The organism is Pseudomonas sp. PS01303 (genome assembly GCF_029959385.1).
Taxonomy (GTDB): Bacteria; Pseudomonadota; Gammaproteobacteria; order Pseudomonadales; family Pseudomonadaceae; genus Aquipseudomonas; species Aquipseudomonas rustica.
Map to the genome: position 1 here is coordinate 1 of NZ_JASCPK010000006.1, position 55662 is coordinate 55662.

Genomic DNA, 55662 nt, shown 5'->3' on the forward strand with positions numbered 1-55662 from the left:
GGCTCACTCCTACAATTGGAATGCGTTCCCCTATAGGAGTGAGCCTGCTCGCGATAGGGTCATCAGCCCAACATAGAAATATCAGACCGCAGCAAATCGCTTATCCAGATAATCAATAATCACCTTCGACTCATACATCCACGTCGTCTGCCCATTCTCTTCAATGCGCAGGCAAGGCACCTTGATCCGGCCGCCCTGTTCCAGCAGCGCCTGGCGATCCTGCTCATTATTCTTCGCATCCTTCAGCGCCACCGGCACATTCAGACGACGCAACGTACGGCGGGTTTTCACGCAGAACGGGCAGGCGTGAAACTGATACAGGGTGAGATCTTTCCCGGCAGCGTCCACTTGAGCCTGAGCAGCGGCGGGGCGCTTTTTCTTGCCCGGACGGGTGAGGAAGTCGATGAAGATAACCAGTTGGCCGAGGCCGACACGAAGCGCTTTGACGAACACGTTGAAAGCCTCACGGTGCAGATTGAGAAAGGCGCGCAGCTTACCCGATTTTTCACGGGCGAAAAAAAACCGGCGATGAATGCCGGTTTTTTTCGTGCGGCGCGTTACTTGATCAGGCTGAGAAACTCGCTGCGGGTGGCAGCGTTCTCACGGAACTCACCGAGCATCACCGAAGTGATCATCGACGAATTCTGCTTCTCGACACCGCGCATCATCATGCACATGTGCTTGGCCTCGATCACTACGGCAACGCCCAGTGCGCCGGTCACTTGCATGATGGCATCGGCGATCTGGCGGCTGAGGTTTTCCTGAATCTGCAGACGACGCGCGTACATGTCGACGATGCGCGCAACCTTCGACAGGCCCAGCACTTTGCCGCTCGGGATGTACGCAACGTGCGCCTTGCCGATGAACGGCAGCATGTGGTGTTCGCACAACGAGTACAGCTCGATGTCCTTGACCAGCACCATTTCGCTGTTGTCGGAGCTGAACAGGGCACCATTGGTGACCTCTTCAAGCGTTTGTTCATAACCGCGGCAGAGGTACTGCATGGCTTTGGCGGCACGCTTCGGCGTGTCGAGCAGGCCCTCGCGGGAGACGTCCTCGCCCAGTTGGCCGAGAATCGCGGTGTAATTCTGTTCCAGGGACATGAAACTACCTGTGGGGGATTTTCGCAAAGGGCAAGGGTACGGTGGCGGACACGACCCTGCAAGTTCGGTGTAACGGGATTATTCGTCGCGACCTTCCATCATCGTGCGTTTGAGCATCACGTACACCGCACCCGCGCCGCCATGTTTGGCCTGACACGAGCAGAACCCCAGCACCTGTGCATGCTGACGCAGCCAGGTGTTGACGTGGCTTTTAATCATCGGTCGCTTGCCGTCCAGTCGCACGGCTTTACCGTGAGTCACACGCACGCAGCGGATTTCAAATTTGGTCGCTTCGGCAAGAAACGCCCAAAGGGTTTCGCGAGCCTTTTCGACGCTCATGCCATGCAGATCGAGGCTGCCTTCGAACGGAATCTGACCGACCTTGAGCTTGCGCATCTGACTTTCCTGCACGCCGTCGCGCGACCACATCAGCTCGTCTTCCGGGCCGACATCGATCACGAATTGGTCGGACAGACCATCAACGGTGTTGGCGTCGGTGCGCACGGTGGCGGACTGGCGCAGCTTGGCGATTTGCGCGCGATCAGTCTTGGGCTTGCCGGTGTCGGCGCGGTCGTGCTTGATCGGCTTGACGCCGCGCAGCTCGTTTTTGAACAGGGAAAAATCGTCGTCTTGCATGTCAGCCTCCGCGAAGGGCGGCCAGTTTACCCAAGTCGAAACAAAACGGCCCGGCAAAAAGCCAGGCCATTGTTCAATCGTGTTTTTTCATCAGGTGCGGGGACATGTTCAGTTCCCGCGATTGCCGTGCGCGACGGCGGCAGCGGCGCCACAGGGCGACACCGAAATACAGAAACAGCAAACCGACCGCCAGAATGATTGCCGAACCCATCGGCGTGGCATTCAAATCACCGAGCGCCGGCGGGCGCCCCAGCAGGCTGGCGGCACCGGCCATCGCCAGCAGCACCCCGAACGTCGCCAGAATGGCGGCGATCGCAGCGCCGAATCGAAAACGCCAGTTACTTTGGCCTTTGGGCCGCAAGCGGCGAGCGTCAAATCCATCGGATAACTTCATTCCGACCTTCCTCAATGGTATCGGCCCTTCGACCGGGAGTTGACGATGTTGTTCCTGAGGCTAAGGCAATTGCGGCAAATGAGAGGGTTTTGCGGATGAGCGGCCATGCGCGCCGCTCATCTGAGCTCGAATCAGATCAGATCCTGAGTCAAGGCGAGGGTGGCGAAGTTGTCGGCCATGATCGCCATTTCGGCTTCTTGTACCAGTTCAGCGCTGAGCACACGGCCCTTGAACGGCAGGTCACGGGTGGCGCAGGCGTCTTCAACCAAAGTGCAGCGGAAACCCAGATTCTTCGCGGCGCGCACCGTGGTGCTGACGCTGGAGTGGCTCATGAAACCGCAAACGATCAGATCCAGCGAACCAAGGTTTTGCAGACGATCGAGCAACTCGGTGCCGTGGAACGCGCTCGGCAGCAGTTTGCCGATGATGGTTTCGTCGCCCTGCGGTTCGAGGCCCGGGATGAACTCACCGCGCTCGCCTTGCGGGTCGAACAGACCACCAACGGTGCCGAGGTGACGCACGTGCACGATCGGCCGACCGGCTGCACGGGCTGCGGCAACCACTTGTTTGATGTTCGCGACGGCCGCGTCCATGCCGCTCAGGGCCAGCGGGCCACTGAGGTATTCCTTCTGGGCATCGATGATGACCACGGTGGCATGGCTCAGAGTGGCCGCTGCGTAACCGCGACCGCTGAGTTGAAACATCGTTTTTGGAACGGACATTCTGGGGCTCCTTGGGGTGGGGCTTTTGCGGCATTGTCCTCTGGCTGAGCGATTCTGTGAATCGCTACCATCGTAGGCACCGTCGATTGTGGCCTGCAGCCCCGTCACGTTACACGTTCTGTTCAATGGCTGATGCAAAAAAAAGAAAACTCCTACCGTCGCTCGAAGTTTTTCCTGCGTCGTCGTTAGGCGTTTTGGCTGGTAGAATCGCCAGTCGTTTTTTCTGGAGTTCTGCCCCGTGATCACTTCCCGACTTCGTACCCTGCGCGACCACATCCGTTGGGCCGTCAGCCGCTTCCATGGGGAGGATCTGTTTTTCGGCCATGGCACCGACAATGCGTGGGACGAAGCCCGCCAATTGGTACTCGGTGCCTTGCACCTGCCGTGGGAAATCGCCGACAGCTACCTTGATTGCGCGCTGGAGGACGACGAACTGGTCAACCTGCAACGCCTGCTCAAGCGCCGCATCGAAGAACGCATTCCGACCGCGTACCTGTTGGGTGAAGCGTGGTTCTGCGGCATGTCGTTCATTGTCGACGAGCGTGTGTTGATTCCGCGTTCGCCGATTGGCGAACTGATCGAAAACCGCTTCGCGCCGTGGATCGGCACCGAGCCTGCGCGCATTCTCGACCTGTGCACCGGCTCCGGTTGCATCGGCATTGCCTGCGCCTACGAGTTCCAGAACGCCGAAGTGGTGCTGGCCGATCTGTCGTTCGAAGCGCTGGAAGTGGCCAATCAGAACATCGAGCGCCACGGCGTCGATGAGCGCGTGTACACGGTGCAGGGCGATGGTTTTGATGGTTTGCCGGGTCAGCGCTTCGACCTGATCGTGTCGAACCCGCCTTATGTCGATGCGGAAGATTTCGCCGACATGCCGGATGAGTATCAGCATGAGCCTGAGCTAGGTCTGGCCTGCGGTGATGATGGTTTGAATCTGGTTCGGCGGATGCTGGCTGAAGCGGCGGATCACCTGACCGAGAAGGGCTTGCTGATCGTGGAAGTGGGCAACAGCCAGGTGCACGTGGACGCGTTGTACCCTGAAGTCGATTTCGCCTGGCTGGACTTCCAGCGCGGCGGGCATGGCGTGTTCATGCTGACCGCAGAACAATGCCGCAACCACCAGGCCCTGTTCGCCTCCCGCGTCTAATCGAGACCGATCGTTCCCACGCTCTGCGTGGGAACGTCTCAATGGACGCTCTGCGTCCGCTTTTGGAACGCGGAGCGTCCCGGGCTGCATTCCCACGCGGAGCGTGGGAACGATCAAACAGGGTGTACACCGATCCCAGTGTAGGAGCTGCCGCAGGCTGCGATCTTTTGATCTACCGGTGCGTCGCAATCCAGATCAACAACCCCGCCTGAAACACCGCAAACGCCACCAGACAAGTAATCGTAAAGCGCAACCCGGCGTCTTCACGCTTGAACTTGCCGACTTTCTCTTCCTGCTTCTTCAGCTTCACTTCCTGCTCAGCGAGATTCTGCTCAGCCTGCTGGAGCATCTGCGCCGCTTCAAGAATCTCGACGATTTGCAGCTTTTCGCTGTTCCAGTCGCCAATCAAATCGCCGACCTGCACTTCCTTGACGCTGCCCTTCAGATGCTGGGCATCGGCGTAGACCACATCAAAGCCGTGCACGCGCAGGAAATGATCGCGACGCAGGCGCGTGTCTTCGTTCAGCGCGTCCTTGTTGTTCAAATCCATGCCGTCGACGGTGTAGGTCGGCCAGCGCTTCTTCGCCCAATTGATGCCTTGCGCGGCCATATAGCGGCCGATGCCACGGTTCAACGGTTCGATCTGCAAACCGCTGTCCGGGCCGAAATGCACACGCTTGGTCGCGTGATCAACCCACACATCCAGTTGGTTCTGCTCTTTGCGCACCCGCTGGCCCGGCAGTTTGATCGCCATGCGCATCAGGCTGGTTTCTTTGCTGTTGCGCTCGGCGTAACCGAATTCGACAAAGCGCAGTGGCCGCCCGCCGGTGTTGCGGTCGGTCTGCAGCGGGGCCAGGCGGAGCATCTTGTGGTGCTCGACGTGGACGTCCGCCCACGGCAGCTCGGCCGCTGGCGGTGCGTCTTTTTCAGCGGCGGTGTCGGGTGAAGTCTGGGTATCAGTCATAACGGCGAGATCCTGTCCAAGCCCTGCTTGTCGCCAGCCGTTGCGCTGGCGACAAAGGCTTATCGGCCGTTTTTTGCGGTACTGGAGGGCAAAAGCGTTTAACGGGTGCGAAGTCCGTCAATAAAACTGAGGATTGTCGCGCCTAACTCGGCCGCGAGTGGCAAGTTTGGATCCTTGTAGGAGGCCAATTGCCGCTTCATGTCGTTATGCACAATGCGCAACACGTGGTTCATGCCCTCGATCACCACCAGTTCGGCATCCGGTTTGGCAGCCTTGAGCAGCTTGGCGTCATCAACGCTAACTTGAATATCGTTCGTGCCCTGAATGATCAGCGCCGGCATTTTCAATTGCGCGAAGTCTTGCGCCGGATCCTGACGGAACAGCGAGATCAGATAGGGCTGCACGCTCGGGCGGAAGATAACCTGCAACGGCTGCGGCACGTTGTCATCGGTGCGACCGGCCTTGAGGCTGTCGAGCAGTTCGTTACTGCGCAGCATCAACGCCGGCGGCAGGCTGCGTGCCAGTTGTTCACGAATCACTTGATCGACCGGTCGGGCACTCCCCGACAGAGAAATCACCGCCGCCGCATCGACTTTCGGCGCGGCGAGACTGGCGATCAACGCGCCTTCACTGTGACCGAGCAGAATCAGCGGGCCGAAGCGCGGATCAGCCTTGAGCTTCTGTCCCCACGCCACGGCATCGGCGGCATAAGATTCGATCGACAAATTGCGCTCGTCGGGCGTCGCCGGCAGGCTCGCGGCCACTCCACGTTTGTCGTAACGCACGCTGGCGATGTTGTGTTTGGCCAGCACCCACGCCAGCCGTTTAAGGCTGTCGTTGCGCCCGCCGTCGGGGTTGTTTCCGTCGCGGTCTGTAGGGCCGGAGCCGGAAATGATCAGGACAACCGGCACAGCCTTGTCGGACTTTGGCAGCAACAGCGAGCCGAAAAGTTCGCCGCTGCCGGTATCCAGAGTGACCGGGCGTTGTAAGACCGTCGCTTGGGCAAAGCCCGTAAACAAGGTAAGACTCAAGAGCAAAACTCGCAGCATCATCACGCCATCATTGGTCAAGGTGCCGGTTGGACTCGCCAACACCGCTAAGGTTCGAGGATGAACTACTCGGTTAGCCTGCGTATACTGGCGCGCATCACGAATTTGGGTTTGATTTCACGGAGCGTCCTGCATGTCCGGCAATACCTACGGCAAGTTGTTCACTGTCACCACCGCTGGCGAAAGCCATGGTCCGGCGTTGGTCGCCATTGTCGACGGCTGCCCGCCGGGCCTGGAGATCTCCCTCGAAGACCTGCAGCGCGACCTCGATCGCCGCAAGCCCGGCACCAGTCGCCACACCACCCAGCGTCAGGAAGCCGACGAAGTCGAAATCCTTTCCGGCGTGTTCGAGGGGCGCACCACCGGTTGCTCGATCGGCCTGCTGATCCGCAACACCGACCAGAAGTCCAAGGACTACTCGGCGATCAAGGATCTGTTCCGCCCGGCCCACGCCGACTACACCTACCACCACAAATACGGCGAGCGCGACTACCGTGGCGGCGGCCGCAGCTCGGCGCGCGAAACCGCAATGCGCGTGGCGGCCGGTGCGATTGCCAAGAAATACCTGGCCAGCCAAGGCATCGTCATCCGTGGCTACATGAGCCAGCTCGGCCCGATCGAAATCCCGTTCAAGACCTGGGATTCGGTGGAAGAGAACGCCTTCTTCAGCCCGGATCCGGACAAGGTTCCGGAGCTTGAGGCCTACATGGATCAATTGCGTCGCGACCAGGACTCGGTCGGGGCGAAGATCACCGTTGTTGCTGAAGGTGTGATGCCGGGTCTGGGCGAGCCGATTTTCGACCGTCTCGACGCCGAACTGGCGCACGCGCTGATGAGCATCAACGCGGTGAAAGGCGTGGAAATCGGCGCCGGTTTCGCTTCGGTCGCCCAGCGCGGCACCGAGCACCGTGATGAAATGACCCCGCAAGGTTTCCTCAGCAATAATGCCGGCGGCATTCTCGGTGGTATTTCTTCCGGTCAGCCGATCGTTGCGCATCTGGCCTTGAAACCGACGTCGAGCATCACCACCCCGGGCCGTTCGATCGACATCCACGGCAACCCGGTCGACGTCATCACCAAGGGCCGTCACGACCCGTGCGTCGGCATCCGCGCCACGCCGATTGCCGAAGCGATGATGGCCATCGTGTTGATGGATCATCTGCTGCGTCACCGTGGCCAGAACGCCGATGTGCGCGTGAGCACGCCGGTGCTGGGTCAGCTTTGATGGCAGGCTCTAAAGCCGTCGCGGCATAACTGGCGTGGCGGCGCTCCCTTACTGGCGGCTGTCCAGTTTCTATCTGTTCTATTTCGCCTTGCTTGGTTCGACAGCGCCGTTTCTGGCGCTGTACTTCGATCACCTCGGTTTCAGTCCGGCGCGGATCGGTGAACTGGTGGCCATCCCGATGCTGATGCGCTGCGTGGCGCCAAACATCTGGGGCTGGCTCGGCGATTTCACCGGCAAACGCCTGGCCATCGTGCGCTTCGGCGCCGTGTGTACGCTGCTGACGTTCTCACTGATTTTCGTCAGCAAGACCTACGCCTGGCTGGCGATGGTCATGGCGCTGCACGCATTCTTCTGGCACGCGGTGCTGCCGCAATTCGAAGTCATCACCCTCGCGCATTTGCAGGGGCAAACCTCGCGTTACAGCCAGATTCGTTTGTGGGGCTCGATCGGTTTCATCATCACCGTGGTGGTGCTCGGTCGTCTGTTCGAATGGCTGAGCCTCGACATCTACCCGGCGGCGCTGGTGCTGATCATGGCCGGCATCGTCCTCAGTAGCTTGTGGGTGCCGAACGCACAACCGCCGCAAGGCAATCGTCCGACCGGCGAGGGTTTCCTCAAACAACTGCGCAATCCCGGCGTGCTGGCGTTTTATGGCTGCGTCGCGCTGATGCAGATGAGCCACGGCCCGTATTACACCTTTCTGACCTTGCACCTTGAACGGCTTGGTTATACGCGCGGCACCATCGGCATGCTCTGGGCCGTAGGCGTGGTCGCCGAAGTGTTGATGTTTATGGCGATGAGCCGGATTCTTGCGCGGTTTTCTCTGCGTCGGGTGTTGATGGTGAGTTTTCTGCTGGCGGCGCTGCGCTGGTTGCTGCTAGGTTCGTTCGCCGAGTTTCTCTGGGTGCTGTTGTTCGCGCAGGTTCTGCACGCGGCGACCTTCGGCAGTTTTCACGCCGCTGCCATCGCCTTCGTGCAACGTAGCTTCGGCGCGCGCCAGCAAGGGCAGGGCCAAGCGCTGTACGCCGCGCTGGCCGGCACCGGCGGCGCGATGGGCGCGTTGTATTCCGGTTACAGCTGGAATGCCCTCGGCGCGACATTGACCTTTAGTATTGCCAGTCTCGCGGCGCTCGCCGCTGCCGTTATCATTGCCACACGTATGCAAGAGGACAGGCCATGAGCCTTACGCGTGAACAGCTCGCCCAGCAAATCGTCGACGCCGGGCGTTTTCTTTATGGTCGCGGCTGGTCGCCGGCCACCAGCAGCAATTACTCGACGCGTCTGTCGCCGAGTGAAGCGTTGCTGACTGTGTCCGGCAAGCACAAGGGCCAGTTGGGTCTGGACGATGTGCTCGCCACCGACCTTTCCGGCAACAGTCTGGAGCCGGGCAAAAAACCGTCCGCCGAAACTCTGCTGCACACCCAGCTCTATAGCTGGCGCCCAGAGATCGGCGCGGTGTTGCACACCCATTCGGTCAACGCCACGGTGTTGTCGCGCCTGACCCCGGAAGACTTTATCGAGTTCGAAGATTACGAACTGCAAAAAGCCTTCAGCGGCATTTCGACCCACGAATCCCGGGTGCGCGTGCCGATTTTCGACAACGATCAGGACATTGCGCGCCTCGCCGCCAAGGTGCAGCCTTGGCTCGACGCCCACCCTGATTGCGTCGGCTATCTGATTCGCGGCCACGGCCTCTACACCTGGGGCGCGCAGATGAACGACGCGCTGCGCCAGATCGAGGCCTTTGAATTTCTGTTTGAATGCGAGTTGAAAACCCGCAGCGTCATGAACCGCCAAGGCTGACTTCACCAGAAGTAGCCCATTTGCCTGATGAAATGCTGTGCCCGACCGGTCTGCAAGAACCGGACGGCAAGGCCGATACCGAGGAATTGCCCCAATGAGCAGCCTGTCCGTCTATCACGTCTCCAGCCCCGACATTCCCAACAAAGTGCTGACCCACTTTGAAGACATCGCTTCGACCCTGGCCGAGCAGGGCGTGCGCTTCGACCGCTGGCAAGCCGCCGCCAAGATCCAGCCCGGCGCTACCCAGGAAGAAGTGATCAGCGCTTATAAAGAGCAGATCGACGAGCTGATGACCGAACGCGGTTACATCACCGTCGACGTGATCAGCCTGAACAGCGATCACCCGCAAAAAGCCGAATTGCGCGCCAAGTTCCTCGAAGAACATCGGCATGGCGAAGACGAAGTACGATTTTTCGTCGCCGGCCGTGGGCTGTTTACCCTGCACATCGACGATTACGTCTACGCCGTACTCTGCGAGAAGAACGATCTGATCTCGGTACCGGCCGGCACCAAGCACTGGTTTGATATGGGCGAGCATCCGCATTTCGTCGCGATCCGCCTGTTCAACAACCCTGAAGGCTGGGTTGCCAACTTCACCGGCGAAGACATCGCTGGCCGTTTCCCGCGACTGGAGGATTGATTCGATGTCGATCAAAGCCATTGTCACTGACATCGAAGGCACCACCAGCGCGGTGAGTTTCGTCTTCGACGTGCTGTTTCCGTATGCGGCCAAACACCTGCCGGACTTTGTGCGGCAGAACGCCGAACGTGCCGATGTCGCCGAGCAACTCGACGCCGTGCGCCGTGACAGCAATGCGCCGCAGGCCGATGTTGAGCGGGTCGTTGAAATTCTGCTGAGCTGGATCGAGGAAGACCGCAAAGCCACGCCGCTCAAGGCCTTGCAAGGCATGGTCTGGGCCCAGGGTTATCACGCCGGGCAGTTGAAAGGGCACGTTTACCCGGACGCGGTTGAAGCGCTGCAACGCTGGCATGCGGCGGGTTATCAACTGTTTGTGTATTCGTCGGGGTCGATTCAGGCGCAGAAGCTGATTTTCGGTTGTTCCGAGGCGGGGGATTTGACGCCGTTGTTCAGCGGGTATTTCGACACCACGTCGGGGCCCAAGCGTGAGGCGCAGTCTTACACCAACATTCAGCAAGCTATTGGCGTCGCGCCCGAGGAAATTTTATTCCTCTCGGACATCGTCGAAGAACTCGATGCCGCGCAAGCAGCCGGCCTGCAAACCTGCGGCCTGGCCCGCGAAGGCGGCGAGCTGGGCAACCACATCACCGTCGACACCTTCACCGGCATAGAACCCGAAGACTTCTAACCACACTCGGTCCAAATGTGGGAGCGAGCCTGCTCGCGAAAGCGTACTTTCAGCCAACCTTTTCAGTGGCTGACACACAGCCTTCGCGAGCAGGCTCGCTCCCACAGGGTTTTGCATCAGCACAAAAAAACAGGCCGTGAAGCGAGAGCTCCACGGCCTGTTTTGTTTAAAGCGTTTTACAAATTACAGCGAGTGATACGTCGGCAGGGCAAAACGCTGTTGGCTTTGCAGCATGCCGATTTGTGGCAGCTCACTGGCTTGTTCAGCCAAGTCACGACGGATCGCGCTGATCGCCCACGACAGTTGGTCGCCGGCATGCAGTTGTTGATAAGTCAGTGCGCGTTTGAACACTTTGCCGTCGCTGCTGCGCAGGGTCAGCAGGATCCCGCCATCAGGACGTGGCGCAGTGGTGACGTCGAAGTTGGAGAACAGGGAGGTAAATTTCTCTTGGATCAGGCTCATGTCTTTCAGCTCCGTATGCACTTGAATGGCAAGCATGCAGAGGAGGTTGCAGAGTTTGTGCCAGCATTTGATTAAAAAAATATCGTTATAAATCAATAGCTTGAAAATTATGATTTTTGAAGGCGTCGTGCAATCTGCATGAGTGGCCATCGTGCATCCTGCATTTTGCGGGATCGCGATCATTTCTACGGAACCAAATGCTGACCCGGAGATCAGCTCCGCGCCCGCCACGTCAGCGGATACAAAACATTGCAAAAACCGCGTGTACAGCCTGAGAAGCGCTGACGTATTTTCGATCTCGACCGGCGCTCGAATGCGTCGGTTGCTTCAAGGCACAGCCCTAAAAATAAAAACATCGACCTGCACGCCAAGGTCGAACGGGGAGCTTCCATGCGTCACGCGCCAAGCGACACGATTACCTGGAGCATGATGCTCCGCAAACTGCCGATGATTGCCAAAGCCATCCCGCGGGTGGTCAAAGGCATGAAGGTGGCCAATGTCACGGATCCGACCCAAAGCTGTGGCCTTGGCTGGACATTCGAACAAGCAACCCTACGCAACCCCGACGGCCCGGCGCTATTGCACGGCGACGTGGCGCTGACGTACTCACAAGTCAACCAGTGGGCCAACCGTATCGCTCACTATCTGAGCGGGCAGGGCATCGGTAAGGGCGACGTGGTCGCGGTGTTTATCGAGAACCGTCCGGAGTTGCTGGTGACGATTTTGGCGTTGGCCAAGGTCGGCGCGGTCAGCGCGCTGCTGAACACTTCGCAGACGCGCGACACGCTGATCCACAGCATTAATCTGGTGGCGCCGGTGGCGATTGTCGTTGGCGAAGAGCTGATTTCGGCTTATTCAGCGGTACGCGAGCAAGTGGCAATCACCGCGCCGCGCACCTGGTTTGTCGCCGATCAGGACACCTACAGCCATCCGGGCATTGCGCCCGATGGTTTCGTCAATCTGATCAGCGCCAGTGCCGACGCCTCCAGCGAAAATCCGCCGAGCAGCCAGCAAATCTTCTTCGACGACCCGTGTTTCTACATCTACACCTCCGGCACCACCGGGCTGCCTAAGGCCGGGGTGTTCAAGCACGGGCGCTGGATGCGCAGCTCCGCCAGCTTCGGCATGATCGCCCTCAACATGGGCCCCGACGACGTCGTCTATTGCACCTTGCCGCTGTACCACGCCACCGGCCTCTGCGTGTGCTGGGGCTCGGCGGTCAACGGCGCTTCAGGCTTCGCGATCCGGCGTAAATTCAGCGCCAGTCAGTTCTGGAACGACGTGCGCCGTTATCGCGCCACCACCATTGGTTACGTCGGCGAGTTGTGCCGCTATCTGGTCGATCAACCGGCCAGCGCCGACGACAACCGTCACGAGGTGCGCAAGATGATCGGCAACGGTTTGCGCCCCGGCGCCTGGGCCGAGTTCAAAACGCGCTTTGCGGTGGATCACATCTGTGAGCTGTACGCGGCCAGCGACGGCAACATCGGCTTCACCAATATTCTCAACTTCGACAACACCATCGGTTTTTCGCTGATGGCCTGGGAGTTGGTGGCTTACGATCACGACAGCGGTGAGCCTCTGCGCAGCGACAACGGCTTTATGCGCAAGGTCGAAAAAGGTGAGCAGGGCCTGTTGCTGGCGCGGATCGACGAGAAAGCGCCGCTGGACGGTTACACCGATCCACAGAAAACCGCGAAAGTGGTGCTGCAGAATGTGTTTGCCAAAGGTGATCGCTTTTTCAATACCGGCGATCTGCTGCGCAACATCGGTTTCGGTCATGCGCAATTTGTTGATCGACTCGGTGACACCTATCGCTGGAAGGGCGAAAACGTCTCGACCACCGAGGTTGAAAACCTGCTGCTGCAACATCCGCACATCTCTGAAGCGGTGGCCTATGGCGTGGAAATCCGCAACACCAACGGCCGTGCCGGCATGGCGGCGATTACGCCGGCGGAATCCCTCGCGACCCTGGATTTCGCCGAGTTACTGACTTTTGCCCGGGAGCGCATGCCGGCGTACGCGGTGCCGTTGTTCCTGCGGGTGAAGGTGAAGATGGAAACCACGGGGACGTTCAAATACCAGAAAACCCGCTTGAAGAACGAAGGCTTTGACCCCGGCCAGACGGGCGATGACCCGATTTACGCATGGCTGCCCGGTACGCAGACTTACGTTCGCGTGACCGATGAAATATTGGCGGGCATTTATCAGGGTAAGCATCGTTATTGAATCTGGCTATAGGCCGACTTGAGAAAAAGGGGGTGACAGTTTTCCTCGCGCTCGGGAAACTGTCGGCTTTCCGATTGACCGAAAGTGGAGTTGCCCATGTCCGAACAAAGCCGCCAGATGACCCCTGAAGAAGCCGCCGAATTCACCGAGCAGGTTTTCAACAAGGCGCGCGACGGTGATGCCGAGATGCTTGATCGCCTGGTCAGCGCCGGTTTGCCGGTCAACTTGAAGAACAGCAAAGGCGACACGCTGCTGATGTTAGCCAGCTACTACGGCCATATCGACGCGGTGAATGTGCTGCTTAAACACAAAGCCGATCCGGAAATGCGCAATGGCAACGGCCAGAGCCCGATTGCCGGGGCGGCATTCAAAGGTGATCTGGCGGTGGTCAAGGCGTTGGTCGAGGCGGGTGCCGAGATCGAAGGTTCGTCGTTTGATGGCCGGACGGCGCTGATGATGGCGGCGATGTTCAACCGCGTTGAAATCGTCGATTACTTGCTCGGCAAAGGCGCCAACGCGCAGGCCAAGGACGCCAACGGCGCAACGGCGCTGGACGCGGCCCGCACCATGGGCGCGGTCGATACCACGGCGCAACTGGAAAAATTGTTGGGTTGATAAAGTCAAAAGATCGCAGCCTGCGGCAGCTCCTACACTGATCCCACCGCGGGCTGCGATCTTTTGCGTTGTGCGCTATCCTCCGCGCCCTCAAATTTCACCTTCCACAGGATCCGCCCTCATGAAAGCCGCACTCGTCGAACTCATCAGCAAAATCAGCTCCGGCTGCATGGCCGAGGACGAGATCCTGAACGTCGCCGATGAAGCGGCGCAAGCCTACGCCGATGCCGATACTTTTCTGACAGCCAACCCAGACATCAACTACGACGACACCTTCCCGATCCCGTTGGGCGAGTGGGTCGTCGTCGGCAGCCTGCCGGAAACCGTGTTGTTCCAGGCAGACACCTACGTTGACCTGTTCGCGCAGATCGTCGCCTCGTTCGGCCCGGGCGTGGATTTCAATCTCAAGCCCAAGCAACTGGCGAAAACCGAAGCCCTGACCGCGCTCAACCGCATTCAGGTGCAGATGAGCAGCATGAACAAGGAAAACGGCGGTTACACGCTGATGAACTTCAGCCAGTTGCTCGACGACGAGCTGCAAATGGTGCTGGTCTTCGGCAACGACGTGCCGCGCGTGCTGGAGTTGTGCGCTGAAGTCGGCATCACCGCTGCACCCGCGCTGGAAGCCTTGAAGATCGCCGTTCACGTCTGAGTGCAATAAAAGGGAACCCTGCGCGCGACCGTCTATCCTAAAAGTGCATGCCACTATTCTGGAGCGACACCATGGGTTCCACGTTCAACGGTCTGATTGGCCTGATCATCCTCGCCCTCGACATCTGGGCCATCATCAATGTGCTGAAAAGCGGCGCAACCACCGGGATGAAAATCGTCTGGGTGCTGCTGATCATCCTCCTGCCGGTACTGGGCCTGATCATCTGGGCAATCGCCGGGCCACGCGGTAACGTCCGGATCTGAATCAGCTAACACCGCAATACCCCTGTAGGAGCTGCCGAAGGCTGCGATCTTTTGATCTTGCTTTTAAAAATCAACATCAAAAGATCGCAGCCTGCGGCAGCTCCTACAGGGATTGTGGTTGTGAGGTTCGACCTGTCATCTTCGGCAACGTAGAATGCGCGCCTTTCCCGGGCAATCGTCCCCACGATTGGCGCCCGCGCATTCATCGGAGCACTTGACCATGACCGTCACCAAAACCAGCGAGTACCTGGAAACCCTCTACGAAGGCTACGGCCAGCGTTTTCGCATGGAAAAACTGCTGCACGAAGTGCGCACCGAACATCAGCATCTGGTGATCTTCCAGAACCCGCGCATGGGCCGCGTGATGGCGCTGGACGGCGTGATCCAGACCACCGAAGCCGACGAATTCATCTACCACGAAATGCTCACCCACGTGCCGATCCTCGCCCACGGCAGCGCCAAGCGCGTGCTGATCATCGGCGGCGGTGACGGCGGCATGTTGCGCGAAGTGACCAAGCACGCCGGCGTTGAACACATCACCATGGTCGAGATCGACGGCACCGTGGTCGACATGTGCAAAGAATTCCTGCCGAACCACTCCAGCGGCGCTTACGACGATCCACGTCTGAACCTGGTGATCGACGACGGCATGCGTTTCGTCGCCACCACCACGGAAAAATTCGACGTGATCATCTCCGACTCCACCGACCCGATCGGCCCGGGCGAAGTGCTGTTCTCGGAGAACTTCTATCAGGCCTGCCACCGCTGCCTGAACGAAGGCGGCATCCTCGTGACCCAGAACGGCACGCCGTTCATGCAGATCGACGAAGTGAAAACCACCGCCGGTCGCCTGAAGAGCCTGTTCCCGGACTGGCACTTCTATCAAGCGGCTGTACCGACCTACATCGGCGGTTCGATGACCTTCGCTTGGGGCTCGACCAACCCGGCCTACCGCAAACTGAGCCGTGAAACCCTGCAACAGCGCTTCATCGGCAGCGGCATCGTCACCCGCTACTACAACCCGGAAATCCACATCGGCGCGTTTGCCTTGCCGCAGTACGTGCTGCAGGCGATCAACAAGCCAAGCAACGACTGATCACATCATTTTTCATTTGTGTATGAATCCCCTGTGGTGAGGGGATTTATCCCCGACCGGCTGCGCAGCAGCCGTAAACCCGGCCAACGCGGTCTGCCTGATGGATTGCGTTGGCTGGTTTTGGGGACGCTTCGCATCCCATCGGGGATAAATCCCCTCGCCACAGATAAATCCCTCACCACAGTTAAGTCCTCTAACCACAATGGTTGCGTGTAAAATTCGCGGCGCATCTCCACGATGTCGTTTTTTTCATCTTCGTGCGTTGTAATCCTTTTGAACCAACTTTCTGCGTAAACAGTCGAGATAGTTGTAAGCCCATTTGCGGGTTTGATCGAGGAGGCACCGATGCAAAAGTGGAAAGTCACTTTCGTGGACGATCATGGTGAAATTGTCGATGAGGTGTTCGAACGTGCGGAATGCCCCAGTGACGATGAGGCCGCACAACTGATCAAGGCACGGCTCCTGCCCGTGGCCGCCGAGCTGGATCTCAACGATCTGGAAGGGCGCACCGCCGATGCTGGCGTGAAAAGTCTGAAAACCCAGAACAGCATCGAAATCCGCAGCATCACCCCTATCTGACATTCTTCTTGTCACCTTCACCACCAGGCCTTGGCAGCAGCTCTATCTTGGGGCTACTCTGCAAGCGAGATCAGCGAACGGATCGCTAAGGTCTGGTCTTGTCAGCTACATGCTTGTTTCCCGCGTTCAACGACGTTGTCGCAGTACTTTGGCCAAAGGCCCGGGGCGGGAATACGGAAAGTCTATCCATCTATGCGAGGGGGACGATTCATGAGCACAGCCTATCAAGAAGACATCAGCAGCAATGTTCTGCGCCGCATGAAAGAAGGCGGTTTCGATTTTTCCCGATTCCATCCCATCGAGTTCTACGCGATTTTCCCGGACGAGGAGCGGGCGCGCAGGGCAGCAGGCAAATTTCGCGGTGAATCCATCAATGCCCAGGTCAGCGTGCGTGATGACGGTGCGTGGGCGCTGGAATTAAGCAAAGTGATGTACGCGACGTATGACGATATCGGCGATTTCGAGCAGGGTTTTTCGGCGGTGGTCGAGCCTTTGGGCGGAATAATCGAAGGGTGGGGCGTGAAACAGGAGGTGCGTAGCCGCCACCGGTTGAATTGAATATTTATAGATAGAAGATCAAAAGATCGCAGCCTTCGGCAGCTCCTACACAGATTCATGTAGGAGCTGCCGAAAGCTGCGATCTTTTGCTTTTGCTTTCAAAACATTTCCAAAAGGCAAAAAAAAGCCACCGGAGAGGGTGGCTAAAAGGGAAGACCGATAAGGAGAGGAAACCGGTCAGGGTTAAGGCTGGGCGGGCTGCCGGGGCAATCCCAATCAATTGAGCTGACCACTTCGCGGTGCGGGGAGCGGCGAAGTTTGGCAGCGAATGCGCGGATTATCCGCAGCCGATCCAGGGCAGTGAAATCAACTCTGACTATGCTGCTAATAGGCGATGCAGTGCGTCGCAATGAAGCGGGGGCAATCAGGTTGGGGCATTTGCCGCACAGGAATGGTGCGGCGCCTGCGACGTGAATATCCAACCGATTGAAATCAAAGCGTTTATGCCGATGGCACGGGCCTTGCGAAGGCCTGTATGTCCGGGTGACAAGGAGTACGGCATGATCCGCACCTATTTTGATGAAATGTACGATGCCGGCGGCCAGGTTCGCCCGCATTATCGGGAGTTCGCCCGATGGCTGGCCGACACGCCTGACGAGCTGCTGGCCCAACGGCGACGCGAGGCCGATCTGCTGTTCCATCGCGCCGGCATTACTTTCACGCTCTACGGCGACGAGCAGGGCACCGAGCGCCTGATTCCTTTCGACACCATTCCGCGCAGCATCCCCGCCAGCGAGTGGCGGATCGTCGAGCGCGGCTGCATCCAGCGGGTCAAGGCGCTGAACATGTTCCTCGCCGACCTCTATCACGAGCAGCGCATCATCAAGGCCGGGATCATTCCCGCCGAACAGGTGCTGGCCAACGAGCAATATCAGTTGGCGATGCAGGGCCTGGATCTGCACCGCGATATCTATTCGCACATTTCCGGCGTCGATCTGGTGCGCGATGGCGACGGCACGTATTACGTGCTCGAAGACAATCTGCGTACGCCGAGCGGCGTCAGCTACATGCTCGAAGACCGCAAAATGATGATGCGCCTGTTCCCGGAGTTGTTCGCCGCGCAACGCATCGCCCCGATCGATCACTACCCGAACCTGTTGCTCGACACGCTGAAAAGCTCCAGTCCGATTGATGACCCGAGTGTGGTCGTGCTGACGCCGGGGCGCTTCAACAGTGCTTTCTTTGAGCACGCGTTTCTCGCCCGGGAAATGGGCGTTGAACTGGTCGAAGGCGCGGATCTGTTCGTGCGTGACGACAAAGTCTTCATGCGCACCACCGACGGCCCGAAAGCAGTGGACGTAATTTACCGCCGCCTCGATGACGCTTTCCTCGATCCATTGGCATTCAACCCGGACTCAATGCTCGGCGTGCCGGGTCTGCTGTCGTCCTATCGCTCCGGCAACGTCGTATTGGCCAACGCCATCGGTACCGGCGTGGCGGATGACAAATCGGTGTACCCGTTTGTCACCGACATGATCCGTTTCTACCTCGACGAAGAACCGATCCTGAAAAACGTGCCGACCTGGCAATGCCGCAACCCGTCTGAACTTTCCCACGTGCTGGCCAATCTTCCAGATCTGGTGGTCAAGGAAACCCAAGGCTCTGGCGGTTACGGAATGCTGGTGGGGCCGGCGTCGACGAAAGCGGAAATCGATGCTTTCCGCGAACGCATCAAGGCCAAACCCCACGCGTACATCGCGCAACCGACGTTGTCGCTGTCGACCTGTCCGACCTTTGTCGAAAACGGCATTGCGCCGCGCCATATCGATTTGCGCCCGTTTGTCTTGTCCGGTCGCGAAACCCGCGTGGTGCCCGGCGGTTTGACCCGTGTGGCGCTGCGTGAAGGCTCGCTGGTGGTGAATTCATCACAGGGCGGCGGAACCAAGGACACCTGGGTGGTCGAGGATTGAAGGAAGCTTGCCATGTTAAGTAGAACTGCCTCGGATCTGTATTGGATGTCGCGTTACCTGGAGCGGGCGGAAAACCTCGCCCGGATGCTCGACATCAGTTATTCGCTGTCGCTGATGCCGCAGGACGGACGCGGCGACGGTTTGCACGAACTGGCGATGCCGCTGTTGATCACCGGCACCCTTGAGGATTATCTGGAGCGTCACGGCGCATTGCATGCCGAACGTCTGCTGCACTTTTTCGCCCTCGATGCGGCCAACCCGGCGAGCATTTACAGCTGTCTCGGCGCCGCACGGGCCAGTGCCCATGCAGTGCGTGGACGGATCACGGCGGACATGTGGGAGAACATCAACTCGACGTGGCTGGAGATTCGCGGGATCGCCGAGCAGGGCCTCAGTCGCTATGGCATGAGCCGTTTCTGCGAGTGGATCAAGGAGCGTTCGCACCTGTTTCGTGGCGCGTCCTACGGCACGATCATGCGCAACGATGCATTTCGTTTTATTCGTCTCGGCACCTTTATCGAACGCGCGGACAACACGCTGCGCTTGCTTGATGCCCGCTACGAAATGGCCGGCGATCAGGCCGAAGCGGTCAGCGACGGCACGGCCCACGCCTATTACCAGTGGAGTGCATTGCTGCGTGCGCTGTCGTCGTTCGAGGCCTACACCGAAATCTATCGCGACGCGCCCGGCGCCCGGCATGTTGCCGAATTGCTGCTGTTGCGCGCCGACGTGCCGCGTTCGCTGCGCGCCTGCACCGAAGAGATCGACCAGATTCTTGCGCAACTGCCCGGTGCCAACGGTCGTCCCGCGCAACGCCTGGCCGCGGAAATGGACGCGCGCCTGCGCTACACCGGCATCAACGAAATCCTCGAGGAAGGCCTGCATGCCTGGCTGACCGAATTCATCCCGCTGGTGCGCCAGTTGGGCAACGCCATTCACAGTTCCTACCTGGAGGCTGCATGAGACTTTCCATAAGCCACGAGACCACCTATCACTACGAAGATAAGGTGCGGGCGAGCATCCAGTACCTGCGGCTGACCCCTCACGACAGCGAGCGTCAACATGTGCTGAGCTGGCAACTCGACCTGCCGCGCCCGGTGCGCGCGCAACTTGATCCGTTCGGCAACATCCTGCACGTGCTGACCATGGACGAGCCGCACGAAGCAATCATCATTGGCGCGCGTGGGCAGGTTGATATTGATGAATTGCGCGAGGCGGAACATGAAAGCCAGTCGGCGCTGCCGTTTCTGCGTTTTACCCGGTTGACCGAGGCCGATGAAGCGCTGCGAGCGTTCGCCGAAAGATCCTGCAAGCAGCGGCGCGATCGCACCGCTCTGATCGATTTGATGCACGGTTTGAATCAGCACATGACCTACACGCCGGGCTCCACCGAAGTCGACACCAGCGCCGCCGAAGCCTTCGCCGGACGCGCCGGGGTTTGTCAGGATCACACCCACGCGTTTCTGGCCTGCGCGCGCAGCCTGGGCGTGCCGTCGCGTTACGTGTCGGGATATTTGTACAGCGAGGATTGCGAACATCTGGCCAGCCACGCCTGGGCGGAAGCGTGGCTGGATGACGCCTGGTACAGCTTTGACGTGACCAACGAACTGGCGCGGCCGGAGCGCCATTTGAAGCTGGCGGTAGGCCTCGATTACCTCGACGCCTGCCCGGTACGCGGTATGCGCCGGGGCGGCGGCTGCGAGCAGATGCACGCGAAAGTGCTCGTCTCACCGACCCCGGTCATCTCCGTGCAACAACAATAGATCCGGGATACCGCTTCGCGAGCAAGCTTTGCTCCTACAGAACGCGCCCAAGCGCCGCTATCACCTGTAGGAGCAAGGCTTGCCCGCGAAGAGGCCCGTAATAACACCCCAAGTCTCAGGGCTTAACCTTGCGCCCCGCCATGTGTTTCAGATAACCCACCAGCAATTCCAGATCCCCGTCCGGCAACACCTCCGCCGAAAACCCCGGCATTTTCGCCTGCGGCCACTGGCGCAAACTCTGCGGATCACGAATGTAGCGCTTCAAGAAATCCACCCCCAAATACTCCGTCGGACTGTAAGGAATATTCAGATCCGGCCCGAACTGCGCATCCCCCGCACCGTTCAATCGGTGACACGCCAAGCAATTCTTCTGAAATAACGCAAAACCCAGATTCACCGGATCATCTTTCTTCAACACCGGATCCGGTAGCAGAGCAGGGAATCGCTCGGCCACCGGCGCCATGCGCTTGATGCTCGCCACTTCAAACGGCCATTGCTCCGGGCTGATATTGCCCGCCTGCGGATCCGTCCACACCAGGTAAAACGGCCCGGCGCTGTGCTTGTCTTTCGACAACGGCGGCCACGGATGGGCCGGGTCTTCAATCGCCAGCCACGCGCGCGCGCCTTCACGATTGAGCAACGGCGCCGCCGCCAACTCTGCGGCAAAACCGTCCAGCGCTACCGCTTGCAGATGATCTTCAGCGTTTATCCCGGCCAACAACGCCGCCACCGGCACGGCGCGATAGACCATGTCCTTCTTGTAGGACACATCGTTTTTGATGGTGATGTTTTGCACCTGAGGATGCTTGAGCAATTCCTCGGTCTGCCAGGTGCGGCTGTGCTCGCCCAGTTGTAAGTCCAACTGGGCGGCAGACAGAGGCATGCTCAGCAGCATGGCCCCGAGTACGAAGAGCGTTTTCAAATGATCGCCGTCGATGTCGTGGAAGTGCGCAAAGGTTGGCACAGCCACGCTGGCCCGGGTAGCGGGCCAGTCACATTTTCAGTGGCGATAGATAAACCCGCCGCTCGATTCAGCCGATGACCTTGGTCAGATTCGGCAAAATCAACAACAGCGTCGTGGCGAAAAGAATGAGCCCTGCTTGACGAACTTTCGGTTGTTTGAACATGGCTTGACCGCCTTTATTGTTATTTCCTGATGCCTGCCTGCATATCCATGACGGCAAGCGCTGCACTTCCTGTTGAAGGACGCCGGCCTCGGCAAAACCCGACGACTCTGACGTACATGTACTACCTTAGGGCCCGCGTCACGCTTGGCTTAGATCCATTTCATATGGAGTTGCTGCCAACGGCGATTAAAAAGGCATGAGGCGTATTGCCAGCTTCTGCGCCGCCCGCTTGCTAGACAACTCCGTGACCTGAACCGGTTCACCCGACGGCCAATGACCGTCCGTCTGAGCGTGTCCGTCAACCGCATTGAGCACTGTGGTCATTGAATCCGTGGCCGTCCGGGACAAGAGTGCAAGCACAAGAAATCACTCACCGCACAGGTTCGAGGACGTCATGACCCAAGCTTTGATTTTCGATGCGCTACGCACGCCACGTGGCAAAGGCAAGGCCGACGGTGCTTTGCACAGCGTCAAACCGGTGAATCTGGTGGCCGGGCTGCTGACCGCGCTGCAACAACGCACTGCGCTGGACACCAGTCAGGTCGATGACGTCGTGCTCGGTTGTGTCACGCCGATTGGCGATCAAGGCTCGGACATCGCCAAAACCGCCGTGCAAGTGGCTGATTGGGACGTCAGCGTGGCGGGGGTGCAGATCAACCGCTTCTGCGCGTCCGGGCTTGAGGCAGTGAACCTCGGTGCGATGAAAGTGCGCTCGGGTTTTGAAGACCTGGTGGTGGTCGGTGGCGTCGAGTCGATGTCGCGCGTGCCGATGGGCAGCGATGGTGGTGCGTGGGCACTGGATCCGCAGACCAACTTGCACAGCCACTTCACCCCCCAAGGCGTCGGTGCCGATTTGATCGCCACGCTCGAAGGTTTCAGCCGTCACGATGTCGATGCCTACGCGCTGCACTCGCAACAGAAAGCCGCGCGGGCCCGGGCCGATGGTTCGTTCAACAAGTCGCTGGTGCCGGTGCAGGATCAGAACGGCATCATCCTGCTCGATCACGATGAGTTCATTCGTGCTGAATCGACGCTGGAAGGGCTCGGCAAGCTCAAACCGAGTTTTGAAATGATCGGGCAAATGGGTTTCGACGCGACGGCGCTGCGGGTCTACAGCCACGTTGAACGGATCAATCATGTGCACACACCCGGCAACAGTTCCGGGATCGTCGACGGTGCGGCGTTGATGCTGATCGGCTCCGAAGCCAAGGGCCGCGCATTGGGCCTGCAACCGCGGGCGCGAATTGTCGCTACGGCAGTCACCAGCACCGACCCGACCATCATGCTCACCGGCCCGGCACCGGCCACGCGCAAGGCTTTGGCCAAGGCCGGGCTGCGCGTGGAAGACATCGACCTGTTCGAGGTCAACGAAGCGTTTGCTTCGGTGGTGCTGAAGTTCATCAAGGACATGGCCGTCGACCCGGACAAGGTCAACGTCAACGGCGGCTCCATCGCCATGGGCCATCCGCTGGGCGCCACCGGTTGCGCGATCCTCGGCACCTTGCTCGATGAACTGGAAGCGCGGCACCTGCGCTATGGCCTGGCGACGCTGTGCGTCGGCGGCGGCATGGGCATTGCCACCATCATCGAACGTCTCTGAGCCCCCGAATTCAAGGAATCTTGTTATGAGCGAAGCCATTCGTTACGAAAAAGGCCAGGACGGCATCGTCGTGCTGACCATCGACATGCCGGGCCAGAGCGCCAACACCATGAACGCCGTGTACCGCGAGGCGATGGCCGCGTGCGTGGCCCGTCTGGTGGCGGATAAAGACAACCTTGCCGGTGTGATCATCACTTCGGCGAAGAAAACCTTCTTTGCCGGCGGCGACCTCAACGAACTGATCAAAGTCGGCAAGCCTGAAGCCAAAGCTTTCTACGACATGGTGCTGACCCTCAAACGTCAATTGCGCACCCTGGAAACCCTCGGCAAACCGGTAGTTGCAGCGATTAACGGCGCGGCGTTGGGCGGCGGCTGGGAAATCTGTCTCGCCTGCCATCATCGCGTGGCGCTGGACGACGCCTCGGTGCAACTCGGCCTGCCGGAAGTGACGCTGGGCCTGCTGCCGGGCGGCGGCGGGGTGGTGCGCATGGTGCGCATGCTCGGGATCGAGAAGGCGCTGCCGTATCTGCTCGAAGGCAAAAAAGTGCGTCCGCAACAAGCGTTGCAGGCCGGTTTGATCGATGAGCTGGCGGAGAATCGCGATGAACTGTTGGCCAAGGCGCGCGCGTGGATTGTTGCCAATCCGACGGCGGTGCAGCGTTGGGATGTGAAGGGTTATCAGATTCCCGGCGGTACGCCGTCTAATCCTAAAGTCGCGCAGATGCTGGCGATTGCACCGTCGATCCTGCGCACGAAAACTCAAGGCACACTGCCGGCGCCGGAGAAGATTCTGTGTGCGGCAGTTGAAGGGGCTCAGGTCGATTTCGACACCGCGCACCTGATCGAAACCCGCTACTTCACCGAACTCACCACCGGGCAGATTTCGAAAAACCTGATCGGCACGTTCTGGTTTCAGCTCAACGAGATCAATGCCGGTGGTTCGCGGCCGCAGCGTTTTGCACCTTATAAGACGCAGAAGGTCGGCGTGCTCGGTGCCGGGATGATGGGCGCGGGGATCGCGTTTGTCAGTGCTTCGGCGGGGATCGACGTGGTGCTCAAGGACATCAATCTCGCGGCTGCTGAGAAGGGCAAGGCGCACTCGGCCACGTTGCTCGACAAGAAAGTCGCCCGTGGCCAGATGAATGCAGCCCAGCGCGATGAAGTGCTGGCGCGGATCAAACCCTCTGAAAGCGATGCCGATCTGGCCGGTTGCGACCTGATCATCGAAGCGGTGTTTGAGGATCGCGAGCTCAAGGCCAAGGTTTCTGTGGCTGCGCAAAAAGTCGTGGGCGCCGACGCCGTTATTGCCTCCAACACGTCGACCTTACCAATCACCGGTCTGGCGAGCGCCGTACCGGATCAAAGCAAATTCATCGGCCTGCATTTCTTCAGTCCGGTGGAAAAAATGCCGCTGGTGGAAATCATCAAAGGCGCGCAAACCAGCGATGAAACCCTCGCGCGCGGCTTCGATTTCGTTCTGCAAATCAAGAAAACCCCGATCGTGGTCAACGACAGTCGCGGTTTCTTCACCTCGAGGGTTTTCGGCACCTTCACCAACGAAGGCATCGCCATGCTTGGCGAGGGCGTCAGCGCACCAATGATCGAGACTGAAGCACGCAAGGCCGGGATGCCGGTCGGGCCTCTGGCAATCTCCGACGAAGTTTCCCTCAGCCTGATGAGCCATATCCGCAAGCAAACGGCCAAAGACCTACAGGCAGAAGGGAAACCGCTGATTGAGCACCCGGCCTTCGCCGTGATTGACTTGCTGCTCAACGAATACAAACGTCCGGGCAAGGCGGCTGGCGGTGGTTTTTATGAATACCCGGCCGGTGGCCAGAAGCATTTGTGGCCGGAACTGAAAACGCGCTTCGAGAAAGCCGACGGGCAGATTTCCCCGAAGGATGTGCGTGATCGCTTGCTGTTCGTGCAAGCCATCGAAACCGTGCGTTGCGTGGAGGAGGGCGTGCTGACCTCGACGGCGGACGCCAACGTCGGCTCGATCTTCGGCATCGGTTTTGCGGCGTGGACGGGCGGCGCGTTGCAGTTCATCAATCAGTATGGGGTGAAGGATTTCGTCGCTCGCGCGCAGTATCTGGCAGAGCAGTACGGCGAGCGTTTCGCCCCGCCGGCGCTGCTGCTGGAAAAAGCGGCGAAAGGTGAAATGTTCTAACGGGGCGAGCATTCCGGGACTTGCCTTGTCGGGGTGTTTCAAGGCAGGCTCTGGGGTGTTCATTATTCCCATCACGTGTCAGGTATTTTTTATGTCGCTACGCATCTGCATTCTGGAAACCGACATCCTGCGTCCCGAACTGGTCGATCAATATCAGGGTTACGGGCAGATGTTTCAGCGCCTGTTCTCGCAGCAACCGATTGCCGCCGAGTTCACCGTCTACAACGTGATGCAGGGCGAATACCCAAGCGACGAGCAGACCTTTGACGCGTACCTGGTCACCGGCAGCAAGGCCGATTCGTTCGGTACCGACCCGTGGATTGAAACGCTGAGGGAATACTTGCTGAGCCGTTACGAGCGTGGCGACAAACTGCTCGGCGTGTGCTTCGGCCATCAACTGTTGGCGCTGCTGCTGGGCGGCAAGAGCGAGCGCGCGACGCAGGGCTGGGGCGTCGGCACCCACAACTACAAACTCGCGGCCAAGGCGCCGTGGATGAGCCCGGTGCGTGAAGAACTGACGTTGCTGATCAGCCATCAGGATCAAGTGACGTCGTTACCGGAAAACGCCACCGTCATCGCCTCCAGCGATTTCTGCCCGTTTGCCGCGTACCACATCAACGATCAAGTGCTGTGCTTCCAGGGCCATCCCGAGTTCATCCACGATTACTCGCGGGCGCTGCTGGATCTGCGTCAGGAAGCGCTGGGTTCGCAGATCTACAGCAAAGGCGTGGCGAGCCTGGAGCAAGAACACCACGGCGCGACGGTTGCGGAATGGATGATGCGGTTTGTGGCGCACAAACCTGAAACTGCCTAAGGGCTGAAAAGCTTCGCGAGCAGGCTCGCTCCCACATTAGATCTACGGTATGACGCCGATCAATGTGGGAGCGAGCCTGCTCGCGAATAGCCCAGGCAACTCGGTCTTCCTTACAACCACCCAGACTTCTTGAAGCTCGCCCACAAACTCACACACCCCACCGCAATAAACCCCAGCACCCCGAAGTAACCGTAATGCCAGCTCAGCTCCGGCATGTTCTGGAAGTTCATCCCGTAAATCCCCGCCACCGCCGTCGGGAACGCCAGAATCGCCGCCCACGCAGCGAACTTGCGCTGCACCACGCTCTGCCGTGACGCCTCCAGCAACACACCGATCTCGATGGTCTGGCTGGCAATGTCGGCCAGCGTGCTGAGGTCTTCCATCTGCCGCGTCACGTGAATCTGCACATCACGGAAGTACGGGCGCATGTTCTTGTCGATAAACGGGAAGCTGAGCTTCTGCAGTTCCTCGCCGATCTCCACCATCGGCGCCGCATAGCGACGCAGACGCACGACATCACGACGCAAGCCATGCAGCTTCTGGATATCACGCTCATTCAATGCGCTGCACAGCACGTTGCGCTCCAGCTCATCGATCTCGGCATGGATTGCTTCACCGACCGGCTGGTAGTTCTCGATGACGAAATCGAGCAGCGCATAGAGTACGAAATCTTCCCCATGCTCCAGCAACAGCGGACGCGCCTCACAGCGCTGGCGCACATGCGCGTAGGACGCCGAGTGACCGTTACGCGCGGTGATGATGTAGCCCTTGCCGGCGAAAATGTGCGTTTCGATGAATTGCAGCACGCCGTTTTCACGGATCGGCGAGTAGGTGACGATAAACAAAGCGTCGCCAAAGGTTTCCAGCTTCGGCCGGCTGTGTTTTTCCAGCGCATCTTCAATCGCCAGTTCGTGCAGGTTGAACTGACGTTGCAGGTTGGACAGCTCCTGAGCGTCCGGCTCTTCGAGGCCGATCCAGACAAAGTGGCCGGTTTTTGCGGCCCAGGCGGCGCCTTCGTCTAGGGAAATATTGGTGACTTTCTTACCGGCGCTGTACACAGCAGCAGCAACAACTCGACCCATGGTGGTGATTCACTTCTTCTTGGCAGGTGGCAGGAATACAAGGCTTCAGCTTAGCCGTGTCGCTACTTGAGAGTCAGTGAAATCTGCACCGTTCATTCGGCAAAAGAAAACCCGCACAAGGCGGGTTTGCTTTCAGGCGACTTGCAACTGCCGATCCATTGATTCGATGCATTCGCGCATCTGCTCGCGGCATTGCTCTATGAGCTTAGGCATGTCGTCCATGGTCAATCCGGCTGTAGGAATCGCCGGCAGCGAGCGTATGAGAATTTCCCCACTGTTCCAGCGGTTCAGACGCATGTGCTTGATGTAACTGCTGACACACACCGGCACGATCGGCACACCAGCGGCAATCGCCATCTGAAACGCGCCTTTCTTGAACGGCAGCAACTCTTCGCCGAGGTTGCGCGTGCCTTCCGGGAATACCCAGATCGAGGTGTTTTCGTTTTGCAGAGTGTTGGTGGTGGTGAGCATCGATTGGCGCGCCTTGTGCGCATTGCCACGGTCGATCAACACATTGCCGGCGAGCCAGAACAATTGCCCGAACAACGGCACCCACTTCAGGCTCTTCTTGCCAATGCACACCGTGCGGTAGGGCACGACGTTGCCGAACACAAACAGATCGTAGTTGGACTGATGGTTGGCGATGATCACGCAACTGGCAGGTTTGTTCATCAAACCGCTGACGTCGGTTTTCACCCGCAGACGCAAAATGCACATGGCCGGCAATGCATAGAGGCGCGCACACAGACGGCTGTTGTCCGGATTGAACGGACGGCATATGCCGAGGATCACCCCAAGCACGCCAGCCAGAATAAAGTGCAGGCTCATCAATAACATACGAAACACGAACAGCATTTTCAGGCCCCACCGGCGCAAAAGGTGGCGCAGTGTACGGATGTGCACTGTTTTCGGCAATTGCCACTATAGAGTCGGGAGATAGGCGATGTTTAAGCGCATGTTTCCGAATTGCTTGTCAGACCCGTCCTAGAGCAGCCACGGCATTTTCAACCGAGCGCGCAAGAAAAAGCCCGACACGCGGGTCGGGCTTTTCTTCGACGCAGGATACGGGGGTTAACCCAGATGCTCCTGATCCTGAACAATCGCGTTGTCCAGGGTTTCCAGCAGCGCTTTGCGCACCTTCAGCTTGGTGTTCTTGTGCGCGAGCATGTTGATCTTCTTCAACTGACGTGCGGCGGCGAGGGCGGCGCCTTGCAGCTCTTCGGCAGAAACCACCTTGTCGAGGAAACCGGCGTCCACCGCGCTTTTCGGGTCGAACATCTCGCCATTGATCACCGACCGGTGGAATGCCGAGCGACGCAGACGATCACGCGCCAACTCGATACCGGCGTGGTGCATGGTCATGCCGATCTGCACTTCGTTCAGACCAATGCTGAACGGGCCATCGACACCGATGCGGTAGTCGGCCGACAACAGCAGGAATGCACCCTTGGCCACGGCGTGACCCGGGCAAGCGACGATCACCGGGAACGGGTGAGAAAGCAGACGACGGGCGAGGGTGGAACCGGCGGTCACCAGTGCCACGGCCTCTTTAGGGCCGGCGGTCATTACTTTCAGATCGTAGCCGCCCGACAGAATCCCCGGCTGACCGGTAATGATCACGATGGCACGATCAGTCACCGCCTGATCCAGCGCCGCGTTAAACGCCGCAATCACGTCCGGGGAAATGGCATTGACCTTGCCGTTGCTCAAGGTCAAGGTCGCGATGCCGTCTTCGAGGTGGTAGGCAATCAACTCACTCATGACGCGATTCCTTGTAAGAAAGATGAGCAGACGTTACCCACCGCCGCAGGCCAGGTAAAGCGCCGTGACTGACCCGCCGGTCACCGAATCCCGGCTGATCCAGCGCCGCACGCCATTCTGCTTCTATATAGAAGGGCCGCGCCCACCGAAGATTGGCCGGTTTGCCATGGGCCGTTGGCAGGGCAAACGGCTTTTTCTCTTAAGCGCATGAAAATCTTAAAAAAAAGTTTGCCATCGGAAAAGCTTTCGACTACATTAGCGCGCCTCGACAGACAGAACATGTTTGAAGAGATACGGTGAAGTGTCCGAGTGGCTTAAGGAGCACGCCTGGAAAGTGTGTATACAGGAAACTGTATCGAGAGTTCGAATCTCTCCTTCACCGCCACATTTAGAGAAGCCCCCCAAGTCGTTGATTTGAGGGGCTTTTTCGTTTCTGGGTAGTAGTCCATTGTACTACTCACTTGTACTACTCCCGCTTCCAGCTTCTTCCGCTGCTTGATCCATTCCCAAACTGCCGGTCTGGGTGAGGTGGATACGTGGGCGCGCCTGCTTCCTGCCGTCCGTCTACTTCCAGCCTGCGCTCCAGCGACCTGTCTTGTCAGCGGTGCACCGCTCGTGCCGACCAAGCCGGGGCGGTGATTCATGTGTGGTCAAACAACCGCTCGTCAGATTTTTCATAGTTGGCACAAATAATGCTTGCAATTTGAGAGACTCCGTGCGACAATAGTGCAGGGATAGAGGAGACTTCCTCGTCCGGTCTTCACCCCTCCGCAACACCAGCAACAACCAAAATTCCAGAGCATCTAGCCGGGCCAACCGAACGTTGAGCGCGGTATTCGTGCGTCCAGATTTCAACGAGCATCAAACTGAACCCGTTACAGCCGGTGTTCCGTTCGCTGTAGGCCGAAGGTTTCCACAGGCCTCTCGAATCGTATAAGCAAGGCGATGGCCGTTACTTGCTAGACCAGACTTAAATGTCACTGGAACTGCCTAACAGGGGCGGTGGTCGATTCCTGTAGAGGGCGATTCCTCCGCCCTCGAACCATATTCGCAATACACTCATGTAACCACTGGGGTGACTAGTTCATTCGATAGCCGGACATCGTTCCGGGTAACTTTTACCTGGGTTTCTTTATTCTCACACAACGTATTCTCACCGGAGGCCTAATGGCATTGACCGTAGTAAGACCGTGCGTGGTCTGCAATGCACCCATGCAAACACAAAGAGCATCAAAGCAAACCTGTAGCCACAGATGCTACATGCAACACCATCGCGCTAAACAGCGCCAAAAAGTAACGCCAACCATAAAAACAGAAGGAAGAAAAATCATGAGTACACAAACACCAATGCAATTTGCATTCAGCGAATCGGAATACCGAGCACGCTGCCAAAACGCAAAAGGCTTCTACGAATCACGAATCGAGAAACCAAGCGCCGGTATTCTAGGTGCTATCGTCGAGTTCAATCCTCGCACATTGGACGAATCACATGAGTTGTATCACCAATACCGTGCAGCCGGATGGCTTCCACTTGAGCCAGCGGGAGGACTACCGACTGCAATGTTGATTGAGAGCCCTCAGGCATCATTCATTACTATCTACTTGAAGAAGCCACCGCACCAACAAGAGAGTGACCTTGTTAAAGTCTGCAAACAGATTAAGGCAGAGCTTGAAGCAGAGCTTGAAGCTGCGTTGAATGCTGAAATTGACCGCCAAGTGGCAATGTCACTGGCTAAAGATGAACGTGACCGCCTACAAGCCGAACAACAGCAACGCTTGAATCGTGAACAAGAAGTTCGTGATGATCTCGCCGCTTCCCGTGCAAAGCTTCGTGAGAAATTGATTAAAACTGGCAAGTTGAATACCGACGGAAGTGCAGCATGATAATCGATGGTACAACACGCATTTTGTTAGAGCGTTACGATCCGACTAACCCGCTTCTCCAAGAGCCTCCACAGGCCTCTGTGGGCGTCGTTAAGGGCGAAGCGCTACAAGGTGAGGGCGATCTACCTAAAGTTGTCCCAGAGTTTCCACAGAAGGCTATAGCAATGAGTAATGGTCGTACTGGGATTATGAATATTGTGATGAGTGCTGATGAGTTTGACGAGAGTGTAATTTCCAAAGCCTGCCAACAGTTCAATACAGAGAATCGTCAAGCCATGAGTCACAGTTATCAACTACTAACCAAATATGAAGGTGTTCCCGCTGGTTCGTGGGTATACGTAGAGTTCGAGGAGCTTTAATGGAAAAACTTGCTACACCGATTCAGGAGCTGAAAAAATCTCCGCAACACCACAGCATCACCCACATGAAAAATCCGAAGATTCGCCTCTTTGCCTGTGCAATGGGTCAATGGCTTCGTAAATGTTACGGCTTCGACGTCGATTACTCTTATCGCTGGGTGCAGACACGAATGCGAACGCTGTCAGGGGTCAGTCGTGACCGAAGGTCACAAGGAAAGAAACGTCATCTCCGATGACAACGTGAAAGGCTCGGCTTCACGTTTTATAAAGCGAATTTATTCCATCGGAGAGTAAAAAATATGATTATAAGACGATTGGTGTATAAGTTTCGCTGTCACGCCCATAGTATTTGAAGCTCTGTCACTTGATCGGGTAGCTCACGATGGACAAATGATCCACCAATGCAATCATTTGATCCCCTCTCAACCCAACTGCCGGAAACGCCGCGTAATCGCGATTCGCACCTGACAGATTCACGAACAGAGACTGGTCTGTAAGTTCGAGCTTCACTGCTCCTGCTGGAAAGATTCCTCTACCTTTCTCGGTTAGCAGGAAAGCCAGTGGAAAGAATGAAAGCACACTCATGCAGCACCGATTTCGCTCATTTTGCATGTTGAAGAGCTTTACGCTCTGGTGATGGCTGTGTGGGAAAAACCAATAGTAGATGTCGTGTGTGTCATCTAATGCGTGGTCATCACCGAGCACAAAGCGTTGCAGCGGCGTGAAGTATGGCGTTTCTATCTGTGGCATTCGGCACTCTGTCACAGACGTGGCAGCGAGTATGTGTCCGATCATTGCACGACAGTATTTCACGGCGTTGACTGATGTATGGACGTGGGAAACCGGGCTATTAGCAGCAGTGAAGAAGTGCTTGATCTTGCGAGTTAGTGCCTTGCACACATCGGCAATCTCACCATCGTTCGCGCCGAGAGCCGTCATGTTACACACACGGCAAATGGTTCTGAACTTGCTTCCATTAATGGACGAAATACCCTGAATCGGATTGCGATCCGCACCGTACACCTCAGACAAATGGAACTGTTCGACTGGGGTTATGGTGATGCTACCCTGTGGCGGGACGTGGTCTTTAGACAGAGTCCCGTAACTCCCACATATGACGCAGTAGCCTTTGACAATCTTGGTGTGCTCGCTTCGTTTTGATAGCAGCTTTGAGTAATTGCCCATCCCAGTGCTCCCCATCCGTATGCGTTGGTTATACCTAATGTCTCAGAACCTGGCCCGACGTGTGACTTAATGGCACAAGGCCGAGTTACCGAGTAACCTTCCAGCTCATCCAATACATGGCCGAGTGTTATGCCCTCAAGCGTTGCGTTTCAATGGCTACAGTTCCTTCTCACAATTTTCGGCGGGATACTCATATTCATCGTCAGTCAGGCTGTGCTGAAACTCGTGATTGAACCGGTGCAACATTTCAAAGGGGCGATTGGCCTGACAGCGAACACGCTGCTTCGGCACCGAGGAAAACTCACCAACGGGATGGAAGATGCGGAGCTATCGGCGAAGGTCTTTGACCACGCCGCTGAGCTGGTATCGAAGGCCGAGGTGATTGTCTGTTATCGATTGGCAGCGTTCCTGTTTCGATTACCTTCAAGGAAGAACATTGTAGAGGCGTCACGTGAGCTAAACGGGATCGGCCACGAGACGAGAGATTCAAATCCACCTTTTGCACATTCGGCAAAGATACCAAAACCTTTGTCAGTCCGCAGGAACCACGATTCACTCATAAAGATCGCTAAATTACTACGAGTGAAGACTGCCTACGAGTAGCGGCACCGTAAGAGAGATATTCCAGACACTTGCCCCGCCGTTTTAGGTTTTGCACTAGGTGGGGGTGGTCTGTGTGCGGCAATGGAAAAATAACCCGTGAGGCCTGTCCGATCTCATGCGTTAAATGAGATAACGCTCATCTGTTTTTTAAGTTGGTTTAACTTCTCATGCCCCAATTGCCGCAAAGCGTGGTCAATTGAAGTGTAACAAGTACTCTTTCCAGCACCGAACGTTCTCGATCCCACCTAGTGTGGTGCCAGGATTCGGCTTTTCGTTCGTGTTGAATTGATCCTAATGTGTGCGCTGGATATCCCGCAGGGGGGGGGAATTCCCCTCTGTGCATAGGGGAAAATCCACTACGCCACAGGGGGGGAATTCCACTACTAATAAGACTGATAATAACAAGAAAGAAATAATAAGACTGAATGCCGTATGTGATTTCGCTCACTGAGTTCGCTGCACCGAGTGCACCCTTTGGGTTTCTTGCACTGTACAAGCAGAAGAGCTTTTCTTGTTCTGTGTAAGGTAATTGATTTTACCGTGCAAGGAGAAATGAAATGAATATTCAATTTCGTTAACACAGTCGTGAATGGTTGAAGGCCGGTAACGGCAATGGTGGCCCTAGTGCAGCAGCTCGTGTTGCACAGATGGTTGAAATGATTGCCCTCTACCGAGCTGGGGCAATGGAAGAATCCAAGTTCTTGGAATTAATGAAAAACCTATAACCGAAAATAGGAGGAATACGATGACCGAAGAATTTTGCAAGATCCCTAAAGAAATGATGCGTGCTACACACTGGGTCAGTAAAACTACTGGCCAGCAATTCAAATTCACAGGCACACAGAAAATCATCTGGGTGTACATGGTTGATCGCTACAAGTTTTTCAAATCGCTGGGCAATGATTGGTTTGATGATCAAGAGGACATTGCCAAAAATACTGGGTGCGACGTTAGCACTGTGAAGGGATTCATTAAACAGTTGCTGGAGCATGGGTATATGGTTGTGGAGCGTAAGAAGCTTCGCGGATTTGTAAGCTCTAATAGTTACGAGATCATTGCTTCGCTACAGTTGCATAACAAACATGCCTCTGCAAGCGTCCCTGTGCAGTCTTCTAGTGATGTTAAAGTTCTAGGTAGTGAAGTGATAGCGCTTGAGGGTGGCGGGGCTGTAATCGCATCACAAGAGGTCGCAGTGCAGCCATTGCCAGTCTTTGAAAATGTTCCGCTTGAAGCGTATATCGATAAGCCGCCAAAGGCGCCTGTAGTTGTCCTTGAAGCGCTGCAAGGCTTCGCTGATACGTTGGATGCGGAGATCGATTATGACGTGCCTGTACTCCCCAAGGGGCTTGCTGATAGCTCAAACGAGCCAGACTTGTGGGGTGGAGAGTCGGGTGGAGTGTCTATGTGAAAAGTCAACGAAATGCAATATTCAGAACTTCCGTCGCCCTATTGTATAGTCGTAGTGCTTTGGCGTCATCGGATAGCAGTCCGTCGAAATATGTTGCATAAGTAACGAAGTGGGAGTCCACCATGTCGTTTCGTATCTTGTGTCTTTGGGCAGATTTGGCACCCCCAGATGCAGTCCATTCAAGTGCAAGCAGGCAGCAGCATAACGAGTTTCGGAAGATGAATGTGTTAGGGAGCTGTTGATAAGTAACTTTTCGCGGTACTTTTGGGTGGGTGAGAAATAGTATGCTCGATACTTCAATTACAGATTTGATGAGAGTATCGATCATCTTGATTGTAAATGGTTCGTTGTTTCGTACTATTGCACGCTCTTCCTTGCTGAAGTCTGTTGAAATATCGCCGAATATCTGCGCTATATCTGCCGCGTCACTGAGCATTCTATTTAGCTGCTCAGTGGCATCCCTAGCCATTTCTTGTATTACGTTAACCATCGCACGATCACCACTGTCCGCTGTCTTAAGCGTACGAATGTACTTCGCAAAACCTGCTGTTTGAGACGAATCAATTAAGCGCCTTCTTAATCCAGCGGCTCTGCCGCTGAGTTGGCAGATAGACTGTGTAGTCTTAAGCACAATAATTTGGTCTGGATAGTCTCCTGCGATGGCCATGGCATTGACGATGCTCTGAACAGCGTTCCCCTGTAGAGACTCCATTGCTGCGTAATCCGTCAATACCGCTCGATTTAAGGTCGAAGCTTGCAGGAACTCTCTTAGTCGTGGGTTTTTTAGTTGGTTGCTGTCCACCACCATTTGCATTGGATAACCTCGCTGTAAGTTTCATCAGCGCCATACGGTAGCGTATGAGCATGACTCCTTGCCGTGGGATTGAGAATTACACTGCCTTGGGGCGAAACCCTCTGTACACCCAAAGCGTAGTGAATATAATAATGAGAGCCGCTACGTTGATCCCCACCCAATACCCGATTGTTGTTGCTGTCCACTGCACCTGCCTTTCAGGTAATAGGCTGAGCTTGTATTTGTACGCTTCAAGTTCGTTTTGCAAGGACAGTTCGACGCTCTCTCTCTTGTAAAGGGAGCAGGGTGAATTAGAGTTGAATTTTCCAATGTCCCTGTTTTGAAAGTAGGTGTTGCAGTCTCTCCAAAACATGATGTTGTGTCGATGCTCTGAGGCGATTTTCTCTTGGGTTGGGAACTGTTCATATCTAAAGATGCCAACGCCAGTTGCAACCAGAACGCTTGCTACAAGCGCCAACCTTTGCCATCCGTTCATGTCGATTTCCTTGTTCATGTATAGTTAGCGGACTTCCACAGTGAACTTATAGTTGGTCGTGTTGAGGTACGCAGTTGCAATCCTTGTGGTGGTCTCACCCCATTCTTCCTTAACGGGAGTCCAGTAAGAGCAAATTAATAAATTCTCATCTGCGAAGTGCGCTCCATCGCCACCAGTTACCAGCTCTAAACTTGATAATCCATAATTGCGTATTATGTCGGGAATCAGTTTTTTGCACATCCGTATGCCATCGTCGTAACTGTGGCCGTCTGCCACGGCTATGAGTGGTGTCAGCATGGCTAGTAATACGAACAGCTCTTTCATTTGATTCCCTCTAAGTAAGGCCATTATCCATGGTGGCACCCAGTGTAGACAGATGTCACGGAAACCTCTGCCATATCCCAAAACAACCGGGGCGAAAGCCTATGAAAACCTATCGAAATAATTCTTTTGATAGATTCTGTTGATATATGGATTTAGCTACAAGCCAGCATTTACGCTGCCTGTAGCAAAGAGGGATAAGCCGGATTCGGTGAGAACGCTTCAATCCGAGGTTTCTACGCCAAAACGGCAGTTTTGAGCCGGAATCACCGATTTCTGCAAAAGCACGCTCTCCAGTCTCAGCCTACCAACGGCTGAGCTACGATTCCTGCACCACCCCTCAAGGATGAATGCCATGTCACACAACACAAGTGCCAACATCGCTACAGCGGATGCGCTTACGATCTTGCTGCGTAACCAACACGGAATCGCCGCAGCGCTGGAAGAACTCATTCATTGGGTTGAGAGCCAAGGAGGCGACATCGCCGCCGACAATGCTTTAGCAGCGCTGCACGGACTGGACTCACACGCTCGAACACTCAGTGACGCGATCTACCAGCTTCGTCAGGTGTAGGGATCATCAAACGACCGTTAAACGATACCGTCTGTCGGCCCGCTGCCGGGTATCATAAAAATAGCTTTGTGGATTTGGTGATGCTGAGTTATGGTGATCCCACGTTAAGCGATACCAAGGAAAAGCCGCCATGTCCCGTACGTTCCTGTATGCCCGAGTCTCGACCTCAGGCCAGTTCACCGAGAACCAGACCCAAGAGGTCAAGGCTGCTGGTTTCGATGTACAGGCGAGCCGGGTGATCGAGGAAACCATATCGGGCAGCGTCGCCGCCAAGGAACGCCCCGGCTTCCAGAAGCTGCTGGATCGTATGGAGAGTGGGGACGTGCTGATCGTCACCAAGCTTGATCGTCTGGGACGTAATGCGATGGATGTGCGCCAGACCGTCGAGACCTTGGCTGAGAACGGTATCCGTGTTCACTGTCTGGCGTTGGGTGGGGTAGACCTAACGTCCCCAGCGGGCAAGATGACGATGCAGGTGCTGAGCGCTGTAGCGGAGTTTGAACGTGACTTGCTGATCGAGCGTACTCAGCAGGGTTTGAAGCGTGCAAAAGCTGAGGGTAAAAAACTGGGTCGGCCTGAAGCGATGGACACCACGAAGAGGGTTCTCTTCTGGAAGAGCAACAACAAGTCACAGGCAGAGGTGTCTGCTGAGCTTGGTATAGGAATTGCGACAGTTAAACGCCACTGGAACCGCACTAACGCCTGATACAGCATGGTATCAGTGGGTGTAGCACCTTAGGAGTGCAGTAGATGACGTATGCACGTTTGGCGCCGTGCAGGGCCAGCAATGCAACACCGCTCTTTAACAACTGAGTAGATTATTTTAGGAAACCTTGGGGCTTCGTTGGCCCCGGTTTCCTCTTGCTTAGCCGCGCTGCCGGTTTGTTAAAAATCCGGTTGTGAGGCCAGAGCATTTGTCTGAGTGGTCGAAATTTTCGGCGGGCGATTGGAATCTGGAAACACCATTGTGGTTAAATTTTTACAGGAATGAAAATTGGACTTTTCGAGCTGTCTGCGTCGGTACATGTAGACTCGAATATGACGTTAAGTCTTGCTTTACCAGCTTCATACTCGGTGATACGTCCCGTCATGCTGTCATCGAAAATCTGATTCAATCTGTCTCTGATTGTCCACATGCTCGCAATTGAAGTTTGGGCTCCAGCCCCTTTTAGTTCTGCCCTGAAAACGTCGTAGCCTATGTATCCGCCAAACCCATTTTTGGCGTTCAACTCACCACAGATATGCTTTTTGTTCCAGTCTAAAGTCAGATTCTTAAAAAGCACCGAGTCAGGGTCTTTGTAGTTCGCAGCGATACTCTTTTTTGCCGCCTCTGCGATTGTCAGTAGGCGTTGTTCTTCCGAGTCTTGGCATCCTGAGAGAGCCAGCAAGCAGGTAGCGAGAGCGGCAAGCGTTTTCATAGGCGCGTTCCAATTCGAAGTAGTCGCAGTATGTGAGTGGGTGGAGTGGCCGCTTGTTATCACGTCGCACGTTGGGCCAGGAACCCAGATTCCCTACTTCAGATTGCAAGCTTCAAGGAATTTGTCTGTCTCGCGTGTTGACCCGGTTGGAGAGACTGTTCCAGACCATTTGGAATCAAACTCATCCGATTGCAGCCCCAGTAGGATTGGTGTTTTGGCATTGCGAAGATCCGCTAACAGCTTGAGGATTTCGTCTTTTTCAACAGTCACATACTGGATGTAAATGTCATTGCGCTTGAGGCTTACTGCCTTGAACCGGTGAATTTCGCCCTTATCCACTTTCATGAGCAGGTTCCAGCTAGTGCTGGTTCTGGTCTCGCTCCATTTCTCTTTCTGTAGCAGTGCAAGGGTCAGACTCTCTGAGTCACAATCAAAGGCTACTGACTGTGTCTGGCTGATGTCTCCCCACAGCATTGCCTTTTTCCCCCCAGAGAAGATGTCGTCTTCTGTGTGTGTGCTCCATTGCGCGAAAGCCTGTGAGGAAGCCGCCAAGCCTAGTAATGCAACCGCTACTGCTATCCTTGTTCTCATGGCAAATCTCTGTGGGGCGTGAGTGATTGGCAAAGCTTACATCCTCGTTTGGCACTCTGCCATCACGTCACACGTTGAACCTGGCCCCTCAATATCGCTCGCTTGTGTGCGGTGAGACTTTGGTGGCGGGTACGCCCGGTTGAAGTAGTTCGGCGATGGTGGTTACCAGTTGTTCAACAGACCAAGGCTTCGAGAGAAAGGCCATGTTGGCAGGGAGGCCGATAAATTTGTCAGTCCAGCCGCTGGTGATGATGGCCTGTATTTCCGGCCATTTCCCCTGTGCCAGTGCAGCCAGCTCAGCACCCTGTACCTGTCCGGGTAACCCATGGTCAGCAATGATCAAGGCGCACTTAGTGCCAGATTCAAGAAGGTGGATGAGGGCGTCGTCGCCAGTGCCGAACGCGACACACTGAGCGCCGATATCGGTCAGGATTTCTCGCATGAGGTCGCGTAAGAGGGGATCGTCCTCGACAACTACGATATGTCCATCGATTGGCTGTAGCTGGAAATTCACATCCATGGCGAGGTTGTCCGCCCTCCAGTTTGGGCCTTTGAGTTTTTCACCTTTGGAGCGCTTGGTCTACGGTTTGCGATTGAGATGGTCGCCGTAGCTGTAACCAAATTTCGCCACCTCTTTAGCACGGTCAACTTCGTAGAACTGACTCAGGCGCAAGCTTATCCGGTTGTGTTCAACCTTGAGTGCAGCCAGCTCCTTGCTCAGCGTCTGGTGCATGACGATCATCCCGCCGATGGTTTGATGAGCGCGACGTAGGTCACGCCGGGTCACCTCAAGCTCTGAGTGCAGCAAATCACACTCGTGACGGAGCATGCCTTCAACGGAGAGCATGCCCAGCTCAAACCCAGAATCATCGATCAAATCGTTTTCCATCGCACACACCAGATCCAAATCAAACACTGTATGTGCGTACAGTAACGTTTCGAGTGCGAGGGCATCAAGGCTGGTATGACGGGTGGCGGGAGTAGCTGAGAATGAATCGGAGATCATACAAAAATTGATATGTCAATAGTTTGGTTGACTTTTTTCCAGCTTTCGTGTACATTCACCACTCAACCAATGGGGCGGGCGGCACGAACCGTTCGACTCACACGTAATGACGTACCCAGCGCACATTAGGAGTGCAGTCATGAATCGTTCACCGCAGTGCCGCTCTTTAACAATGTGGAATGCAACGGTGCTCGTAATGGGGCGGGCACAGTTGCGACTTTAATGGCTGACTTCCTTCAGCGGAGCTGACGTTTAAACACTCGTTAGTGTGGGGAGTTTCGATATCGCTTTGAGCTTCTGTTTGGTTGAAGCACCTTTTGAATAAATGTCATGGGTCACTGATCCTGTCTCGTGCCCGACTAACTCTTTCGCCAAGGCATCTGGAACGTCTGCCCTAATCAACTCAGTCACTACGGTGTGACGGAAACTGTGGAAGACGTGGAGCTTGCTGAATCCCGCTAGTGTTCTCAATCTGCCAAACGCCTTTGATATTGCATGCGAGCGTTTGCCGTAGTGGTCATGCGAGGTAGTGGGGATTAGGAACGTGTCTGTGGTGTCTCTGGCGAGACGGTCAACGGTAGACAGCAAGCTTGGATGAATCGGCACTACACGCTTGCTTGCTTTGCTTTTGGACTTGGGGAAGTCGAAGCATTTGATGCCGTCAACATTAATCACGCTGTCTTTGCTGAGCTGGCACAATTCCTCGATTCTAGCCCCCGTGTACCAGCCCAACGTGATCAGGTCAGCGAGAGGCTTATCGTTATTATCAAGTGCGGCGTTTTGCAGCTTGCTGGTGTCAGCGCTTGTGTAGATTTCTCGATCCTGTCCGGCTGTCTCCGAGCCACCACCCTGTGGCAAATCGTGACCAAGGAACGGGTTCACTTTGTCCTTGTATTCTTCTCGCCAAGCCGCATCGTATTTCATCGCCCATTTCCAGAAGGCAGTGCCCGCCATCAGATACTGGCTTAATGTTGCTGGCGCCCGGTCTAACGACTTCAACCACGCATCAATCGTGTCGAAGTTGAGAGGCAATTCTTCTTTCTTGAGAAAGGCCGACAACCGCTCCATCTTGCCCACTTGCTGATCGACGTGTTTAGGAGCGCCCCCACGGCTCTCCCTGAATTCCCGATACGTCTTGAGCCGAGCTGCTGTGACTGGCGACTTCGGGTTGTGTGCTTTGGGGTCATTGAGTATTAGTTGAGCTTCTGCCTGCTCTGCTGGCGAAAGCTCGTGTAATTTTCCGAGTCGTTTTATCAAGATCGCCGAAGCTAATTCGTTTTCAAATCCGATCTTAGCCAGTTCACCATCTATCCCTGTCATCGCGATGACCCTGTCAGCTTCCTCCTGACGTGATTCCAATTCTGGAATGCGTTTTTGATAGGTTTTGAACGGACTTTTTAGTGCGAAAGGGGCGGGCTTGGACTCATCCTTTTCACCTAGAACCGCCGCAATTTTCATTTCGCGTACTCTTTGAGCAAGGTCTTGGGCTGCTGCCTGTAACGGGTCTTTCCAAGCGTCACCACGATTCGCACGTCTGTCTCTAGCTTGTGCAATCGCTGCCTTCCACTCGGCTAGGATTGCAAGTCGCCGTTCCAATGCCTCGCCGCGTAACCCGGTTTTCAATGAGCGAATGAGCACGGCTTTACCGCCCATAGCTGCACGGACATCTGCGGGCACAGCCAATCGCACATACCAAGTGGATTCGCCTTTTTTCTGAATCAGATTGTCTGCCATGGGGTCACGCGGAAAGGGAAGTGATACACCTGAGTGTACTACTCACTTGTACTACTTTCCATCTATGAAGCCCTGTGATACCGGGCTATAAGGGCTTGAGGCGGTAGGAGTTCGAATCTCTCCTTCACCGCCACATTCAGTACACAAAACCCCTGATTTCGAAAGAAGTCAGGGGTTTTGTGGTTTCAGGCGTCTGGAATTTATTGGACAGCGGATTTGATTTCGAGATCAGTAGGCCGACTGGCACCGCCGTGAAGTTGCGCTGCTCACTGAGCGGACGTTTGTGCCTGGTAGATTTCGATATTGCCGTGTTTGACCTGTTGATACACGGTGTATGGCAATACCAACGTATCTGTCACACCGGAGACTGCCAGATCTATCAAAACCAGCGGGGCTGAAGGGCGACCCTTCCAGGATTTTATCGGCAGATCGGGTGCGTGCAGGATGCAGAAGTCGTAACCGACGCCGCTGTAAATTCGCGAAATCGAATCACAGTAGGTTTGGCGTTTTTTTAGATCATTTCCGGCGAAGGTGTCTTCCTGCACGACACTGCTGATCGTGCCGCAGCCAGTAACGGCTAGCGCTGAAAGCAGCAAGGCGATGGTTTTTATTGTCATACTCGCAATCCTTGGCAATGAGATGAGGGTGCCAGATTAGCGTGTTTAATTGGGGTAGGCCATTCGTCGGGCATCGGTCGATCTGAACCACAAGTCCAGTAATGACCGGCTAGTCTCAAAAGCCTTGGAGGTCGATATTTTTTCAGGCAAAAAAGTTTTGCCGGTGTCGATCCGCATCGCAGGGGCGAAGGTATGACAGAACCGTATATCGAAGACGATGGCGCCGAGTTTCCGTTTAACAACTGCGTTCGTTGTGGCCAGACCGAGTATCAGTCTGGTTTCGGCGAGGATCCGGTTCACACCGGCAAGATCAAGTCCACGGTGCCGAAAGGGCCGAAAGCGAAGTTTTTACCCAAGGTCACGGCACGCGCCCGAAAATGATTCTCCGCCAACCAACCCCGTCTAAGAACGGGGTTTTTTATGCTCTGAGATTTGATTTCGGACTACACCTACAGATGGTCGTCAGGATCTGTGTTTCTTTCACAAACTTTTCACGTTCGCTTAAGTAGGGTGAAGCCATCCGTTAGAAAGCAAGTCTCCAGCCCGTCTCCCCAGCGGGCTTTTTTTTGCCCGTCATAAAACCTTTTCTGAAATCACTGTCCAATCGGCGCCCATTGCGCGGATGCGTCCGTTTTTATCTGGACTTTGCCGCTGTGACGGCATTCAATCGCGCCCCTTTTTGTTTCTCTGTCTTTGAGGTTTTCGTCATGCGTTTAACATTGCCCGCTCTGGTTCTCGGCCTTCTGTTCGCTCAAGGAGCAATGGCTGCCGGCGACGGCACCGCTGCATTGGGCGGCGGTCTGGGTGGCGCGCTGGGTAATGTCGTCGGTCAGAAAATGGGCGGCAGCACCGGTGCAGCGATTGGTGCAGGTGTAGCGGGCGCGGCCGGTAGCGCAGTGGCCGCACGCAAAGGCAGCCGGACGAAAGCGGCCATTGGCGGCGGTGTTGGCGCGGCGGGCGGTTCGGTGATCGGTAACAGCCTGGGCGGCCGAAATGGCGCCACCATCGGTGCTGGTCTGGGCGGCGCGGCGGGCGGTGCCGTCGGCAGCAACTTGGCCAAAGGCCACAAGCGTCACTGAGATTGATCGCTTGCAGACAAAGCCCGGCTCGATGCCGGGCTTTTTCATGGCTGAACGATTTTCCCGCAAACCTCTCCAATCTCACATAGGCCCCCGCTGGGGCGAACTGTCCCGATTCGGGAACTGTGAGGTACATATGCGATTGTCATTATCTGCACTGTTTTTCGGACTGCTCGTGGCGCAAGGCGCAATGGCCGCCGGCGATGGTTCAGCCGCCGTGGGCGGTGGGCTCGGTGGCGTGTTGGGCAACGTGGTCGGCGGACAACTCGGCGGCAGCACCGGTGCGGCGGTCGGCGCAGGTGTCGGCGGCGCGGCTGGCGGTGCAGTTGGGGCGAATAAAAACAATCGCACTGAAGCTGCCATCGGCGGTGGCCTGGGCGCGGCGGGTGGTTCGGTGATTGGTAATAGCGTCGGCGGATCAACCGGTTCGGCTGTCGGCGCAGGATTGGGCGGCGCCGCGGGTGGTGCGGTCGGTAATAACCTGGGTGACGACGGCGGATCTCATTCCGGTGGGGGTCACAAGCACAAGAACAAGCATAAGAACCGCCATCATTGATTGATGGAATGGTTTAGCGAAAGCCCGGCTATTTGCCGGGTTTTTCGTATTTGCCGGTCAGGCGCTGGAACGATTGGCTGCAGGACTTTTCGAACGTCTACACTCCCCGGAAATGATGAGGTTTGCCATGACTCCTGAAACTGAAGGCAAGGAAGAGAAAGGCTCTAGTGGGCTGCCGTTTATCAATGATCCGGGGAATGAGGATCCGGGATCGCTGATGGATGATGCGACGGTGCCGCTGAATGATTCGGATGAGGCGGATATGGAGTATGAAGAGGATGAGGATGAGCAGTGATTTCTTAAAATACGACTCGTTGATGGTGTGATCATAGAATCTTTGGGCCTTTATCTATGAGGCCCTTACGATTTAGAATGAAACATCAATTCTTTGCGCAGTGATTTTGACAAACTGTCCATTCAGATGCGGGTACTCGAAATGAATGCCCTGGTCAGAAAAATCCACTAACGATTGAAAGATATCGTCATTTAAATAGCCGTATATTTCACAAGAAAAACCATCATCGAGCATTTCAATGCGTGGCTCCTCGTTATTAACTTTAGAGATGCGCAGATCGTCAGGTAGTACCATTTCAAATTCTACTTCGTAAGACGTACCCACTTCGATTTGAGAGGGGCAATAAACTGCGAAACATCTGATGGTCAAGCCCTGAACGTTGAGCAGAACCAATTCTTCTATAATTGAATCTATTTGAATGATTTTTGCAATATATTTTATAGTCACGCGTAGGTCTCATTTTTTTGCATTGCGGTTCGGTGGATCACGCATATATGGGTCTTGTCATGAGGGCTGACATAATTTTTTGCGCAGTCTGAATAACTTGATTTTTACCAGTTCAAGTCGCAGCTGCTTAGTCTGGAAGAAAGTAGCAGTCGGCTTTATTTTTTATCGATAAGTGAGTACAGATTACTTGGGTGCGGCATTTTAGTGATTTTATTATTTTTTATATATTCCCTGAGCTCGTTCTCAATTACTTTCTGGTCGCAAAATTTCTGGTATTTTTCAGGTCTGTCTTTTGCAAAAATATATAGGCGCCACGCATCAAATCCATCGATTCTGTCGTCCGGGCCGTAGTCGAAGTCCACGGACTCGTTAGGGAAATAGATGGCACACCCAATGCCATGTAACTCGTACTCAATATCTGCAGTTATATTTCCGCAGCGCGTTATATGACTCGTGCGCCAAAGCCTCAAGATGTTACGAAAGCCAAACTTTTTTTCGAGCAACGCAGTTCCTGCTTCCACCAATGAAAGGTAATCAGCTATAAGGTTTTCCAAGTTTTCGTTTTGTTTGTGCATTTTCTTTTTCATAACTCAAGTTTTCAGTTGAAGAGATTTGACCCAGTCCAGGTAGAAGGTTTTCTGATCTCCTATGTTGTTTGTTAAATTTGTGTCGTCATAATCAAAAATCCGAACAATATCTTCCTCACTTGAAGGTGTTCCCATACGCAATTCGTAAGCTACAAGTCCGTGCGACATTTGTGAGCTCATCCTTGAAGGATGGACGTTTAGCTTTGATCCTTTGCATAAAAAAGTAATGTCCGAAAATTCTGATCTCAATGCGCCGAAGCAACCAAAGAAGTCGTAAGAGATGTAAGTTCTTGTCAGGCCGTTGGTTCTAATGAATGTTAAAGACCTATTTACTCTGTCGCACTCAAGTCTCGCGGTCTCTAAGCCCTGTGACGTTAAAATTTGTATTTTGAATATTTTCATTGTTTTTTTCTGTTTGGATTGAGTACGGAGTAGCCTTTGTAGCTACCGTCTTCGTTGACAGGCGTTGCTCCAACGATATCTCGATTTTTGATTCCACTAGGAACAGCAATCTCAGCCTCTCCACGATGCGGCGAAATAGCTCCCAGCTCTTTATTTACGTCAATTCCTCGAATGTTTTTCAGAATATATATATATCCATCAGCGTAGCCAAAACCTGTCGCGAACTTCGTTGCCGCTTCTTTTGACACGGAGGTGCTGACATACCAACTCGGAGGGATTTTATTGTCGAGAGCATGCAGGAACAGATCTGTGCTATCGCCCCAGGGTTCAAAACCGGTTTCAAAGATTTCCCAAGGTTCTCGATCATCGCCTCGATATAAATAATAGTTGTCTTTTTTCGGTGCAGGAATCGCTGGCTCGCCTTGAGTAACCTTCGAGCCACTCACTAAGTTCGGTGCGGTGCAATGCGGCCTATTCGGCGGCGGACAATTGGAGTTCAACCCCAACGGATCCACCCACCCAATCGGATTCGGCGTGTACTGGTACTGATTAATCCCACCTGCCAGCTTCACCGGATCCGGCGTCAGATACCGCCCCAACCTCGGGTCGTAAAACCGATGCCGGTTGTAGTGCAGTCCACTTTCCGCATCGAAATACTGCCCCTGAAACCGCAGCGGCTGATCCAGATACTCATCACCCGCCAACGTCACCGCCGCGACTTTCCCGTAGGCGTCGTACTGCGCCGACCAGACGATTTCCCCGCTGTAATCCGTTAGCTCCAACGGCGTGCCAAGGTGGTCGTTCTGGTAGTAAAACGGGCAGGCTTTTTTCGGGCCTTTGCCGTCGAGCAGTGCTAACGGACGGAAGGTGCCGGGTTCGTAGACGTAGCTTCGATATTCGGTTTCGCTACTTTCAGCGACGAGGTTGTCGCCTTGCCAGAAGAATTCCGTGGTGGCACCGTCGACGGTTTTGCTGATGCGCCGGCCGAAGGCGTCGTAACGGTAAGACGCGGTTTTGCCGTCGGGGCGAGTCAGGCCGATCAGGCGGTGTTGGCAGTCGTAGCGGTATTCGGTGACAAGTTTGTGCGCTGTGCCGCGACGTTCGCGGATCAGGTTGCCGAAGGCGTCGTAGTCGTAGTGGAGATCGCCCTGCATCAGCAGGCGGTTGCCTTTGATCTGGCTCGGGCCGGGGCGATCCTGCATGAGCAGGTTGCCAGCGGGATCGTGGGCGTAGGTTTCCGGGAGTTCGTCGCGGGAGTGGCGGACGCGGATCAAACGGTCGAGGGTGTCGTAGCCGTAGGTGCGTTGGCCGTGGCGAGTGTCGGCGATGTACGACAGATTGCCGTTGGCGCTGTAGGCGTAATCGCGGCGATACATCGAATCGCGTTTATGGCCCACGGCATGGGCGAGCAGTCGGCCCTGTTCGTCGTAGGAGTATTCGCTGAGCAGCAGGCCTTGCTCGCGTTGTTGTTCGCGACCGGACTGGTAGACGTGGCGGGTGAGCGGGGCGCCGTTGAGGTCGATGCCGGCGAGGGTGCCACCCTTGGCGTGTTGATAGTCGAGTTTGCTGTTGTCCGGCAAACGCATGCTTTTGAGCTGGCCGCAGGCGTCGTAGGCGAAACGCAGGGTGCCCCAACCCTGGTGCTCGGTAATCAGCCGATCCTGGCGGTCGTATTCGAAGGCCAGCGGATGGTTCTGGCCATCATCGACGCTAGTCAGGCGCCCTAACGGGTCGTACTGATAACTGACGGTCACCCCATCCGGCAGGGTTTTAACCAGCAGACGCCCAGCGCCATCGCGTTCGTATGCGGTGACTAACCGTGAGTCGTCATCGCCAAACTCGGTCTTTTCCAGCAGGTGACCGTTGAGGTCATACACGTAAGCGGTACGGCGCCCATCGAAACCGGTTTCCTGTCGGATTAATCCGGTCGGCGTGTAGTCCAGCTGATATTTCTCACCGGACTCATTCTCGATTTCCGTGAGCAACAGTTGCGCGTGGTCGTAGCGATATTGAATCCGCGTGCCGTCGTGGTTAATGCGGCGGGAGACGAGATGCAGGTCATCGTCGTATTCATACCGGGTGATATGCCCCAGCTCATCACGCTCGGCGGTGACTTGTCCGTACGCGCCGTAGGTGTAAGCACGCGTGGCGCCGGTAGGAAAAGTCGTCTGAACCAGTCGTCCAACGTCGTCCCACTGCTGACGCGTAACGGCACCGTGTTGATCAACCGTGGTCGTCCGTCGTCCCAAAGCATCGTAGGAAAAACGCCGTACGCCCCCCTCAGGCAACGTCTCTTCAACCAGTTGGCCAAGATCATTCCAGGCCAGCAAATGCCGACTGGTGTCCGGATACCGGATCGACACCAGTTGCCCGCGAACGCTGTAGTAGTAATGAGTGACCTGTCCGTCAGGATCGACAGCCTCGGTGATGTCGCCCTCGGCATTGCGCCGATAAATCCACACCGCATCGCCACGCGAATGCCGATGCAGCAAACCGTTGCGATACTCGTAGGACGTTGGTGCATCCGCCGCAGGAATCAGCGCAATCAGCCGTCCGACATCGTCGTATCGGTACTCGGTGATAGAACCCAGCGCATCCTGTTCAGCGACCAACCGTCCCTGATCGTCGTACGCCTTGAGCTGTTCGCCACCGTCGGCCTCAACCTTGCGCACCAGTCGCGCACGGTCGTCATGGACATAAACCTCTTCGGTGCCATCGACGTAATGCACCGCGACACTGCCGTCGTCATCCCAGACGTAACGCGTGTCCATCTGCGAAAACGACGCCCAGTGCCGTACACAACGCGCAGCCTTGCCAGCCCGTTCCCATTCCCAGAAAAAACTCGCACCACCGGTCAGCTGTCGCTGCAGGATGACGTGCGCATCGTCGTAGTCGTAGCGCTCGCTCTCATCTAATGCATTGGTTGCCGCCAACAAGCGCTGACGCGCGTCGTGGCAATAGCGAACAAGGATTTGCTCCGTCGCCCATTCAGCGTTTTGCAAACTTTGGTAATCAACCGCGATGAGTTGCGCGCGGTCGTAACGCAGCAATAAGGAGCGACCTGCACCGTTATCCAGTCGCTGAACCCTGTCAGACCGATCGCGATGTACCGTCAGGCGATTGCCATAGGCATCGCTGATCGACGTCAGACGCCCGGCCCGAAAGTGGTAAAACCGCGCCGTTTCCCCAGCCAGCGCTAGGATCAATTCCTCCGGTTCATCCCCGAGAAAAATTGCTGCCCGCGACAAACTGTTGTGAATAGAAGGCCGCTCAACATTCGGCAGCGGAAACCGTGTGCGCCGATTCTCGTGATCGACCCAAACAACCGAGTCGCCATCAAACTCCAGCCGATGCGCCAGCGAATGGCTCCAGCCAAACCCCAGCCCGACATCGATTTCCACCGCACTGGTGCGATACAACCGGGTGAACTCAAACGGCAACACGCCATCAAGCACGCCATCAGTCAGCGTCAGCAGTTCCTCGCCAGTGACCATCGATACCGGACAGCCGTTGGTGCAGGTACGCGGTACACAATCAGCGCTATCCCCATTTGGATTTTTCGCCTGATCCGAAGCGTCATCGTGAGGCTCATGACGCTCCATACGCGTATTGCCATGTGCCTTGTCCCGTGCAATCGGCGCCGGGTTTGGCACCGTCAACACCACTTCATCTGCCTGCCGAATGTTCAGCGGAATCGACGGCGTCGGTTTCAACGGCACATCACGCGCACTCAGCATCAACGGTCTCAGCGCGCCCGCATGTTGAGTCAGCTCCGGCGCAGAGGTCAGTTCAGCCAGGCGCAACGCCGAGGCCGCCAGCCATTCCCGCGCCCGTGGCGATTTGATCTTCGCCAGCACTTTGCTGCTCAAGCGCAGCGGCACGCCGACGCCACCCGACACGCGCATCAGCAGGAAACTGATCAACAGTTCGACGCGCACCTCAGCCACGACTTCGGCCAGGTACTGCGGCGGCAGCATCTTCAGCCAACTGGTGAACGCGGCCAGATGAATGAACATCAGCGGCTCATCGCTGAGCATCAGCAATGCATTGGCAATCGCGTCGCTGGAAATTTGCAGCAGGGCCTCAAGTTCGGCGCCGCTGAGGTATTCCAAGAGCTTTTCGCTGTTGGCTTGAAGGTCGGCGAGGAGGGCAAACAGTTGCTTGATGTCGTCCCAGACACCGTTCAGCGCTTTCTCGAAGCCGCGCCAATCCGCCTGTTGCAACTGCCGGTAACGGTCAGAAAATCCGGCGTTGGAGAACTCCGCCCATAACGGCTGAAAACCTGTCCACTCGGCACGCAACCAGCGCTCGAGGTCACCAAGAATGCTTTCGTAGGAGTCATACAACTCACGAACATGCGCAGTGGAAACATCGGGAAAGAAGGTGATGCGATAACGCTGGCCCCGATTGCAATCGGTCACCTGCAATATCCCGCTCGGGCCGATCGTATGGCGCAGCGCTTCGCCGAAGGTCAGGACACCGCCGACGTCGCCAATCACCGGTTCGAGCGTCACCGGGGTGTTGCCGATCGGTACGAAGCGGGCGGCTTCGAACATGTGCACCAGGGTCAAAGATCCGCTGGCGGGGCACATGACTACGGATGAGCTGATCGGTTTGCGAGATTTGATCGGGGCGCTGAGGCGTACGTCGTTGCCGACGGTAAACACCTGCTCGACATCCAGCGCTGTGCCCGTCCAGTATTGTTCGGCCCAGGCTTCGTAGTTATTGAGGCACAGGCGAAATTCGCCGATCAGGGTTTCGAAATCCGGGTGATCCGGATTCAGTGCGGCAACTATCAGCAGGCCAATGCTGTTGTTCAGGGCCAGTAGCCGATCGGGTTGAAACATTCGCAGTCGCTCGCGCACATCAAGGAGGAGCACGGACTTTGCGGGGGATCAGAAAGGAAAGAAGTCGGCCAAGTAGGTGATGCCTGTAGGACGTTTCGCTAAATATTCGCGAGTAGTTCATCGGCGCAACAGACATTGCCCGTTGCTCAATGTCTGTCGCGCTCGTTATGCTGCTGAACCCTTTAATCAGATCCGAGCAGCGGCGCGATGCCGCCTGGGATGTCTTTGAAAACGGATCCGATGATGAATGCAGCGCTGAAGGCGTTCGGCCCGATCAAGGCCGTGATTTTCGATATGGACGGTTTGTTGCTCGACACCGAAGGCATTTACACCGAGGTCACTTCGCTGATTGCCCAGCGCTACGGGCGCACCTTCGACTGGAGCGTCAAACAGAACATCATCGGTCGCGGTGCCAACGATCTGGCCAATTACGTGGTGCAGGCGCTGGATCTGCCGATCACCGCCGAAGAGTTCTTGGAGATCCGCGAGCCGTTGATGCGTGAGCGTTTCCCGAAAGCGCAGGCGATGCCGGGCGCCGAGGAGCTGATTCGGCACCTCAAGGCGCACAACATTCCGATCGCGGTGGGCACCAGTTCGTCGCGTCAGTCGTTTGGTCAGAAAACCACGCTGCACCGCGACTGGTTCGCACTGTTCGACTTCATCGTTACCGCAGACGATCCGGAAGTCGGCGCGGCGAAACCGGCGCCGGATATCTTCCTGACGGCAGCTCGACGTTTGGGCGTCGCGCCTGAGGATTGTCTGGTGTTCGAGGATTCGCCGTTTGGCGTGACCGCTGCGAAAGCCGCCGGCATGACCGCGATTGCGATTCCGGACGCCGCCATGGCTGATGAAAAATACGCACACGCGGACGGGATTCTTCGTACGTTGAAAGCCTTCACCCCGAGTGCCTGCGGTTTACCGGCGCTGGAATGGGCGTAAACGCTTGAGACAAAAAAACGCCGCCGCTCTGTGAAAAGAGCGGCGGCGTTTTTCGTTACGGCGACTTGGAAATATCAGGCGCCGAAACCACCGTCGATGGTCAGGCTGGCACCGGTGATGTAACCGGCTTCCGGGCCTGCCAGGTAGGCGACGAAGCTGGCGATTTCTTCGGCTTTACCGTAGCGGCCGACGGCCATCAGCGGGATCAGGCTTTCGGCGAAGTCGCCGTGCGCCGGGTTCATGTCGGTGTCGACCGGGCCAGGTTGCACGTTGTTGACGGTGATGCCGCGCGGGCCAAGGTCGCGGGCCAGGCCTTTGGTCAGGCCGACCAGCGCCGATTTGCTCATCGCATATACACCGCCGCCAGCGAAGGGCATGCGGTCGGCGTTGGTGCTACCGATGTTGATAATGCGCGCACCTTCGCCCATGTGTTTGGCGGCTTCTTGGGAAGCGATGAACACGCTGCGAATGTTGATCGCCACGGTCTGGTCGAAGTCTTCCAGTTTGAAGTCTTCCAGCGGTGCGACCGCCAGCACACCAGCGTTGTTGACCAGAATATCGACTCGGCCAAACGCTTCGACGGTGGCGTTAACGGCGTGGCGGATGGCGGCGGCGTCAGCGCTGTCGGCCTTGATCGCCAAGGCTTTGCCACCGTTGGCGATGATGCTGTTTTGCAACTCTTCAGCTTTGGCGGTGGAGCTGACGTAGGTGAAGGCTACTGCAGCGCCTTCAGCGGCCAGACGTTTGACGATGGCAGCGCCGATACCGCGGGAACCGCCTTGAATCAGAGCGACTTTACCGCTGAGGTGTTGAGTGGTCATGTTCGATCTCCAGAGTGTTCAAGGCGGGAATGCCTTGGTATTGGTGGCGAGTATCGACTTGGTATCGACAACTGTGTAGACCATGATTGCTATAGTCTGTGTAAACCAGAAGTTTATAGTGGTGATCATGGAAACCTTCAGCAGCATCGAATGCTTCGTGCGCAGTGCCGAGGTCGGCAGCTTTGCCGAGGCCGCACGACGCTTGAGTCTGACTCCGGCGGCCGTTGGCAAAAGTGTTGCCAAACTTGAGGTGCGGCTCGGCGTGCGGCTGTTCCAGCGTAGTACACGCAGCCTGACGCTGACCGAGGCCGGGCAGCTGTTTTTGAATCAGGTCAGTGGCAGCCTGACCACTATTCAGAATGCCGTGGCCAATCTGTCCAGTGTCGAAGGGCTGCCGGCGGGGACGCTGAAAGTCAGCATGGGCGCCGCGTTTGGTTGTTTGCACATCGTGCCGATGCTGAGTGAGTTTCTGCAGCGATATCCGGCGATCAGTCCGGACTGGCATTTCGATAATCGCCAGGTCGATCTGATCGGGCAGGGGTTTGATGCGGCCATTGGTGGCGGCTTCGATCTGCCGCAAGGGGTGATCGCACGCAAGTTGAGCCCGGCGCACCGGATTTTGGTGGCGTCTGCCGATTATCTACAGGCCAATCCCGAAATCACCGAGCCGGACGATCTCAGCCTTCACGACGGGATTCTGATCCGTTCGCCGCAAACCGGACGCGTGCGTTCTTGGCAGTTGACCGGGCGCGATCCGCAGAACTGTCGGCCGTTGATGCTCAAGGCGCGCATGACCCTGAGCGATTCCGAAGCCGCGTGCGCAACGGCGGCGCAAGGGTTGGGGATCGCGTTGGTGAGCATGCCGTTTGCGGTGGGGTATCTGGAGTCGGGGAGGTTGCAGCGGGTGTTGCCGGAGTGGTTTGTTGATGATGGCAATATTTCGGTCTACTACGCCGAGCATAAATTGTTGCCGGGGAAGACCCGGGCGTTTGTGGATTTTTTGATTGAGCAGTTTGCGGAGCGGGGGTTGGTGCGGCGGTTTAGTGCTATTTGAGTAAGGCATCTGACCGAGGTGCGGCCATCGCGAGCAGGCTCACTCCTACATTGGAATGCGCCCCCTGTAGGAGTGAGCCTGCTCGCGATGAACGATAACGCGGTCTACCGGGCAAACCGCCCCGGCCAGCCAATAATGTTCTTCGGCCGCGGCGTCGCATAAGTCCGCACCTTCGACGTCGACAAGCCCAACCGCACCAGCGATTCCGCAATTGTCACCGCCGCCGTCACGCCATCCACCACCGGCACGCCGGTACGACGACGAATCTGCTCATCCAGCCCGGCCATTCCGCCGCAACCCAGGCAAATCACCTCGGCCTTATCCTGGGTCACCGCCAACTCGGCCTGATGCACGATCGCTTCCAGCGCACGCTGCGGTTCGTGTTCCAGCTCCAGAACCGCCAAACCACTGGCTCGCACCGAAGCGCAACGATCCCACAGCCCCGACAATTTCAGCCGATCCTCGATCAACGGCACGGTGCGATCCAGCGTGGTCACCACCGAGTAGGCATGGCCGAGAAACATCGCCGTACTCGCCGCCGCGTCGGTGATGTCCACCACCGGCACGTTGAGCAATTCCTGCAAACCTTCGCGACCATGTTCGCCGTAACCGGCCTGAATCACCGCGTCGAACGGTTGGTCGTAGGCCATCACCCGATCCATCACGGCAATCGCGGCGAGGTAGCTTTCGAAGTTGCCTTCAATCGAGTCGGCGCCGAAAAACGGCGTCAAGCCAACGATCTCGGTACCCGGTGACGCGACGGCCTGCGCCGAGCGGGCGATGGCTTGGGTGATGGACTCGGTGGTGTTGACGTTGACCACGAGAATACGCATGGGAAATCCTTATAGCGGGCAGTTCTGCGGCCCGACATCCGGGCCGCGAGGGAAATTAATGGCAGACGTTGTCGACCGCGATCGACTCTCCGCTGACGTCGGCGTAGTGCGGTTCGCGTTTGGCGATGATCAGGTAGAGCATTCCGGCGATGCCGGCGCCGATCAGCCAGGAGAACGGCGAGACGCTGTGGAAGCCCGGCACCAGCGCCAGCACGATGGCGATCAGCGCCGCTGGAATGAACGCGGCAACGGCGCGCAGGTTGACGCCACGGCTGTAGTAATAAGCGCCGTTCGGGTCTTCGCTGTAGAGCTGCGGCACGTTGATCCGGCCTTTGCGGATCAGCCAGTAGTCGACCATGATCACCCCGTACAACGGGCCGAGCAGGGCGCCGAGGCCGGACAGGAAATACACGATCACCAGCGGGCTGTTGTAGAGATTCCACGGCAGGATCAGCACGGCGATGGTCGCGCTGATCAGCCCGGCGCGTCGGAAGGTCAGGTACTTCGGCGCCAGGTTGCTGAGCACGAACGCCGGGGCGACGAAGTTGGCCATGATGTTCACCGCCACGGTGACGATCAGGAAGGCCAGGCAACCCAGTACCAAAAAGAACGTATTGGGAATCGACGCGATGATTTCAGTCGGGCTTTCGATGATTCGGCCATTGATCTGAAATTGCGCGCCACACAGCAGGACGGTAATCGCGGCGAACACCAGAATATTCACCGGCAAGCCCCAGAAGTTTCCTACCTTGATGGTCTTGCGGCATGGCGAAGAGCGGGCGAAGTCACAGAAATTGAGGATCAACGTGCCGTAGATCGCCAGCCACAATGCGCCGCCAGCAAAGATGTTGCGCCACATCTCGCCACCGGTCAGCGGATCGCGGGTCGACCAGGCGATGGTCGCGTTGGCCTGGAAGTACATCCATGCGGCAAGCGCGGCAACGGTCAGCAGAATCACCGGCCCGGCGAACGCCTCGTAACGACGCACCATTTCCATGCCGTAGGCGAGAATCGCCAGTTGCACGAACCAGATCGCCACGAACGATGCCCAGCCCAGCGTCGACAGACCGAGGATCGAGTTGTGGTCGTATTCGGCGAAACCAGGATGCACTGCCGTGAGCAGCACTCGTAGGACTACTGACGCCAGATACGTCTGAATCCCGAACCAGGCGATGGCGATAACCGCCCGGATCAATGCAGGAATTTGCGCACCGTGAATGCCGAAACTGATCCGGCTGATCACCGGAAACGGCACCCCGGTTTTCTGCCCCATGTAACCGGACAGGTTCATGAAGAAGTACACCAGCGCCGCGCCGATCCCCAGTGACAACAAAATCTGCCAGCCACCCAGGCCCAACGCGTACAAGCCGATGGCGAAGGAATAGTTGGCGATGTTGTGCACGTCGTTCGTCCACAAAGCGAAGATGCTGTATTTGCCCCAGCGTCGACCTTCGGCCTTGGTCGGCGCGAGGTCGCTGTTGTGCAAGCGGGGGCTCAGTTGTAACGGTTCGGCCAGACCGTCGTAAGACGATGGTTGATCGAGGGCAGAGGCGGGCAGATTCAGCGCGATGTTATTGGAGAGACTTGTACGCATTCCGGCAGGCTCCTGATGTTCAGCGCCGCGATGACTGTGCTTAAGCCGTCAGGCTCGACAAATCTTCGTCGTGGCAGTGAAACATCACTGGTTACGGGGCATCTGCAGCCTGTACGGGATAGGGCGCTTCAGGCTTGCGGATCGAAAGTGTGTTTATGTTTTGCAGT

61 protein-coding genes and 1 tRNA gene are annotated in these 55662 nt (G+C 56.4%); 34 read left to right on the forward strand and 28 right to left on the reverse strand.

What is annotated here, in order from left to right; translation table 11 throughout:
- Positions 1 to 81: 81 nt before the first annotated feature.
- The 5 genes from QMX93_RS04245 to QMX93_RS04265 form a co-directional block, all read right to left on the reverse strand.
- A complete protein-coding gene (locus QMX93_RS04245; RefSeq protein ID WP_282352978.1) occupies positions 82 to 453 on the reverse strand; it encodes a glutathione S-transferase N-terminal domain-containing protein in 372 nt (123 codons plus the stop codon).
- Between the two features lie 104 nt (positions 454 to 557).
- Complete coding sequence (folE, locus tag QMX93_RS04250) at positions 558 to 1103, reverse strand: GTP cyclohydrolase I FolE (protein WP_212551373.1); 546 nt, start codon at positions 1101 to 1103, stop codon at positions 558 to 560.
- A gap of 78 nt (positions 1104 to 1181) precedes the next feature.
- Complete coding sequence (locus tag QMX93_RS04255) at positions 1182 to 1739, reverse strand: Smr/MutS family protein (protein ID WP_282352986.1); 558 nt, start codon at positions 1737 to 1739, stop codon at positions 1182 to 1184.
- Positions 1740 to 1812: 73 nt separating this feature from the next.
- Positions 1813 to 2133 (reverse strand): hypothetical protein, encoded by a 321-nt coding sequence (locus tag QMX93_RS04260; RefSeq protein WP_007914024.1) that lies wholly within the window; start codon positions 2131 to 2133, stop codon positions 1813 to 1815.
- A 131-nt stretch (positions 2134 to 2264) separates the two neighbouring features.
- A complete protein-coding gene (locus QMX93_RS04265) occupies positions 2265 to 2855 on the reverse strand; it encodes a cysteine hydrolase family protein (RefSeq protein WP_053118675.1) in 591 nt (196 codons plus the stop codon).
- 238 nt (positions 2856 to 3093) lie between these two features.
- Here QMX93_RS04265 and prmB point away from each other — a divergent pair, with 238 nt between their 5' ends.
- The gene (prmB, locus tag QMX93_RS04270; protein ID WP_053118677.1) at positions 3094 to 4002 is read left to right on the forward strand and encodes a 50S ribosomal protein L3 N(5)-glutamine methyltransferase; all 909 of its coding nucleotides are present in this window, start codon (positions 3094 to 3096) and stop codon (positions 4000 to 4002) included.
- A gap of 172 nt (positions 4003 to 4174) precedes the next feature.
- On the opposite strand, the gene QMX93_RS04275 is transcribed toward prmB, so the two are convergent.
- Both QMX93_RS04275 and QMX93_RS04280 read right to left on the reverse strand, forming a co-directional pair.
- Positions 4175 to 4966: a hypothetical protein gene (locus tag QMX93_RS04275; protein WP_282352993.1), complete on the reverse strand. Its 792-nt coding sequence runs from the start codon at positions 4964 to 4966 to the stop codon at positions 4175 to 4177.
- A gap of 98 nt (positions 4967 to 5064) precedes the next feature.
- Positions 5065 to 6018 (reverse strand): alpha/beta fold hydrolase, encoded by a 954-nt coding sequence (locus QMX93_RS04280; protein WP_282352995.1) that lies wholly within the window; start codon positions 6016 to 6018, stop codon positions 5065 to 5067.
- Positions 6019 to 6148: 130 nt separating this feature from the next.
- Between QMX93_RS04280 and aroC the strand changes: the two genes are divergently transcribed.
- The 5 genes from aroC (at position 6149) to mtnC (ending at position 10371) form a co-directional block, all read left to right on the forward strand.
- The gene (gene aroC / locus QMX93_RS04285) at positions 6149 to 7240 is read left to right on the forward strand and encodes a chorismate synthase (protein WP_008080929.1); all 1092 of its coding nucleotides are present in this window, start codon (positions 6149 to 6151) and stop codon (positions 7238 to 7240) included.
- A gap of 34 nt (positions 7241 to 7274) precedes the next feature.
- Positions 7275 to 8420: an MFS transporter gene (locus QMX93_RS04290; RefSeq protein WP_282352998.1), complete on the forward strand. Its 1146-nt coding sequence runs from the start codon at positions 7275 to 7277 to the stop codon at positions 8418 to 8420.
- On the forward strand, positions 8417 to 9043 hold the full coding sequence (locus QMX93_RS04295; RefSeq protein ID WP_034151739.1) for a methylthioribulose 1-phosphate dehydratase: 627 nt from the start codon (positions 8417 to 8419) through the stop codon (positions 9041 to 9043). The genes QMX93_RS04290 and QMX93_RS04295 overlap by 4 nt, the downstream gene beginning before the upstream one ends.
- 94 nt (positions 9044 to 9137) lie before the next feature.
- A complete protein-coding gene (locus tag QMX93_RS04300; RefSeq protein ID WP_282353004.1) occupies positions 9138 to 9683 on the forward strand; it encodes an acireductone dioxygenase in 546 nt (181 codons plus the stop codon).
- 4 nt (positions 9684 to 9687) lie between these two features.
- Positions 9688 to 10371, forward strand: a complete 684-nt coding sequence (mtnC, locus tag QMX93_RS04305) for an acireductone synthase (RefSeq protein WP_282353006.1) — start codon at positions 9688 to 9690, stop codon at positions 10369 to 10371.
- A gap of 183 nt (positions 10372 to 10554) precedes the next feature.
- On the opposite strand, the gene QMX93_RS04310 is transcribed toward mtnC, so the two are convergent.
- On the reverse strand, positions 10555 to 10833 hold the full coding sequence (locus QMX93_RS04310) for a DUF3509 domain-containing protein (protein ID WP_053118700.1): 279 nt from the start codon (positions 10831 to 10833) through the stop codon (positions 10555 to 10557).
- 390 nt (positions 10834 to 11223) lie between these two features.
- On the opposite strand from QMX93_RS04310, the gene QMX93_RS04315 reads away from it, so the two are divergent.
- The 10 genes from QMX93_RS04315 (at position 11224) to QMX93_RS04360 (ending at position 20498) form a co-directional block, all read left to right on the forward strand.
- Positions 11224 to 13062, forward strand: a complete 1839-nt coding sequence (locus QMX93_RS04315; RefSeq protein WP_282353010.1) for a long-chain-acyl-CoA synthetase — start codon at positions 11224 to 11226, stop codon at positions 13060 to 13062.
- A 96-nt stretch (positions 13063 to 13158) separates the two neighbouring features.
- Positions 13159 to 13677, forward strand: coding sequence for an ankyrin repeat domain-containing protein (locus QMX93_RS04320; protein ID WP_053118689.1), 519 nt, complete (start codon positions 13159 to 13161; stop codon positions 13675 to 13677).
- 121 nt (positions 13678 to 13798) lie between these two features.
- A complete protein-coding gene (locus QMX93_RS04325) occupies positions 13799 to 14329 on the forward strand; it encodes a hypothetical protein (RefSeq protein ID WP_282353013.1) in 531 nt (176 codons plus the stop codon).
- Positions 14330 to 14400: 71 nt separating this feature from the next.
- Positions 14401 to 14592 (forward strand): PLDc N-terminal domain-containing protein, encoded by a 192-nt coding sequence (locus QMX93_RS04330; RefSeq protein WP_007914053.1) that lies wholly within the window; start codon positions 14401 to 14403, stop codon positions 14590 to 14592.
- Positions 14593 to 14812: 220 nt separating this feature from the next.
- Complete coding sequence (gene speE / locus QMX93_RS04335) at positions 14813 to 15688, forward strand: polyamine aminopropyltransferase (RefSeq protein ID WP_008080944.1); 876 nt, start codon at positions 14813 to 14815, stop codon at positions 15686 to 15688.
- Between the two features lie 345 nt (positions 15689 to 16033).
- Positions 16034 to 16267 carry a hypothetical protein gene (locus QMX93_RS04340; protein ID WP_053118693.1) on the forward strand — a complete coding sequence of 78 codons (234 nt, stop codon included), beginning with the start codon at positions 16034 to 16036 and terminating at the stop codon, positions 16265 to 16267.
- A gap of 210 nt (positions 16268 to 16477) precedes the next feature.
- Positions 16478 to 16825 carry a ribonuclease E inhibitor RraB gene (locus QMX93_RS04345; protein WP_008080948.1) on the forward strand — a complete coding sequence of 116 codons (348 nt, stop codon included), beginning with the start codon at positions 16478 to 16480 and terminating at the stop codon, positions 16823 to 16825.
- 500 nt (positions 16826 to 17325) lie between these two features.
- Complete coding sequence (locus QMX93_RS04350; RefSeq protein WP_007914061.1) at positions 17326 to 18735, forward strand: circularly permuted type 2 ATP-grasp protein; 1410 nt, start codon at positions 17326 to 17328, stop codon at positions 18733 to 18735.
- Positions 18736 to 18747: 12 nt separating this feature from the next.
- The gene (locus tag QMX93_RS04355; protein ID WP_053116841.1) at positions 18748 to 19698 is read left to right on the forward strand and encodes an alpha-E domain-containing protein; all 951 of its coding nucleotides are present in this window, start codon (positions 18748 to 18750) and stop codon (positions 19696 to 19698) included.
- Positions 19695 to 20498: a transglutaminase family protein gene (locus QMX93_RS04360; protein WP_282353028.1), complete on the forward strand. Its 804-nt coding sequence runs from the start codon at positions 19695 to 19697 to the stop codon at positions 20496 to 20498. Before QMX93_RS04355 ends, QMX93_RS04360 begins: the two co-directional genes overlap by 4 nt.
- A gap of 115 nt (positions 20499 to 20613) precedes the next feature.
- Here QMX93_RS04360 and QMX93_RS04365 read toward each other — a convergent pair whose 3' ends face one another.
- A complete protein-coding gene (locus tag QMX93_RS04365; protein ID WP_282353121.1) occupies positions 20614 to 21435 on the reverse strand; it encodes a cytochrome c in 822 nt (273 codons plus the stop codon).
- A 584-nt stretch (positions 21436 to 22019) separates the two neighbouring features.
- On the opposite strand from QMX93_RS04365, the gene QMX93_RS04370 reads away from it, so the two are divergent.
- The 3 genes from QMX93_RS04370 (at position 22020) to QMX93_RS04380 (ending at position 26209) form a co-directional block, all read left to right on the forward strand.
- Positions 22020 to 23225, forward strand: coding sequence for an acetyl-CoA C-acetyltransferase (locus QMX93_RS04370; protein ID WP_212544317.1), 1206 nt, complete (start codon positions 22020 to 22022; stop codon positions 23223 to 23225).
- 25 nt (positions 23226 to 23250) lie between these two features.
- A complete protein-coding gene (locus QMX93_RS04375; RefSeq protein WP_282353030.1) occupies positions 23251 to 25395 on the forward strand; it encodes a 3-hydroxyacyl-CoA dehydrogenase NAD-binding domain-containing protein in 2145 nt (714 codons plus the stop codon).
- Between the two features lie 91 nt (positions 25396 to 25486).
- Entirely contained in the window at positions 25487 to 26209 is a 723-nt protein-coding gene (locus QMX93_RS04380; RefSeq protein ID WP_282353032.1) for an amidotransferase, read from the forward strand.
- A gap of 110 nt (positions 26210 to 26319) precedes the next feature.
- Here the strand turns inward: QMX93_RS04380 and QMX93_RS04385 are convergent, their stop codons facing one another.
- The 3 genes from QMX93_RS04385 to QMX93_RS04395 form a co-directional block, all read right to left on the reverse strand.
- The gene (locus QMX93_RS04385; protein WP_053116847.1) at positions 26320 to 27291 is read right to left on the reverse strand and encodes a magnesium and cobalt transport protein CorA; all 972 of its coding nucleotides are present in this window, start codon (positions 27289 to 27291) and stop codon (positions 26320 to 26322) included.
- A gap of 132 nt (positions 27292 to 27423) precedes the next feature.
- The gene (locus tag QMX93_RS04390) at positions 27424 to 28146 is read right to left on the reverse strand and encodes a 1-acylglycerol-3-phosphate O-acyltransferase (protein WP_282353034.1); all 723 of its coding nucleotides are present in this window, start codon (positions 28144 to 28146) and stop codon (positions 27424 to 27426) included.
- A 216-nt stretch (positions 28147 to 28362) separates the two neighbouring features.
- A complete protein-coding gene (locus QMX93_RS04395; protein WP_053116849.1) occupies positions 28363 to 29052 on the reverse strand; it encodes a crotonase/enoyl-CoA hydratase family protein in 690 nt (229 codons plus the stop codon).
- 64 nt (positions 29053 to 29116) lie between these two features.
- On the opposite strand from QMX93_RS04395, the gene QMX93_RS04400 reads away from it, so the two are divergent.
- From QMX93_RS04400 to QMX93_RS04420, 5 genes are all read left to right on the forward strand, one after another.
- The gene (locus QMX93_RS04400; protein ID WP_282353036.1) at positions 29117 to 29263 is read left to right on the forward strand and encodes a hypothetical protein; all 147 of its coding nucleotides are present in this window, start codon (positions 29117 to 29119) and stop codon (positions 29261 to 29263) included.
- A gap of 84 nt (positions 29264 to 29347) precedes the next feature.
- Positions 29348 to 29437, forward strand: a tRNA-Ser gene (locus QMX93_RS04405).
- An 875-nt stretch (positions 29438 to 30312) separates the two neighbouring features.
- On the forward strand, positions 30313 to 30936 hold the full coding sequence (locus QMX93_RS04410) for a hypothetical protein (protein WP_282353038.1): 624 nt from the start codon (positions 30313 to 30315) through the stop codon (positions 30934 to 30936).
- Entirely contained in the window at positions 30933 to 31295 is a 363-nt protein-coding gene (locus QMX93_RS04415) for a hypothetical protein (RefSeq protein ID WP_282353040.1), read from the forward strand. Before QMX93_RS04410 ends, QMX93_RS04415 begins: the two co-directional genes overlap by 4 nt.
- Positions 31295 to 31531, forward strand: coding sequence for a hypothetical protein (locus QMX93_RS04420; RefSeq protein WP_282353042.1), 237 nt, complete (start codon positions 31295 to 31297; stop codon positions 31529 to 31531). The genes QMX93_RS04415 and QMX93_RS04420 overlap by 1 nt, the downstream gene beginning before the upstream one ends.
- A gap of 124 nt (positions 31532 to 31655) precedes the next feature.
- Here QMX93_RS04420 and QMX93_RS04425 read toward each other — a convergent pair whose 3' ends face one another.
- Positions 31656 to 32234: a hypothetical protein gene (locus tag QMX93_RS04425; RefSeq protein WP_282353044.1), complete on the reverse strand. Its 579-nt coding sequence runs from the start codon at positions 32232 to 32234 to the stop codon at positions 31656 to 31658.
- Between the two features lie 375 nt (positions 32235 to 32609).
- Between QMX93_RS04425 and QMX93_RS04430 the strand changes: the two genes are divergently transcribed.
- Together QMX93_RS04430 and QMX93_RS04435 are read left to right on the forward strand one after the other, a co-directional pair.
- Entirely contained in the window at positions 32610 to 33083 is a 474-nt protein-coding gene (locus tag QMX93_RS04430) for a hypothetical protein (protein WP_282353046.1), read from the forward strand.
- 745 nt (positions 33084 to 33828) lie between these two features.
- Positions 33829 to 34491 (forward strand): hypothetical protein, encoded by a 663-nt coding sequence (locus tag QMX93_RS04435; RefSeq protein ID WP_282353048.1) that lies wholly within the window; start codon positions 33829 to 33831, stop codon positions 34489 to 34491.
- A gap of 4 nt (positions 34492 to 34495) precedes the next feature.
- On the opposite strand, the gene QMX93_RS04440 is transcribed toward QMX93_RS04435, so the two are convergent.
- The 3 genes from QMX93_RS04440 to QMX93_RS04450 all read right to left on the reverse strand — a co-directional run bounded on the left by QMX93_RS04440 (position 34496) and on the right by QMX93_RS04450 (position 36104).
- A complete protein-coding gene (locus tag QMX93_RS04440) occupies positions 34496 to 35305 on the reverse strand; it encodes a hypothetical protein (RefSeq protein WP_282353050.1) in 810 nt (269 codons plus the stop codon).
- A gap of 76 nt (positions 35306 to 35381) precedes the next feature.
- A complete protein-coding gene (locus QMX93_RS04445) occupies positions 35382 to 35780 on the reverse strand; it encodes a hypothetical protein (RefSeq protein ID WP_282353052.1) in 399 nt (132 codons plus the stop codon).
- Positions 35781 to 35804: 24 nt separating this feature from the next.
- Positions 35805 to 36104: a hypothetical protein gene (locus QMX93_RS04450; RefSeq protein ID WP_282353054.1), complete on the reverse strand. Its 300-nt coding sequence runs from the start codon at positions 36102 to 36104 to the stop codon at positions 35805 to 35807.
- Positions 36105 to 36456: 352 nt separating this feature from the next.
- Here QMX93_RS04450 and QMX93_RS04455 point away from each other — a divergent pair, with 352 nt between their 5' ends.
- Positions 36457 to 36675 (forward strand): hypothetical protein, encoded by a 219-nt coding sequence (locus QMX93_RS04455; protein ID WP_282353056.1) that lies wholly within the window; start codon positions 36457 to 36459, stop codon positions 36673 to 36675.
- A 130-nt stretch (positions 36676 to 36805) separates the two neighbouring features.
- Positions 36806 to 37381, forward strand: a complete 576-nt coding sequence (locus tag QMX93_RS04460) for a recombinase family protein (protein WP_282353058.1) — start codon at positions 36806 to 36808, stop codon at positions 37379 to 37381.
- A gap of 265 nt (positions 37382 to 37646) precedes the next feature.
- Here the strand turns inward: QMX93_RS04460 and QMX93_RS04465 are convergent, their stop codons facing one another.
- From QMX93_RS04465 to QMX93_RS04490, 6 genes are all read right to left on the reverse strand, one after another.
- Complete coding sequence (locus tag QMX93_RS04465; protein WP_282353060.1) at positions 37647 to 38093, reverse strand: hypothetical protein; 447 nt, start codon at positions 38091 to 38093, stop codon at positions 37647 to 37649.
- Positions 38094 to 38186: 93 nt separating this feature from the next.
- A complete protein-coding gene (locus QMX93_RS04470) occupies positions 38187 to 38684 on the reverse strand; it encodes a hypothetical protein (RefSeq protein ID WP_282353061.1) in 498 nt (165 codons plus the stop codon).
- Positions 38685 to 38772: 88 nt separating this feature from the next.
- Complete coding sequence (locus QMX93_RS04475) at positions 38773 to 39204, reverse strand: response regulator (RefSeq protein WP_282353063.1); 432 nt, start codon at positions 39202 to 39204, stop codon at positions 38773 to 38775.
- Between the two features lie 60 nt (positions 39205 to 39264).
- Complete coding sequence (locus tag QMX93_RS04480) at positions 39265 to 39573, reverse strand: hypothetical protein (RefSeq protein WP_282353065.1); 309 nt, start codon at positions 39571 to 39573, stop codon at positions 39265 to 39267.
- 369 nt (positions 39574 to 39942) lie between these two features.
- Complete coding sequence (locus tag QMX93_RS04485) at positions 39943 to 41424, reverse strand: site-specific integrase (RefSeq protein ID WP_282353067.1); 1482 nt, start codon at positions 41422 to 41424, stop codon at positions 39943 to 39945.
- Positions 41425 to 41690: 266 nt separating this feature from the next.
- On the reverse strand, positions 41691 to 42041 hold the full coding sequence (locus tag QMX93_RS04490; RefSeq protein ID WP_282353069.1) for a YceK/YidQ family lipoprotein: 351 nt from the start codon (positions 42039 to 42041) through the stop codon (positions 41691 to 41693).
- Between the two features lie 192 nt (positions 42042 to 42233).
- Between QMX93_RS04490 and QMX93_RS04495 the strand changes: the two genes are divergently transcribed.
- The 4 genes from QMX93_RS04495 to QMX93_RS04510 all read left to right on the forward strand — a co-directional run bounded on the left by QMX93_RS04495 (position 42234) and on the right by QMX93_RS04510 (position 43971).
- On the forward strand, positions 42234 to 42422 hold the full coding sequence (locus tag QMX93_RS04495; protein ID WP_053116851.1) for a hypothetical protein: 189 nt from the start codon (positions 42234 to 42236) through the stop codon (positions 42420 to 42422).
- Between the two features lie 326 nt (positions 42423 to 42748).
- Positions 42749 to 43120 carry a hypothetical protein gene (locus QMX93_RS04500; RefSeq protein ID WP_053116852.1) on the forward strand — a complete coding sequence of 124 codons (372 nt, stop codon included), beginning with the start codon at positions 42749 to 42751 and terminating at the stop codon, positions 43118 to 43120.
- A 136-nt stretch (positions 43121 to 43256) separates the two neighbouring features.
- Positions 43257 to 43676: a YMGG-like glycine zipper-containing protein gene (locus QMX93_RS04505; RefSeq protein ID WP_053116853.1), complete on the forward strand. Its 420-nt coding sequence runs from the start codon at positions 43257 to 43259 to the stop codon at positions 43674 to 43676.
- A 127-nt stretch (positions 43677 to 43803) separates the two neighbouring features.
- Positions 43804 to 43971, forward strand: a complete 168-nt coding sequence (locus QMX93_RS04510; protein WP_007914082.1) for a hypothetical protein — start codon at positions 43804 to 43806, stop codon at positions 43969 to 43971.
- 72 nt (positions 43972 to 44043) lie between these two features.
- Here QMX93_RS04510 and QMX93_RS04515 read toward each other — a convergent pair whose 3' ends face one another.
- From QMX93_RS04515 to QMX93_RS04525, 3 genes are all read right to left on the reverse strand, one after another.
- The gene (locus tag QMX93_RS04515) at positions 44044 to 44418 is read right to left on the reverse strand and encodes a hypothetical protein (protein ID WP_282353073.1); all 375 of its coding nucleotides are present in this window, start codon (positions 44416 to 44418) and stop codon (positions 44044 to 44046) included.
- A gap of 155 nt (positions 44419 to 44573) precedes the next feature.
- Entirely contained in the window at positions 44574 to 44993 is a 420-nt protein-coding gene (locus QMX93_RS04520) for a hypothetical protein (protein ID WP_282353075.1), read from the reverse strand.
- A gap of 410 nt (positions 44994 to 45403) precedes the next feature.
- Positions 45404 to 50254 carry an RHS repeat-associated core domain-containing protein gene (locus tag QMX93_RS04525; protein ID WP_282353077.1) on the reverse strand — a complete coding sequence of 1617 codons (4851 nt, stop codon included), beginning with the start codon at positions 50252 to 50254 and terminating at the stop codon, positions 45404 to 45406.
- A 243-nt stretch (positions 50255 to 50497) separates the two neighbouring features.
- On the opposite strand from QMX93_RS04525, the gene QMX93_RS04530 reads away from it, so the two are divergent.
- Positions 50498 to 51193, forward strand: coding sequence for an HAD-IA family hydrolase (locus QMX93_RS04530; RefSeq protein WP_282353079.1), 696 nt, complete (start codon positions 50498 to 50500; stop codon positions 51191 to 51193).
- A gap of 74 nt (positions 51194 to 51267) precedes the next feature.
- On the opposite strand, the gene QMX93_RS04535 is transcribed toward QMX93_RS04530, so the two are convergent.
- Positions 51268 to 52014, reverse strand: a complete 747-nt coding sequence (locus QMX93_RS04535) for a 3-oxoacyl-ACP reductase family protein (RefSeq protein ID WP_282353080.1) — start codon at positions 52012 to 52014, stop codon at positions 51268 to 51270.
- Between the two features lie 127 nt (positions 52015 to 52141).
- Here QMX93_RS04535 and QMX93_RS04540 point away from each other — a divergent pair, with 127 nt between their 5' ends.
- Entirely contained in the window at positions 52142 to 53068 is a 927-nt protein-coding gene (locus QMX93_RS04540) for a LysR family transcriptional regulator (protein WP_282353083.1), read from the forward strand.
- A gap of 104 nt (positions 53069 to 53172) precedes the next feature.
- Here QMX93_RS04540 and QMX93_RS04545 read toward each other — a convergent pair whose 3' ends face one another.
- Positions 53173 to 53901, reverse strand: a complete 729-nt coding sequence (locus QMX93_RS04545; RefSeq protein ID WP_159815281.1) for an aspartate/glutamate racemase family protein — start codon at positions 53899 to 53901, stop codon at positions 53173 to 53175.
- A 55-nt stretch (positions 53902 to 53956) separates the two neighbouring features.
- Entirely contained in the window at positions 53957 to 55495 is a 1539-nt protein-coding gene (locus tag QMX93_RS04550) for an NCS1 family nucleobase:cation symporter-1 (RefSeq protein ID WP_159815280.1), read from the reverse strand.
- Positions 55496 to 55662 lie beyond the last annotated feature (167 nt).

Coding starts and splice junctions, on each gene's coding strand:
- folE (WP_212551373.1), bottom strand. CDS start 1,103: ATGTCCCTGGAACAGAATTACACCGCGATTCTCGGCCAACTGGGCGAG.
- QMX93_RS04255 (WP_282352986.1), bottom strand. CDS start 1,739: ATGCAAGACGACGATTTTTCCCTGTTCAAAAACGAGCTGCGCGGCGTC.
- QMX93_RS04260 (WP_007914024.1), bottom strand. CDS start 2,133: ATGAAGTTATCCGATGGATTTGACGCTCGCCGCTTGCGGCCCAAAGGC.
- QMX93_RS04265 (WP_053118675.1), bottom strand. CDS start 2,855: ATGTCCGTTCCAAAAACGATGTTTCAACTCAGCGGTCGCGGTTACGCA.
- QMX93_RS04275 (WP_282352993.1), bottom strand. CDS start 4,966: ATGACTGATACCCAGACTTCACCCGACACCGCCGCTGAAAAAGACGCA.
- QMX93_RS04280 (WP_282352995.1), bottom strand. CDS start 6,018: ATGATGCTGCGAGTTTTGCTCTTGAGTCTTACCTTGTTTACGGGCTTT.
- aroC (WP_008080929.1), top strand. CDS start 6,149: ATGTCCGGCAATACCTACGGCAAGTTGTTCACTGTCACCACCGCTGGC.
- QMX93_RS04295 (WP_034151739.1), top strand. CDS start 8,417: ATGAGCCTTACGCGTGAACAGCTCGCCCAGCAAATCGTCGACGCCGGG.
- QMX93_RS04300 (WP_282353004.1), top strand. CDS start 9,138: ATGAGCAGCCTGTCCGTCTATCACGTCTCCAGCCCCGACATTCCCAAC.
- mtnC (WP_282353006.1), top strand. CDS start 9,688: ATGTCGATCAAAGCCATTGTCACTGACATCGAAGGCACCACCAGCGCG.
- QMX93_RS04310 (WP_053118700.1), bottom strand. CDS start 10,833: ATGAGCCTGATCCAAGAGAAATTTACCTCCCTGTTCTCCAACTTCGAC.
- QMX93_RS04315 (WP_282353010.1), top strand. CDS start 11,224: ATGCGTCACGCGCCAAGCGACACGATTACCTGGAGCATGATGCTCCGC.
- QMX93_RS04320 (WP_053118689.1), top strand. CDS start 13,159: ATGTCCGAACAAAGCCGCCAGATGACCCCTGAAGAAGCCGCCGAATTC.
- QMX93_RS04325 (WP_282353013.1), top strand. CDS start 13,799: ATGAAAGCCGCACTCGTCGAACTCATCAGCAAAATCAGCTCCGGCTGC.
- QMX93_RS04330 (WP_007914053.1), top strand. CDS start 14,401: ATGGGTTCCACGTTCAACGGTCTGATTGGCCTGATCATCCTCGCCCTC.
- speE (WP_008080944.1), top strand. CDS start 14,813: ATGACCGTCACCAAAACCAGCGAGTACCTGGAAACCCTCTACGAAGGC.
- QMX93_RS04340 (WP_053118693.1), top strand. CDS start 16,034: ATGCAAAAGTGGAAAGTCACTTTCGTGGACGATCATGGTGAAATTGTC.
- QMX93_RS04345 (WP_008080948.1), top strand. CDS start 16,478: ATGAGCACAGCCTATCAAGAAGACATCAGCAGCAATGTTCTGCGCCGC.
- QMX93_RS04350 (WP_007914061.1), top strand. CDS start 17,326: ATGATCCGCACCTATTTTGATGAAATGTACGATGCCGGCGGCCAGGTT.
- QMX93_RS04355 (WP_053116841.1), top strand. CDS start 18,748: ATGTTAAGTAGAACTGCCTCGGATCTGTATTGGATGTCGCGTTACCTG.
- QMX93_RS04360 (WP_282353028.1), top strand. CDS start 19,695: ATGAGACTTTCCATAAGCCACGAGACCACCTATCACTACGAAGATAAG.
- QMX93_RS04370 (WP_212544317.1), top strand. CDS start 22,020: ATGACCCAAGCTTTGATTTTCGATGCGCTACGCACGCCACGTGGCAAA.
- QMX93_RS04375 (WP_282353030.1), top strand. CDS start 23,251: ATGAGCGAAGCCATTCGTTACGAAAAAGGCCAGGACGGCATCGTCGTG.
- QMX93_RS04380 (WP_282353032.1), top strand. CDS start 25,487: ATGTCGCTACGCATCTGCATTCTGGAAACCGACATCCTGCGTCCCGAA.
- QMX93_RS04385 (WP_053116847.1), bottom strand. CDS start 27,291: ATGGGTCGAGTTGTTGCTGCTGCTGTGTACAGCGCCGGTAAGAAAGTC.
- QMX93_RS04390 (WP_282353034.1), bottom strand. CDS start 28,146: ATGCTGTTCGTGTTTCGTATGTTATTGATGAGCCTGCACTTTATTCTG.
- QMX93_RS04395 (WP_053116849.1), bottom strand. CDS start 29,052: ATGAGTGAGTTGATTGCCTACCACCTCGAAGACGGCATCGCGACCTTG.
- QMX93_RS04410 (WP_282353038.1), top strand. CDS start 30,313: ATGCAACACCATCGCGCTAAACAGCGCCAAAAAGTAACGCCAACCATA.
- QMX93_RS04415 (WP_282353040.1), top strand. CDS start 30,933: ATGATAATCGATGGTACAACACGCATTTTGTTAGAGCGTTACGATCCG.
- QMX93_RS04420 (WP_282353042.1), top strand. CDS start 31,295: ATGGAAAAACTTGCTACACCGATTCAGGAGCTGAAAAAATCTCCGCAA.
- QMX93_RS04425 (WP_282353044.1), bottom strand. CDS start 32,234: ATGACGGCTCTCGGCGCGAACGATGGTGAGATTGCCGATGTGTGCAAG.
- QMX93_RS04430 (WP_282353046.1), top strand. CDS start 32,610: ATGCCCTCAAGCGTTGCGTTTCAATGGCTACAGTTCCTTCTCACAATT.
- QMX93_RS04435 (WP_282353048.1), top strand. CDS start 33,829: ATGACCGAAGAATTTTGCAAGATCCCTAAAGAAATGATGCGTGCTACA.
- QMX93_RS04440 (WP_282353050.1), bottom strand. CDS start 35,305: ATGCAAATGGTGGTGGACAGCAACCAACTAAAAAACCCACGACTAAGA.
- QMX93_RS04445 (WP_282353052.1), bottom strand. CDS start 35,780: ATGAACGGATGGCAAAGGTTGGCGCTTGTAGCAAGCGTTCTGGTTGCA.
- QMX93_RS04450 (WP_282353054.1), bottom strand. CDS start 36,104: ATGAAAGAGCTGTTCGTATTACTAGCCATGCTGACACCACTCATAGCC.
- QMX93_RS04455 (WP_282353056.1), top strand. CDS start 36,457: ATGTCACACAACACAAGTGCCAACATCGCTACAGCGGATGCGCTTACG.
- QMX93_RS04460 (WP_282353058.1), top strand. CDS start 36,806: ATGTCCCGTACGTTCCTGTATGCCCGAGTCTCGACCTCAGGCCAGTTC.
- QMX93_RS04465 (WP_282353060.1), bottom strand. CDS start 38,093: ATGAAAACGCTTGCCGCTCTCGCTACCTGCTTGCTGGCTCTCTCAGGA.
- QMX93_RS04470 (WP_282353061.1), bottom strand. CDS start 38,684: ATGAGAACAAGGATAGCAGTAGCGGTTGCATTACTAGGCTTGGCGGCT.
- QMX93_RS04475 (WP_282353063.1), bottom strand. CDS start 39,204: ATGGATGTGAATTTCCAGCTACAGCCAATCGATGGACATATCGTAGTT.
- QMX93_RS04480 (WP_282353065.1), bottom strand. CDS start 39,573: ATGGAAAACGATTTGATCGATGATTCTGGGTTTGAGCTGGGCATGCTC.
- QMX93_RS04485 (WP_282353067.1), bottom strand. CDS start 41,424: ATGGCAGACAATCTGATTCAGAAAAAAGGCGAATCCACTTGGTATGTG.
- QMX93_RS04490 (WP_282353069.1), bottom strand. CDS start 42,041: ATGACAATAAAAACCATCGCCTTGCTGCTTTCAGCGCTAGCCGTTACT.
- QMX93_RS04495 (WP_053116851.1), top strand. CDS start 42,234: ATGACAGAACCGTATATCGAAGACGATGGCGCCGAGTTTCCGTTTAAC.
- QMX93_RS04500 (WP_053116852.1), top strand. CDS start 42,749: ATGCGTTTAACATTGCCCGCTCTGGTTCTCGGCCTTCTGTTCGCTCAA.
- QMX93_RS04505 (WP_053116853.1), top strand. CDS start 43,257: ATGCGATTGTCATTATCTGCACTGTTTTTCGGACTGCTCGTGGCGCAA.
- QMX93_RS04510 (WP_007914082.1), top strand. CDS start 43,804: ATGACTCCTGAAACTGAAGGCAAGGAAGAGAAAGGCTCTAGTGGGCTG.
- QMX93_RS04520 (WP_282353075.1), bottom strand. CDS start 44,993: ATGCACAAACAAAACGAAAACTTGGAAAACCTTATAGCTGATTACCTT.
- QMX93_RS04525 (WP_282353077.1), bottom strand. CDS start 50,254: ATGTTTCAACCCGATCGGCTACTGGCCCTGAACAACAGCATTGGCCTG.
- QMX93_RS04530 (WP_282353079.1), top strand. CDS start 50,498: ATGAATGCAGCGCTGAAGGCGTTCGGCCCGATCAAGGCCGTGATTTTC.
- QMX93_RS04535 (WP_282353080.1), bottom strand. CDS start 52,014: ATGACCACTCAACACCTCAGCGGTAAAGTCGCTCTGATTCAAGGCGGT.
- QMX93_RS04540 (WP_282353083.1), top strand. CDS start 52,142: ATGGAAACCTTCAGCAGCATCGAATGCTTCGTGCGCAGTGCCGAGGTC.
- QMX93_RS04545 (WP_159815281.1), bottom strand. CDS start 53,901: ATGCGTATTCTCGTGGTCAACGTCAACACCACCGAGTCCATCACCCAA.
- QMX93_RS04550 (WP_159815280.1), bottom strand. CDS start 55,495: ATGCGTACAAGTCTCTCCAATAACATCGCGCTGAATCTGCCCGCCTCT.